Annotated in this window: 51 protein-coding genes and 1 pseudogene (1 of these 52 only partly in view); 29 read left to right on the top strand and 23 right to left on the bottom strand. The window is 61.5% G+C overall.

Translation table 11 applies throughout. The annotated features are described in order from the left end of the window. Window positions 1–652: 652 nt before the first annotated feature. From dinB to PYH37_RS05690, 3 genes are all read right to left on the bottom strand, one after another. Entirely contained in the window at window positions 653–1,717 is a 1,065-nt protein-coding gene (gene dinB, locus PYH37_RS05700; protein ID WP_280736697.1) for a DNA polymerase IV, read from the bottom strand. An 80-nt stretch (window positions 1,718–1,797) separates the two neighbouring features. Next, window positions 1,798–3,867, bottom strand: coding sequence for an ATP-dependent helicase (locus PYH37_RS05695; RefSeq protein WP_280730485.1), 2,070 nt, complete (start codon window positions 3,865–3,867; stop codon window positions 1,798–1,800). Window positions 3,868–4,225: 358 nt separating this feature from the next. Then, a complete protein-coding gene (locus tag PYH37_RS05690; RefSeq protein WP_280730484.1) occupies window positions 4,226–5,041 on the bottom strand; it encodes a class I SAM-dependent methyltransferase in 816 nt (271 codons plus the stop codon). 107 nt (window positions 5,042–5,148) lie between these two features. Between PYH37_RS05690 and PYH37_RS05685 the strand changes: the two genes are divergently transcribed. The 5 genes and pseudogenes from PYH37_RS05685 to PYH37_RS05665 all read left to right on the top strand — a co-directional run bounded on the left by PYH37_RS05685 (window position 5,149) and on the right by PYH37_RS05665 (window position 9,412). Beyond that, the gene (locus PYH37_RS05685) at window positions 5,149–6,282 is read left to right on the top strand and encodes an ABC transporter substrate-binding protein (RefSeq protein WP_280730483.1); all 1,134 of its coding nucleotides are present in this window, start codon (window positions 5,149–5,151) and stop codon (window positions 6,280–6,282) included. A gap of 55 nt (window positions 6,283–6,337) precedes the next feature. Next, window positions 6,338–6,601, top strand: a pseudogene (locus tag PYH37_RS05680) (ABC transporter substrate-binding protein); the annotation flags it as partial. A 145-nt stretch (window positions 6,602–6,746) separates the two neighbouring features. Next, window positions 6,747–7,817: a FecCD family ABC transporter permease gene (locus PYH37_RS05675; protein ID WP_280730482.1), complete on the top strand. Its 1,071-nt coding sequence runs from the start codon at window positions 6,747–6,749 to the stop codon at window positions 7,815–7,817. Beyond that, window positions 7,811–8,572 carry an ABC transporter ATP-binding protein gene (locus PYH37_RS05670; protein WP_280730481.1) on the top strand — a complete coding sequence of 254 codons (762 nt, stop codon included), beginning with the start codon at window positions 7,811–7,813 and terminating at the stop codon, window positions 8,570–8,572. The genes PYH37_RS05675 and PYH37_RS05670 overlap by 7 nt, the downstream gene beginning before the upstream one ends. A 387-nt stretch (window positions 8,573–8,959) precedes the next feature. Then, complete coding sequence (locus PYH37_RS05665; RefSeq protein WP_280730480.1) at window positions 8,960–9,412, top strand: RrF2 family transcriptional regulator; 453 nt, start codon at window positions 8,960–8,962, stop codon at window positions 9,410–9,412. 79 nt (window positions 9,413–9,491) lie between these two features. On the opposite strand, the gene PYH37_RS05660 is transcribed toward PYH37_RS05665, so the two are convergent. After that, window positions 9,492–10,709, bottom strand: a complete 1,218-nt coding sequence (locus tag PYH37_RS05660) for an SfnB family sulfur acquisition oxidoreductase (protein WP_280730479.1) — start codon at window positions 10,707–10,709, stop codon at window positions 9,492–9,494. Window positions 10,710–11,401: 692 nt separating this feature from the next. Between PYH37_RS05660 and PYH37_RS05655 the strand changes: the two genes are divergently transcribed. Then, window positions 11,402–12,808: an FAD/NAD(P)-binding protein gene (locus PYH37_RS05655; RefSeq protein ID WP_280730478.1), complete on the top strand. Its 1,407-nt coding sequence runs from the start codon at window positions 11,402–11,404 to the stop codon at window positions 12,806–12,808. 105 nt (window positions 12,809–12,913) lie between these two features. Here PYH37_RS05655 and PYH37_RS05650 read toward each other — a convergent pair whose 3' ends face one another. Beyond that, a complete protein-coding gene (locus PYH37_RS05650; RefSeq protein ID WP_280730477.1) occupies window positions 12,914–13,459 on the bottom strand; it encodes a flavin reductase family protein in 546 nt (181 codons plus the stop codon). 197 nt (window positions 13,460–13,656) lie between these two features. Here PYH37_RS05650 and ssuD point away from each other — a divergent pair, with 197 nt between their 5' ends. From ssuD to PYH37_RS05630, 4 genes are all read left to right on the top strand, one after another. Beyond that, window positions 13,657–14,826, top strand: coding sequence for an FMNH2-dependent alkanesulfonate monooxygenase (gene ssuD / locus PYH37_RS05645; protein ID WP_280730476.1), 1,170 nt, complete (start codon window positions 13,657–13,659; stop codon window positions 14,824–14,826). Continuing rightward, the gene (locus PYH37_RS05640; protein WP_280730475.1) at window positions 14,823–16,280 is read left to right on the top strand and encodes an FAD/NAD(P)-binding protein; all 1,458 of its coding nucleotides are present in this window, start codon (window positions 14,823–14,825) and stop codon (window positions 16,278–16,280) included. Before ssuD ends, PYH37_RS05640 begins: the two co-directional genes overlap by 4 nt. 240 nt (window positions 16,281–16,520) lie before the next feature. Beyond that, window positions 16,521–17,906 (top strand): NfeD family protein, encoded by a 1,386-nt coding sequence (locus PYH37_RS05635; protein ID WP_280730474.1) that lies wholly within the window; start codon window positions 16,521–16,523, stop codon window positions 17,904–17,906. After that, complete coding sequence (locus PYH37_RS05630) at window positions 17,906–18,679, top strand: slipin family protein (RefSeq protein ID WP_280730473.1); 774 nt, start codon at window positions 17,906–17,908, stop codon at window positions 18,677–18,679. Before PYH37_RS05635 ends, PYH37_RS05630 begins: the two co-directional genes overlap by 1 nt. 61 nt (window positions 18,680–18,740) lie before the next feature. Here the strand turns inward: PYH37_RS05630 and PYH37_RS05625 are convergent, their stop codons facing one another. Continuing rightward, a complete protein-coding gene (locus PYH37_RS05625; RefSeq protein ID WP_280730472.1) occupies window positions 18,741–19,130 on the bottom strand; it encodes a hypothetical protein in 390 nt (129 codons plus the stop codon). A 397-nt stretch (window positions 19,131–19,527) separates the two neighbouring features. Further along, window positions 19,528–20,511: a zinc-dependent alcohol dehydrogenase family protein gene (locus tag PYH37_RS05620; RefSeq protein ID WP_280730471.1), complete on the bottom strand. Its 984-nt coding sequence runs from the start codon at window positions 20,509–20,511 to the stop codon at window positions 19,528–19,530. A 109-nt stretch (window positions 20,512–20,620) separates the two neighbouring features. Here PYH37_RS05620 and PYH37_RS05615 point away from each other — a divergent pair, with 109 nt between their 5' ends. Next, a complete protein-coding gene (locus PYH37_RS05615; RefSeq protein ID WP_280730470.1) occupies window positions 20,621–21,094 on the top strand; it encodes an NUDIX hydrolase in 474 nt (157 codons plus the stop codon). An 11-nt stretch (window positions 21,095–21,105) separates the two neighbouring features. Here PYH37_RS05615 and PYH37_RS05610 read toward each other — a convergent pair whose 3' ends face one another. The 7 genes from PYH37_RS05610 to PYH37_RS05580 all read right to left on the bottom strand — a co-directional run bounded on the left by PYH37_RS05610 (window position 21,106) and on the right by PYH37_RS05580 (window position 30,761). Next, window positions 21,106–22,257 carry a siroheme synthase family protein gene (locus tag PYH37_RS05610; protein ID WP_280730469.1) on the bottom strand — a complete coding sequence of 384 codons (1,152 nt, stop codon included), beginning with the start codon at window positions 22,255–22,257 and terminating at the stop codon, window positions 21,106–21,108. Then, window positions 22,229–24,886 carry a nitrate reductase gene (locus PYH37_RS05605; RefSeq protein WP_280730468.1) on the bottom strand — a complete coding sequence of 886 codons (2,658 nt, stop codon included), beginning with the start codon at window positions 24,884–24,886 and terminating at the stop codon, window positions 22,229–22,231. Before PYH37_RS05605 ends, PYH37_RS05610 begins: the two co-directional genes overlap by 29 nt. A 2-nt stretch (window positions 24,887–24,888) precedes the next feature. Beyond that, window positions 24,889–25,227 carry a nitrite reductase small subunit NirD gene (gene nirD, locus PYH37_RS05600; protein ID WP_280730467.1) on the bottom strand — a complete coding sequence of 113 codons (339 nt, stop codon included), beginning with the start codon at window positions 25,225–25,227 and terminating at the stop codon, window positions 24,889–24,891. Window positions 25,228–25,231: 4 nt separating this feature from the next. Then, window positions 25,232–27,694, bottom strand: a complete 2,463-nt coding sequence (gene nirB, locus PYH37_RS05595) for a nitrite reductase large subunit NirB (protein ID WP_280730466.1) — start codon at window positions 27,692–27,694, stop codon at window positions 25,232–25,234. A gap of 6 nt (window positions 27,695–27,700) precedes the next feature. After that, window positions 27,701–28,501: an ABC transporter ATP-binding protein gene (locus PYH37_RS05590; RefSeq protein ID WP_280730465.1), complete on the bottom strand. Its 801-nt coding sequence runs from the start codon at window positions 28,499–28,501 to the stop codon at window positions 27,701–27,703. A gap of 13 nt (window positions 28,502–28,514) precedes the next feature. Then, entirely contained in the window at window positions 28,515–29,408 is an 894-nt protein-coding gene (ntrB, locus tag PYH37_RS05585) for a nitrate ABC transporter permease (protein ID WP_280730464.1), read from the bottom strand. Window positions 29,409–29,471: 63 nt separating this feature from the next. Next, window positions 29,472–30,761 (bottom strand): CmpA/NrtA family ABC transporter substrate-binding protein, encoded by a 1,290-nt coding sequence (locus PYH37_RS05580; protein ID WP_280730463.1) that lies wholly within the window; start codon window positions 30,759–30,761, stop codon window positions 29,472–29,474. Window positions 30,762–30,787: 26 nt separating this feature from the next. Between PYH37_RS05580 and PYH37_RS05575 the strand changes: the two genes are divergently transcribed. Beyond that, entirely contained in the window at window positions 30,788–31,036 is a 249-nt protein-coding gene (locus PYH37_RS05575) for a hypothetical protein (protein WP_280730462.1), read from the top strand. Window positions 31,037–31,122: 86 nt separating this feature from the next. Here the strand turns inward: PYH37_RS05575 and PYH37_RS05570 are convergent, their stop codons facing one another. The 7 genes from PYH37_RS05570 to PYH37_RS05540 all read right to left on the bottom strand — a co-directional run bounded on the left by PYH37_RS05570 (window position 31,123) and on the right by PYH37_RS05540 (window position 36,885). Then, window positions 31,123–32,427, bottom strand: a complete 1,305-nt coding sequence (locus PYH37_RS05570; RefSeq protein WP_280730461.1) for a CmpA/NrtA family ABC transporter substrate-binding protein — start codon at window positions 32,425–32,427, stop codon at window positions 31,123–31,125. 46 nt (window positions 32,428–32,473) lie between these two features. Next, complete coding sequence (locus PYH37_RS05565; RefSeq protein ID WP_280730460.1) at window positions 32,474–33,064, bottom strand: ANTAR domain-containing response regulator; 591 nt, start codon at window positions 33,062–33,064, stop codon at window positions 32,474–32,476. A 150-nt stretch (window positions 33,065–33,214) separates the two neighbouring features. After that, entirely contained in the window at window positions 33,215–33,940 is a 726-nt protein-coding gene (locus PYH37_RS05560) for a TfuA-like protein (RefSeq protein ID WP_280730459.1), read from the bottom strand. A 113-nt stretch (window positions 33,941–34,053) separates the two neighbouring features. After that, on the bottom strand, window positions 34,054–34,509 hold the full coding sequence (locus PYH37_RS05555; RefSeq protein WP_280730458.1) for a helix-turn-helix domain-containing protein: 456 nt from the start codon (window positions 34,507–34,509) through the stop codon (window positions 34,054–34,056). 163 nt (window positions 34,510–34,672) lie between these two features. Further along, window positions 34,673–35,638, bottom strand: coding sequence for a phytanoyl-CoA dioxygenase family protein (locus PYH37_RS05550; RefSeq protein WP_280730457.1), 966 nt, complete (start codon window positions 35,636–35,638; stop codon window positions 34,673–34,675). A gap of 147 nt (window positions 35,639–35,785) precedes the next feature. Then, window positions 35,786–36,415, bottom strand: coding sequence for a LysE family translocator (locus PYH37_RS05545; RefSeq protein WP_280730456.1), 630 nt, complete (start codon window positions 36,413–36,415; stop codon window positions 35,786–35,788). 26 nt (window positions 36,416–36,441) lie between these two features. Beyond that, the gene (locus PYH37_RS05540) at window positions 36,442–36,885 is read right to left on the bottom strand and encodes an Lrp/AsnC family transcriptional regulator (protein ID WP_280730455.1); all 444 of its coding nucleotides are present in this window, start codon (window positions 36,883–36,885) and stop codon (window positions 36,442–36,444) included. Between the two features lie 186 nt (window positions 36,886–37,071). On the opposite strand from PYH37_RS05540, the gene PYH37_RS05535 reads away from it, so the two are divergent. Genes PYH37_RS05535 through PYH37_RS05525 form a run of 3 tightly spaced genes read left to right on the top strand, consistent with a single transcriptional unit; the run spans window position 37,072 to window position 38,312 of the window. Then, entirely contained in the window at window positions 37,072–37,401 is a 330-nt protein-coding gene (locus PYH37_RS05535; RefSeq protein ID WP_280730454.1) for an ArsR/SmtB family transcription factor, read from the top strand. Then, complete coding sequence (locus PYH37_RS05530; RefSeq protein ID WP_280730453.1) at window positions 37,398–37,862, top strand: SRPBCC family protein; 465 nt, start codon at window positions 37,398–37,400, stop codon at window positions 37,860–37,862. Before PYH37_RS05535 ends, PYH37_RS05530 begins: the two co-directional genes overlap by 4 nt. Before the next feature lie 36 nt (window positions 37,863–37,898). After that, window positions 37,899–38,312 carry a GFA family protein gene (locus tag PYH37_RS05525; RefSeq protein ID WP_280730452.1) on the top strand — a complete coding sequence of 138 codons (414 nt, stop codon included), beginning with the start codon at window positions 37,899–37,901 and terminating at the stop codon, window positions 38,310–38,312. Window positions 38,313–38,811: 499 nt separating this feature from the next. Here PYH37_RS05525 and PYH37_RS05520 read toward each other — a convergent pair whose 3' ends face one another. Next, the gene (locus PYH37_RS05520) at window positions 38,812–39,834 is read right to left on the bottom strand and encodes an IS110 family RNA-guided transposase (protein ID WP_252746836.1); all 1,023 of its coding nucleotides are present in this window, start codon (window positions 39,832–39,834) and stop codon (window positions 38,812–38,814) included. Window positions 39,835–39,942: 108 nt separating this feature from the next. On the opposite strand from PYH37_RS05520, the gene PYH37_RS05515 reads away from it, so the two are divergent. After that, a protein-coding gene (locus PYH37_RS05515; RefSeq protein WP_280730451.1) for an IS630 family transposase occupies window positions 39,943–40,891 on the top strand; the annotation gives its coding sequence in 2 pieces (ribosomal slippage) (window positions 39,943–40,278 and window positions 40,280–40,891; 948 coding nt in all). A gap of 6 nt (window positions 40,892–40,897) precedes the next feature. On the opposite strand, the gene PYH37_RS05510 is transcribed toward PYH37_RS05515, so the two are convergent. After that, a complete protein-coding gene (locus PYH37_RS05510) occupies window positions 40,898–41,953 on the bottom strand; it encodes a LacI family DNA-binding transcriptional regulator (RefSeq protein WP_280736687.1) in 1,056 nt (351 codons plus the stop codon). Between the two features lie 238 nt (window positions 41,954–42,191). On the opposite strand from PYH37_RS05510, the gene PYH37_RS05505 reads away from it, so the two are divergent. The 13 genes from PYH37_RS05505 to PYH37_RS05445 form a co-directional block, all read left to right on the top strand. After that, window positions 42,192–43,184, top strand: coding sequence for an autoinducer 2 ABC transporter substrate-binding protein (locus tag PYH37_RS05505; protein ID WP_280732413.1), 993 nt, complete (start codon window positions 42,192–42,194; stop codon window positions 43,182–43,184). 137 nt (window positions 43,185–43,321) lie between these two features. After that, window positions 43,322–44,836, top strand: coding sequence for a sugar ABC transporter ATP-binding protein (locus PYH37_RS05500; RefSeq protein ID WP_280732412.1), 1,515 nt, complete (start codon window positions 43,322–43,324; stop codon window positions 44,834–44,836). Then, window positions 44,829–45,830: an ABC transporter permease gene (locus PYH37_RS05495; RefSeq protein WP_280732411.1), complete on the top strand. Its 1,002-nt coding sequence runs from the start codon at window positions 44,829–44,831 to the stop codon at window positions 45,828–45,830. Before PYH37_RS05500 ends, PYH37_RS05495 begins: the two co-directional genes overlap by 8 nt. After that, window positions 45,827–46,825, top strand: coding sequence for an ABC transporter permease (locus PYH37_RS05490; protein ID WP_280732410.1), 999 nt, complete (start codon window positions 45,827–45,829; stop codon window positions 46,823–46,825). The genes PYH37_RS05495 and PYH37_RS05490 overlap by 4 nt, the downstream gene beginning before the upstream one ends. Before the next feature lie 2 nt (window positions 46,826–46,827). Beyond that, window positions 46,828–47,676: a sugar phosphate isomerase/epimerase family protein gene (locus tag PYH37_RS05485; protein WP_280732538.1), complete on the top strand. Its 849-nt coding sequence runs from the start codon at window positions 46,828–46,830 to the stop codon at window positions 47,674–47,676. 68 nt (window positions 47,677–47,744) lie between these two features. Further along, window positions 47,745–49,229, top strand: coding sequence for an FGGY family carbohydrate kinase (locus PYH37_RS05480; RefSeq protein WP_280732409.1), 1,485 nt, complete (start codon window positions 47,745–47,747; stop codon window positions 49,227–49,229). Continuing rightward, window positions 49,222–49,926, top strand: coding sequence for a class II aldolase/adducin family protein (locus tag PYH37_RS05475; protein ID WP_280732408.1), 705 nt, complete (start codon window positions 49,222–49,224; stop codon window positions 49,924–49,926). Before PYH37_RS05480 ends, PYH37_RS05475 begins: the two co-directional genes overlap by 8 nt. 118 nt (window positions 49,927–50,044) lie before the next feature. Continuing rightward, the gene (locus tag PYH37_RS05470; protein ID WP_280732407.1) at window positions 50,045–50,587 is read left to right on the top strand and encodes a gluconokinase; all 543 of its coding nucleotides are present in this window, start codon (window positions 50,045–50,047) and stop codon (window positions 50,585–50,587) included. Window positions 50,588–50,854: 267 nt separating this feature from the next. Continuing rightward, on the top strand, window positions 50,855–52,018 hold the full coding sequence (locus PYH37_RS05465; RefSeq protein WP_280732406.1) for an isovaleryl-CoA dehydrogenase: 1,164 nt from the start codon (window positions 50,855–50,857) through the stop codon (window positions 52,016–52,018). A gap of 145 nt (window positions 52,019–52,163) precedes the next feature. Next, a complete protein-coding gene (locus tag PYH37_RS05460; protein WP_280732405.1) occupies window positions 52,164–53,771 on the top strand; it encodes a carboxyl transferase domain-containing protein in 1,608 nt (535 codons plus the stop codon). Window positions 53,772–53,786: 15 nt separating this feature from the next. Then, window positions 53,787–54,170 (top strand): RidA family protein, encoded by a 384-nt coding sequence (locus tag PYH37_RS05455; protein WP_280732404.1) that lies wholly within the window; start codon window positions 53,787–53,789, stop codon window positions 54,168–54,170. Window positions 54,171–54,188: 18 nt separating this feature from the next. Then, window positions 54,189–56,177 carry an acetyl/propionyl/methylcrotonyl-CoA carboxylase subunit alpha gene (locus PYH37_RS05450; protein ID WP_280732403.1) on the top strand — a complete coding sequence of 663 codons (1,989 nt, stop codon included), beginning with the start codon at window positions 54,189–54,191 and terminating at the stop codon, window positions 56,175–56,177. Continuing rightward, window positions 56,174–57,021 carry the 5' portion of a hydroxymethylglutaryl-CoA lyase gene (locus PYH37_RS05445; RefSeq protein ID WP_280732402.1) on the top strand. The gene runs 22 nt beyond the window's last position, so the window shows 848 of its 870 coding nt (coding positions 1–848); it begins with the start codon at window positions 56,174–56,176; the stop codon falls past the right edge of the window. The genes PYH37_RS05450 and PYH37_RS05445 overlap by 4 nt, the downstream gene beginning before the upstream one ends.

The following is a 57,021-nucleotide window of genomic DNA, read 5'->3' as shown; positions in this document are numbered from 1 at the left end:
TATGGCTCTTGCGGAAAGCCAAGCTCAGCCCTCGGCCTGTCTTGGTCCAAAGATGGAGCCGCGGACGGTGGTATCGATCACGCTGCCGGCCGCGCTTCGCAGATTTAACAACCGTCCGGAATCAAAAGGGCGCTCAACCCTTTCGGGGAGCGCCCTTCAACCCGGAGAACGCAAACGTCGCCGGAAGAATGTCCGCGCACTTCGTTCTCGATGACGGGTAGTGACCGAGAGGTGGAGACTGCCGCCGCCGATTTCAAGGTCCGCGGCTTTCCAGTACTGCGCATCTGTTGGTCCTGACACCGCGGGTAGCACACATGGGCAGCCCTCAAATATTTGCCTATGATTTAATCGTGCTTATTGTATAATCACTTTCGTCGAAGCGATGTACCTCCTCCCACAGGACTTCGATTTTGTGAGAGACCCTTACCTCCTCCCGAGGTCGCTCACAGGATCGGCAACATTCCTCCTCCCAGGTTGCTGATCGATTTGGACAAGCCTGCCGCAACTCCTCCCGCGGCAGGCTTTTTTGTCTCTCAAAAGCTACAGCGCCGTGCGTCTTTTCAGGCGCACAAAGGTCGCTGTAGCACTTTGAATGCTGCATGTTTTTGTCCTTAAATCGGTTCCGATTTAAGGAAGCATGCAGTAGCTTCACTCAGATACCCAAATCTAGCTGTGGCTCGTGCCCCTGTTCGGTTGTTTCGAGCGATGAGAGGGTAATGCCCAACAGCCGAATGCCTTTCGTCAACGGGAACATCGGTGACAGCAATAGCGCCACGATCTCCGCAATCTCGGCAGGACTTATGATCGGCATGGAAATAGTCCTGCTGCGGGTGATCTGCACGAAATCCGAGTATTTGACCTTCAAGGTAACTGTCTTGCCGCGAAAGCCATTCGCCTCACAGTAGCGCCAGACCTTGTCCATCAGGGGCTGCAGAGCCGCTCGCGCGGTCGCGAAATCATGAATGTCTTCTCGGAACGTATCTTCAGCGCCAATCGATTTTCTGGGCCGATCCGGCTTAACCTCGCGCTCGTCGATGCCGCGTGCAATCCAGTAGAAATACGGCCCCGCCTTACCAAAATGCTGTTGCAGGTAGGCAAGATCGCGCGCCTTCAAATCAGCGCCCGTTTCTATACCAATTTTGTGCATCTTTTCTGCCGTCGCTGGGCCGACGCCATGGAACTTCTTCACGGGCAGGGTTTCGACGAAGGCGGGGCCGTTCTTCGGCGTGATCACGAAGAGCCCGTCGGGTTTTCGCTGATCGGACGCCATTTTAGCGAGGAACTTGTTGTAGGAGATGCCGGCTGAAGCGGTGAGGTTGGTTTCCGCCTTGATTTTCGCGCGGATCTCTTCTGCGATCACCGTTGCCAATTCGATGCCCTTGAGATTTTCCGTCACATCCAGGTAAGCCTCGTCCAACGAGAGAGGCTCGATCAGCGGCGTATACTGCGCGAAGATCTCGCGGATCTGCTGCGATACGGCGCGGTAGACGTCAAAGCGGTGCGGCACGAATATGAGGTCGGGGCACTTCCGCTTAGCGGTGATGGAGGGCATCGCTGAATGCACGCCGAACTTGCGCGCCTCGTAACTCGCAGCCGCGATCACGCCGCGTGCTTCCGGATAACCGACGGCGACGGGCTTGCCGCGAAGTTCCGGATTGTCCCGCTGCTCGACGGAAGCGTAGAAGGCGTCCATGTCGATATGGATGATTTTTCGCACGCGGGCGAGAGAGGCAGGTTCCGCCTCCTCGTTCCGCTCGTCTCTCTCGTGGTCCGCAGGCGCGGTCACCGTTCTCTTTCCTATCGCCACATGCCGCGCATTCGGGCGCCGACATCGATGCGGATTTGCCTTGCGTCACGCTGCCCGGCGGCTGATGCCGTGGCGGCCGGCCATGCCGAGCACTCAAAAAATTGCAACAGCGTCGCCGGAATAAAACGTGTGCGCGAGGCATAGACATGGCGATCGCCTTGGGCGTTTTGCCCGTGCGTAAAGAAGCGCTGCGGCGTGATCAGATGCAGGCTGTCCTTGGCGCGTGTCATCGCGACGTAAAGAAGCCGCCGTTCTTCCTCGATTTCCGACGTGCTGCCGACGCCAAGGTCGGAGGGGATGCAACCGTCGACGCAATTCAGCACGAAAACGGATTTCCACTCCTGTCCCTTGGCCGAATGGATGGTCGAGAGGATCAGATAGTCCTCGTCGAGGAGCGGCACGCCCGATTGGTCGCTGGTCGCATCGGGCGGATCGAGAGTAAGCTCGGTCAAGAATCTTTCGCGCGAGGAATAGCCGGCAGCGATTTGCTCGAGTTGCAGCAAATCCGCCTTGCGTACCTCCGCATCCTCGTGAATGCGTAGGAGATGCGGTTCATACCAGTTGCGCGCCTCGCCGATCTCGGCCGGCCAGCCGGCACCGCGGGAGCGCAGGCCCTGAAGCATATCGACAAAGAACGTCCAGTCATCGCCTGAACGCGGCGGGGCAGGCATTGCGCAAAGGGCCGTCAGCGGCTCCGGGTCGGCCGCCATAGCATCGAGCGCTCGGCTTGCCGTCTGCGGACCTACGCCCGGCAGCAGTTGCATCAGCCGAAAGCCCGCCACGCGGTCCCGCGGGTTCTGCGCAAACCTGAGCACCGCCAGAATGTCCTTAACATGGGCGCTGTCCAGGAATTTAAGCCCGCCGTATTTGACGAAGGGAATGTTGCGGCGGGTCAGTTCCACTTCCAGCGGCCCGCTGTGGTGTGACGTGCGAAAGAGCACTGCCTGTTGCTTCAGCAGCGTGCCGCTCTCGCGGTTTTCCAGCACCTGATCGATGATGTAATTTGCTTGGCTCGCCTCATCACGCACCGTCACCAGCCGCGGTCTTTCGGCGGATTCGCGCTCAGTCCAGAGGTTCTTGGTGAAGCGCTCGCGCGCCAGATCGATCACGCCATTGGCAGCCGCGAGTATCGGCTGTGTCGAGCGGTAATTCCGGTCGAGGGTGATGATGTCGGCGGCGGGGCTGAATTCGTTCGGGAAATCGAGAATGTTGCGCACTGTCGCGGCCCGAAACGAATAGATCGACTGGGCGTCATCGCCAACGACGGTCAGGCCGCGGCCACCGGGCTTGAGCGCCGTCAAGATCGAAGCCTGCAGCCGGTTGGTGTCCTGATATTCATCGACCAGCACATGGTCGAAGCGTTCGCCGACTTCCTCGGCCAATACGGCGTCGCCCATCATCTGTGCCCAATAGAGCAGCAGGTCATCGTAATCGAGAACGTTCTGCGCCTGCTTTGCCTCCACGTAGGTGGAAAACAGTTCACGCAATTGCTTGTCCCAGGCGGCACACCAGGGAAAGAACGCGCGCAGAACCTCATCGAGCGGCTGTTCGGAATTTACCGCTCGGGAATAGATCGCGAGGCAGGTGCCCTTCGTCGGAAAGCGGCCCTCCGTCTTCGAGAAGCCGAGCTCATGACGGACGAGATTCATTAGATCGGCGCTATCCTCCCGGTCATGGATGGTGAAGTCCGGATCGATACCGATCTCGCCGGCATATTCGCGCAAGAGCCGTGCGCCGATACCATGGAATGTTCCCGCCCAAGCAAGCGCGTCGGCCATGATGCCGGCCTTACCGGCGAGAACCTGTGCGCAGATGCGCTCGACCCTCCGACCCATCTCGGCCGCCGCACGACGAGAGAAGGTCATCAAGAGGATGCGGCGCGGATCGGCACCGTTGATGATCAGATGTGCCACACGGTGCGCCAGCGTGTTCGTCTTGCCCGACCCGGCGCCGGCGATAATCAGGAGCGGTCCGCCGATCGCCCCGTTCGGCAGTCCGACGCCATGCTCGACAGCGCTGCGCTGCCGGTCGTTTAGTTTCTCCAGATGCGCCGCGTTCATCTGCCTTGTTTATCTCTTTGTTATTTCCGGAATCGCGGAGTCGAGTCGTCATTACGCAGGTTCAGGAGCCGCCTCATCCGAAATTGCCGTTGGCAAATTGCGGGCTCAGTGTCGAATCGAGAACAAATAACGAACGTATCAACAGATCCGGCCGTTGCAAAGCTGGTGAGATGTGATTTCGCATCGCGACCGACCGCTCCTGTGGGTATTGCGATCGCAGAACAGGGGCGAGGGAAGGCGGACATCGATTTCCCCCGGGAATATCGCAGAGACGATTGAGACGACGTCGCAAACCGTCGCCGAACTTTCGCGGACCGCGAACGGACGCGGTCTGGTCGGGTGCGGCAGGGACTTCCTGTCAGGCCGCGGCTGACGGCTTGGTGGCGCAGATCGCGTAACGATGCTGGCTCTTTCGGGCAAGCCCCTTGAAAATGTTCCAGTTCTTCGCCTGTGTCCGGTGAATGTCGCTCAAGTCGGTGTCGATTTCCACGCCGATGAAACCGACCGTTTCAAGGAGTTCGGCGACCGCCTCGGCGCGCGCGCCTTGGGAAAAGTGAACGCGGGAGAGAATGCTGCGATGGGTCTCCATCATCTCTCGCGAACCCGAGGGCGTGTCCGCCTTGAAGATCCCGGCGCGCTGGCCCCAGGTGCTGAGCTTCGAAAAGAACCGCTCCAGGGCGCTCGTGTTGACGAAATCACCGTCGACGATCAGCAACCTGCCGCCGGGTTTAAGCACTCGCAGCCACTCGGCAAAGGCTGCCGCCGGGTCGACCAGCGTCCAGACCAGATGCCGATTGACGATGACGTCGTAGCGATCGTCCGATTCCATCGTGTTTTCCGCGTCGCCGATGCGAAAGGAAATCTTGCGCCTCCGATCCCTCGCTTTCTTGCGCGCCCGGTCGAGCATGGGTTCGGCCCAGTCGAGACCGGTAACCTTGAAGCCGAGATCATCGAGCAGGTGCGAGACCACTCCGGTTCCGCTCGCAAGATCGAGCGCCGCGCGGCCGGCGCCCTCTCCAAGGTGGCGCAGGAACAGCCGATGCCAGGCGGCGCGCTCGTCCTCGGAGAAAATTTCGTGCCCGGGCGAGAGGTCGAAGGTGGCAGCACGCTCGGACCAATAAGCCTTGATTTCGTCACGAAGATCATAGTTTCGGCGCTCTGCCACTTCGCTCATTTCTCTTCCCATTCTTCCCTGTTTGGAAGCGTTCTAAAAGATAAATGTTGACCGATAAAGTCATGAAATATTAGAAGTCAGCAAATTTTTCAGCGGAGCAGAAAACAATGAGGCTTTTCAACAGGGCGGCCTTGGCCGCCGCGGGTTTTGGCGTGCTTTGGTCGACCGCGGTGTTCGCTGAAACGGTCAAAGTGAAGGATGTCACCGGCCGCGATGTCGAAGTCAATGTGCCGGTGGAGCATGTCATACTCGGCGAAGGGCGCCAGATCTATTTCCTCGGTGCGCTCGACAGGGAAGAGCCGTTCAAGCGGGTCGTTGGCTGGCGCGACGATCTGGCGAAGGCGGACCCGGAAAGCTATGCCGCCTATCTCGCAAAGTACCCCGAGATCGCCAAACTGCCGACCTTCGGCGGCATGAAGGACGGCACGTTTGACATCGAGCAGGCGGTCGCGCTGAAGCCCGATGTCGTCCTGATGAACATCGATGCGAAGACGGCCACGGAAGAGGCGGGCTACGTCGAAAAGCTCCAAAAAGTTGGCATTCCGCTCGTCTATGTCGATTTTCGCGAGAAGCCGATGGAAAACACCGAGCCGAGCATGCGCCTCATGGGCAAACTGCTCGGCAAGGAAGAGAAAGCCGAGGAGTTCATCAAGTTCCGCGCCGATAACATTGCCAAGGTGACGGATGTTCTGGCCAAGGCCGACGCGAAGAAGCCGCTCGTCTTCGTCGAGCGCGCCGGCGGTTATTCCGACGATTGCTGCATGTCCTTCGGCAACGAGAACTTCGGCAAGATGGTCGAGTTCGCCGGCGGCGTGAATATGGCCAAGGACATCATTCCTGGCACGTTCGGGACGGTCAATCCAGAGCAGGTCATTGCTGCGAACCCGGATCAGATCATCATCACCGGCGGCAACTGGGAGGGCTATGTGCCTGGCGGAGCATGGGTCGGGGTTGGCTATGGCGCCGATGAGGCCGAAGCGGTGCGCAAGCTGGAGAACCTGACGAAGCGCCCGGCCTTCACAGGCGTCAAGGCGGTCAGCGACAGCAACGTTCATGCGATCTGGCACCAGTTCTACAACAATCCCTACCAGTTCGTCGCCATCCAGCAGATCGCCAAATGGCTGCATCCGGATCTGTTCACGGACCTCGACCCCGAGGCGACGTTCAAGGAACTGCACGAGCGTTTCCTGCCACTCCCCTACAAGAGCGGCTACTTCGTCTCCCTGAATGTCGGCCAGTGATAACGAACGGCCGGAGGGCAGGAGCCCTCCGGCCGCGACGCTGCGAGGTTTGTAAATGCCGGTGCTGCAGTCTTTCCTAAAGGTCATTCTTTGGCTGGCTTTCGCAACGCTCCCTGCGGTGTCAAACGCGGCGGAGATCACCGACGTCACCGGCCGCAAGGTCGAAATCGAGCTTCCGGCCAACCGGGTGCTGCTCGGGGAGGCGCGCCAGATTCATGTGGCCGCCGCGCTTAAGGGCGAACACGTCTTTGATACGATCGTCGGCTGGCGCGACGATCTCATCAAGAAGGATCCGGATTCCTACACGGCTTATCGCGAATCCCGATCCAGCAATTTGCCAAATGGTTCCATCCCAAGCTTTTCGCCGACATGGACCCGGACCGCACCTTCCGTGAATTTCATGAGAAATTCCTCCCGGTCGCCTATCGCCCGGGCTATTTCGTCTCTCTGCCGCATGGGGGTGAATGATGGTTGCAGTCGTTGATGATATGCCGGCTGCCGAGGGGCGCGGCCGTTACCGCGCCCTCGTGTTGCGCCGGCTGCTCATGCTTTCCTGTCTTGTCGCGGCGCTCTTCGTGTCGGTTTCGGTCGACATGGCGCTCGGGCCCGCCAATTATCCGCTTGCCGATGTCCTGACGGCGCTGTTCCAGTCTCAAACGGTCAGCGATCAACTACGCGTCGTGATCTGGGATATCCGCATGCCGATCGCGCTGATGGCCGTCACCGTCGGCGCCTCGCTGTCGGTGGCGGGCGCGCAGATGCAGACCATCCTTGCCAATCCGCTGGCCAGCCCCTTCACGCTCGGTATTTCGGCCGCTGCCGGCTTTGGGGCCGCTCTCGGTCTTGTTGCGGGTGTCGCAATCTTTCCGTTGGCCGTTCACTACATGGTGCCGATCAACGCCTTTCTGATGGCGATGGTGGCAGCACTCTTCATCCATTTCGCTTCGACCATGCGTGGCGTGACAGTCGAAACGATCGTCCTTCTCGGTATCGCCCTCGTCTTCACCTTCAATGCCGCATTGTCGCTACTGGAGTATCTCGCATCGGAGCAGGCGCTGGCGGCTGTCGTGTTCTGGACCATGGGTAGCCTCACAAAGGCGACCTGGCCTAAGGTCTGGATCACCGGCGCCGTTCTGGTCGTCTCGGTGCCGCTCTTTGCTCGGCACGCCTGGGCGTTGACGGCACTTCGGCTCGGCGACGATAAGGCAGCAAGCTTCGGCATCAATGTCCGTCGGCTGCGGCTGGAAACGATGCTGACGGTGAGCCTGCTTGCGGCAATCCCCGTCTCCTTCGTCGGCACCATCGGCTTCGTAGGCCTCGTCGGGCCTCACATCGCCCGCATGCTGGTTGGCGAAGACCAGCGTTTCTTCCTGCCCGCCTCTGTCCTTTGCGGTGCGCTGTTGCTCTCCGTGACCTCCGTCGTCAGCAAGATGCTCATTCCGGGCGCCGTGCTGCCGATCGGCGTCATCACCGCGCTCGTCGGCGTCCCCTTCTTCTTTGCGCTGATTTTCACCAACAGGAGACGGTCATGGTAAGCCTCGCGCTCAAAGATGTCGGCGCGACCTACGGACGGCGCACCGTGCTGTCCGGCGTCAACACGGGAGTGCTGAGAGGCGGTGGCCTGACCGCCGTCATCGGTCCGAATGCCGCCGGAAAGTCGACGCTCTTCAAGCGCATCGCGGGACTTGCCGCCGGTCCCGGCCTCGTCCACCTCTCGGACACGGCCAAAGGTCGCGAGGCGATCTGCTACATGCCGCAGGATACCGGCGCCAACGCGGTGCTGACCGTCTATGAGTCGGTGCTGCTTTCGGCGAAGCAGGGTTCCGGCTGGAAGGTGAAGGATGGCGAACTTACGGAAATCGATCGGGCGCTTTCGGCGCTCCGGATCGATGATCTGGCGTTTCGTGGCCTCGGCGAACTCTCCGGCGGCCAGCGCCAGCTCGTCTCGATTGCGCAGGCGCTGGTGCGCAAGCCGGAAGTCCTGCTGATGGACGAGCCCACATCGGCGCTCGACCTCTTCCGCCAGATCGAGGTGCTCGGCTTCATGAAGCGGCTGGCTGCGCATTCGGGCATGGCTGTGCTGATTGCGTTGCATGACCTGAACCACGCGCTTCGCTATTGCGACGATACGGTGGTGATCAGCGGCGGCTCGGTGGTCGCGAGCGGCCCGACGCACGCGTTCATTACCGCTGAGATGTTGAAAAACGTCTACCGCGTCGAAGCCCGGATCGAAGCCTGCTCGCTCGGCCGCCCCGTGGTCATCGTAGACGAATCCATCAGCTCTGCTTGATCATGCCGGCTTCTCGTCCGTTCTTCAGTTCGAGGCCGGCCAAGGCCAGCAAATAGCGTTTCGGACCTATTCCTCGATCGCCGTTCCCAATTGATCAGGAGCTCTCTATGAGCGCTCGAGCGTTCGTGCTTCCAAGTAAATCTATGTAGGAACTGAATTGACTTCTTGCCGCCTGAATGACGTTGATCTATAACATATAACTAAGATGCCGAGTGTACATAGAGCCGGTGCGACACCCCGGCGTGGCGGCGGCTATCGGCACGAGATCACGATGATTTTGGGCCCCCAAGATCAGCGGCGTGATCGCTTCTCATTGGTTGAGTCGCGGGATGCGGGCGGAAAATCGCACTGCTCCGTCATCCTGCCTTTTCTCGAAAGCGATGCCTCATGCTGACAAAAAAAGGAAAATACGGTCTGAAGGCGATGGTCGACCTCGCCCAACTGCAGCCAGGCGAGACGGCCTTCATTACTGATATCGCCGTTCGCAACAACTTACCAAAGAAGTTCCTCGACACGATTATGCTGGAACTCAGAAATGCTGGATTTCTGCGCTCGAAGAAGGGCCCCGGTGGCGGCTATTCGCTGGCGCGCCGAGCCTCCGAGATTCGCGTCGGCCAGGTGATCCGCACTCTCGATGGCCCGCTGGCGCCAATTCGTTGCGCCAGCCGCACGGCTTACGAAGCCTGTGACGACTGTTCGGACCCGGAAACCTGTCATGTACGACGGTCGATGATTGTCGTGCGGGATGCCATGGCCGGCATCCTCGACAATATGACGCTCGAGCAGTTTGCGGCCAGCGAGCAACAAATTGTGGCGCCGCTTCGCAGCGAAGCCAGTTGAACGGCCGATTTACAAGAAACAGGATGGGCCGCAGTCGCGGCCCATCCTCGTTTGCCGTGGTGCGGCAAAACAGCAGGTATCACAGCGTGCCGTTGCGGGGCGGCCTGACGCCGTTGAGGTGATAATTGCCGACGACGTGGTATTTCCAGCGCACCGGATCATTAAGGGTGTGGGTGCGCGCATTGCGCCAATGGCGATCGAGATTGAGCGCCACCTTCGTCGACGCGGTGCCGGCAAGTTCGAAGAGCGTGTTCGTGGCCTCGAGCGCGACTTCGGTCGTCAGCACTTTGGCGGCAGCGACGGCGAGACTTGCTTCCGTCGCGTGTTCCTCCGTCGGCTCGATCTGGGCGATATCGACCTTTCGGCCGGCATGCTCGATGACGGCTGCTGCGGCCTCCAGACGTATGGCGATCTCGCCGACCTTGGCGATCGTCAATGGATCCTCCGATGCGCGCTCCATGCCGCTATCCATCCAGGGGCGCGCCCTGTTGCGCACGAAATCGACGGTTTCGCGGAAAGCGGCGCGGGCGATGCCAAGATCGACGCCGGCGTGAATGATCTGGCCGACGGAGCCGATCGTCGCCGGCTGTTCGAAGCCGAGATGGTGCCTGACGACGGAACCCGCATTTACATAGACATTTTGCAAGAGGGTTGTGCCGCTGCCGGTGACGCGCTGGCCAAAACTGTCCCAATCGTCGATGATCTGGATGCCTTCCGTGCCGCGCGGAACGAAGGACATGGTGATCTCATCGGCGGCATCAAGCGCGAAGATTGCAATCCAGTCGGCGAAGAGAACGCCGGTCGAATAATATTTGCGGCCGTTGATGCGATAGCCGGCGCCATCTTCGGTGATACGGGTGTCGTAGTGGCCGGCGGTCCTGGTGCCGGTCTCCGAAAGCGCATTGGCGAACCGGTCGCCGGCGAGCGCCCGGGCGAAGAAGAATTTCTTCTGCTCCTCCGTGCCATCCTGCCGAAGCGCCTCGAGAATGTAGAAGTGGCTTTGCGGGATCTGTCCGATCGAGCTGTCTGCTTCCGAAAGGATGGCCGTCACTTCGGCAAGCACCGCGTTGGAGACGTCGATGCCCTCATACTCTGAGGGAATGCTGATGGCCAAGAGACCGGACTGCGCAAGCTGGTCGAGCTCTTCATAAGGAAGGACCCGCTCCAGGTCGCGTTCGCTCGCGCGCGCGGCAACTTGCGCAGCGAGCTGCGTTGCGACCGACAAGGCCTCTTCTTCGCTTTCGATCCGGTGCGCCATCGGCCTGGGTTTCTCGGCGAATTGCGAGACGGTTCCCATATTGGTCCCTCCGTGAATCACGACGAGTGATCGGCTGCAACGTGGAGCGGAATGCCTGCGGAGGACCGCTTAATGCCTGTGCCCGATCCCGCCTCAGGCGTTTGCCCGTATCACTGAACGATCCTTGTGCAGTTCATAAGAAAGCATATTCTATAGAAATTATCGATATAGAACTTTCTTTTCTTCTGCGCTGTCAAGCCGACACATAGTATGGCGCACGAGGCGATTTCTTCCACTCTCGAGGTTCATGAAGAGCGCTGCAAAGGGCCGAGTGCAGCGGATGCTCGCAGGTTTAGTTTAGCGGACGGAACGGGAAATAGTCGATGATTCAGAGGGTTGCAGCTCCTAACAGGGAGCACGCAACGGGTGCGCTCGGCCATTCAACAAAACGCTTGCCGATCGGAATGTTTGTCATAAAATACTAACTTGATAGACTATGCCGTATAAGGATGACCGTGAGCCAAAGTGCCGGGCCAGCCGCAAGAACGGAAAATGTCTCGCCAGAAGCGGGATCGGACAGCATGCGGGGCGGTCCTCTGCTCGTACTCTCCTTCCACGCGTTAGACGGGCGAGCGGCATATGATCTTGACGATCCCGAAATTCAAACGGCAGCGATTTGTGTGTCTCGAAGTAGTCCTGCGTAGGGGTTGCCCAAGACTGAGGAGCGACGGCCAGGTCGCAAAGGAGCTCACATGACTGTTCACGGACTGTTTGCAACGAAGCCGCCCGCGGCGGCCAGCTTGTCCTCGAAACCGGAGTTCGCCATCGTCGGCCGCGGATTTTCCGGCATCATGATGGCAATCGCGCTCATGAAGTCGGTGCGTGTGTCGTTTCAGCTCACGATGTACGATCCCCATCCGTCGATCAACGGTGGTCAGGCGCTGTCTTCGGCGCAGAGTTTAGAGATACTGAACAGTCGCGTGCGGGACCTATCGGTCGCCGCCGGACAACCCGACGACTTCAACGACTGGCTTTGCGCCAATGACGAATTCCGTGCCGCCGTTCCGGCCGCGATACCCGGCTTTCGGCAGATTTTCGTGCCGAAGGGCATTTTCAGCGATTATGTCCATCAGCGGTTTTCCGAAGCGCTTGCCCGCCGCTCTGACATCACGGTGAAATTCTCCCACGAGCCCGTACTTGCCCTGCGCAAGCTGTCCACTGGCCGCTTCACCCTCGTCCGCGAGGGGGGAAATGACGAGTGCGATGTCGTCGTACTTGCGACGGGGTTCGGCGTCCAGCCCCGCAACATCGAGATTTCGGGGGATGAGACACCCGTCGTTCGGGCGCGACGGCTCGTCGATCCGCGCCATGCCGTCCTGCTTGGCAGCGGCATTCGCGTGGTTGATCGTCTGTTTCAGCTGCGCGACAACGGCTACGCGGGCAGGATCACGTTGCTTTCACGGCATGGATTTCTTCCGCAGACCCACACACGGCTCGCAGCGGCGCCAAGTTTTCCGGTCGATCCCATGCCGGTCGGTCTCCGGCAGATCGTGCGTTTCGTCCGCCAAGCCTGCGCGGACGCAGAAGCCAGCGGACAGGGCTGGCAGTCGGCGATGAACGGACTTCGCCGGCGTGCGCGCTCTCTCTGGCAGTCGCTGTCCCCGCAGGAGAAGCGGCAATTCAATCGTCACCTGCGCGCTATTTACGACAGTCACAGGAACCGTTTGCCGGCGGCGGTGCACGCTCGTCTTCAGCAGGAACTTGCCGACGGACGAACGGTGCTTTGCCGCGGATGGGCGGGCCGCCGTTTGCCGGAAGGGCTCATGGTCCGCTGGGCTGGCCAGTCGAGCGAGGAACTGTTGCGGGCCGATCAGGTCATCGACTGCCGCTGTTCGGCGCCGGATCTCGCGGCCCCCTTGTTCCGGAGCCTTTTCGCTGGGGGATTGGCGATGACTGACGAACTCGAGCTCGGCCTCGCTGTCAGCCCCACCGGCGAGGTGCTCGCGGAAGGAGGGCGCACCCCCAATCTTTTCGCCATCGGGCCACTCGGATTGGGCAGCTTGCCGGATATCGATCTGGTGCCGGAAATCGTCACGCAGACCTATGCGGCGGCGCGGCTGATCGCAACCGGCAAACGTCCGGCCCTGAAGGCCGGGTAGAGGGCGGACGCAGGCGCGGAATTCGACGATCGGGTCAAGTATGCATTTCCCCGGCGGGTGCTGACTATCACCTGGTGAAGTCGTTGTTTTGGGGATATCCGCGCTTCAGCTTCTGAAGCGGCCATATTGTCCGTTGTGGTAGACCAGCGGTTCGCCCGAACCCGTCTGAATGTCGGCAACACGCCCGATGATGATTGCATGACTGTGGCGCTCGATGATGTCCTCCACTTCGCAATCGATGGCGGCGAGTGCGCCGACCAGGATAGAAGCGCCGCTGTGCCGGGCCAGCCATTCTGCGCCTTGATAGCGTTCGACGCCCTTGAGCCCGCCTAGTCCTGCAAATCGTTCGGCAATGGCGCGCTGCTCGGCCGTCAGATAGTTGACGCAAAAATGGCCGTGCTGCTGGATGACTGGCCATGTCGACGAAGTGCGATTGATACTGACGATCATCGCCGGCGGGTCGACCGAAAGGGCCGTCGCCGAGGTGACGGTTGCCCCGGTGCGATCCGCTCCATAGCCGGCGGTGACGACAGACACGCCGCCGGCGACGTTGCGCATCGCGATCTTCAAGCCGGCATGGCCGACTGGCTGGGAGTCGGGGGCAAGCTTGGTGGTCTTCAGGATGTCTGCAGAATTGGCGAAGGCGGTCATTGGGAATGCCTCTTGGAAACGTCCATCTGTTTTCGCAGCCGTAGAAGGCGTTCGGAGCAAATTCTTTCCAAGAGCAACAATGATAATCAGCGGAACCATTGTCAATAAAATTTATAGAGTTTATTGTTTGTGATCGAAGCCCCCACCGAAACTTTCTCGCCTCGGAGAGATCCGCATTGGAGGAGATAATTTTGGCGATGACGCCCATACCTGAAAAAGTGAATGTTCCCTGGTTCCTGCCAACTCACGGGGAAAGCCGCTATCTCGGCACTGCTATCGGCGCACGCAATGTCGACCTCGCCTATCTGAAGCAGGTGGCGCAGGCGGCCGACGCCCTCGGCTATTATGGCGTCCTGCTTCCGACCGGCCGCAGTTGCGAGGACAGCTGGGTGGTTGCCTCGGCTCTGGCGCCTCTTACGGAGAAGCTGCGCTTTCTGATTGCCGTGCGGCCGGGCCTGCTGTCGCCAACGCTCGCCGCGCGCATGACCGCAACGCTCGACCGCCTGTCGAACGGCAGGGTGCTCGTCAATGTGGTCACGGGGGGCGATCCGATCGAAAACAAGGACGACGGCCTTCACCAGTCACACGCCGAGCGCTACGAAGTCACTGAAGAATTTCTCAATGTCTATAAGGCGGTTCTGCGCGGCGAACGCGTGAACTTCCAAGGCAAGCACTTCGACATCGAAGATGGCAGATTGCTTTTCGCGACGCACCAGAGACCCCATCCGCCGCTCTATTTCGGCGGATCGTCCGGCGTTGGCCAGCAGGTCGCGGTCCGTACCATTGACAAATATCTGACATGGGGCGAGCCTCCGGAAGATATAGCGCGAAAAATCGCCGAGGTTCGGGCTCTCGCCGAGGCGGAGGGCAGGGAAGTATTCTTCGGCATCCGCCTCCATGCGATCGTTCGCGAAACGGCCAAGGAAGCCTGGAAGGCAGCGGACGAACTCATTCAATACGTCGATGATGCAACGATTGCTGCGGCACAGAAGGTCTTCGAAAGAATGGACTCCGTTGGCCAGAGCAGGATGAACAGGCTGCACGGCGGGCGGCGCGACAAGCTCGAGGTTAGCCCCAATCTCTGGGCCGGCGTCGGGCTGGTGCGCGGCGGAGCCGGGACTGCGCTTGTCGGCGATCCTGATCAGGTCAAGGCGCGAATGGAAGAATACCGCGAACTTGGCATCGATACCTTTATCCTGTCCGGCTATCCGCATCTTGAGGAAGCCTATCGGTTCGGCGAGCTTGTCCTGCCGCACCTGCCACTCAACCGCCCCGTGAAACCAAGGGACGCCTCGATCAACACCGGGCCCTTCGGCGAGACCATCGCCGGTGACCATCGGCCGACGCTCAAGGTTTCGCAATCATGACCGGCGCTTGGCCCTGCATCGCCATCATCGGCGGCGGTTTTAGCGGCGCCAGGATTGCCGCGAACCTCGCATGCGATCGCGACATGGAGGGATGGCGCATCGCCGTCTTCGAGCCGCGCGAAAAATTGGGCTGCGGTCTTGCCTATGACACCGACGATCCAGCTCATCGCGTCAACGTCCCGGCCGCACGCATGAGCCTCGATCCGGACGATGCCGATCATTTTCTACGCTGGCTTGACGCCCATGGGGAACCGCGCGACGACGCGGGAGCCCTGGCATCCGACGGCCATCTCTACCCGCGCCGCGGCCTCTTCGGTCGTTATGTTGAGGATTCTGTCGCGCCTTTCCTAAGCGAGGGGCGCATCGTCCACTATCGGGAAAGGGTGATCGGAGTGGAACGGACGGGCTCCGCTTGGGAAATCCGCGGCGATGGCGGTACCGAGCTGCGCGCCGATGTGCTGGTGGTGGCGGCGACGCATCCGGCTCCGGAAGCGCCGGCAGGTATCGAGGACGTACTGCGGGGGCACGTCCGCTATGTGCCGGATACGACCGTGCCCGGCGCCTTGACAGCTATCCGGCCAAACGATCGCGTCCTGATCATCGGGACCGGGCTGACGGCCGCCGACGTCATTGCGTCTTTGCGCACTACCGGGCGGACGGGGCCGATAACGGCCTTTTCCCGCCGTGGTCTGCGGTCTCGCGGGCATGCGTGCCAGGCACAGGATCCCTATGGCGATTTCACCTCGCCGCCGGCCGAGTCGGCAACGGAACTGCTTGTCCGCGTGCGCCGTGCGATAGCGAGCGCCGAAGCGGAAGGCTTCACCTGGCATGCAGTTTTCGACGCCCTGCGTGCGCAGGGTGGACAGATCTGGCGCAATCTGCCGGTTGCCGAGCGGCGACGGCTCGTGCAGCGTCTCAGGCCTTTCTGGGACGTCCACCGCTTTCGCGTAGCCCCGCAGATCGATGCGATTGTCAGCGCAGGGCTGCAGTCGGGAGATATCCGTATTCTGGCCGGGACGATCACGCGTATCGAGAGAAACGGCGACGAAATTGCTGTTGCGTTCCGGCGGCGGCGAGCCGGCGGGACGGAGCATTGGAATGTCGATGCGGTCGTGGTCACGACCGGTCCTGCCCACAAATCCGTGCTGAAGAGCCAGAGCTGGCTCGATGCACTCTCGACAGCGGGCTATCTGCAAGCGGATGCGGTCGGCCTCGGCCTTGCTTGCAGTGAGAGCAGCAGAGCCCTGGATCATCAAGGTCGGGAGACCGAGAACCTCTTCATTGCCGGACCGCTCGCCCGCGGAACCTTCGGGGAACTGATGGGCCTGCCGCAGGTCAACGACCACGCCATCTTCGTGGCGGCGCAGGTGGCGGCGCTGGCGCGGGCACGAAAGGCGGCTGCCAATGCAAGAGTTCCCGGCGCCGTTCACCGCGGTTGCCGTCAGGCACCGTGATCGGCTCCCATTGAGCCTGCGAAGTGAGCGGCTTCCGTTGACGCGTATTCTCTGAGCGAAAACCAGATGAGCTTTCGCCAGATCGGGCAGGGATGCAACTTCCGCGGCAATGCCACGAGGCCATATCTTACCTTTTTGCAGTTCTGACATATATTAGGGGATGTTTAATTTCGACGACAGGTAGAGCGGGAAAGCTATCCGCGAGCCCCTCTGCCTGACGAGAACCCCGAGGCTTTGAAGGTGTTCCGAGTCCGCATCCTGGTGTTTGCTCTATTGGCCGCGTTCGCGTTTCCCGTGCCAGTTGCGTATGGAGCTGAGCGTCTTGCGATGGTGCTGCATGTGAACGGCGCCATAAGCCCTGCCACGGCCGAATATGTGACGCGCGGCCTGCAGCGGGCCAATCAGCGCGGCCTATCGCTGGTCATCCTTCAGATGGACACGCCTGGCGGCCTCGACACCTCGATGCGGGATATCATCCGTGCCGTTCTCGACTCGTCGGTGCCGGTCGCCAGTTTCGTGGCGCCAAGCGGCGCGCGGGCGGCGAGCGCCGGCACCTATATCCTCTATGCCAGTCACGTTGCGGCAATGGCGCCGGGAACCAATCTCGGCGCAGCGACGCCGATCGCCATCGGCGGGGGTCTGTTCGGCGGCGACGATGAAGATGGCAAAGATACGCCCGGTGACACAAGCGAGCGCAACGCTGACAAGCGGCCGGCAAATGCCGGCGAGGCGAAACTGATCAACGACGCGGTAGCCTATATCCGCGGGCTTGCGGAGTTGCGCAACCGCAATGCCGACTGGGCGGAACGGGCGGTGCGTGAGGCCGCGAGTCTTTCGTCCGCCGCTGCCGTCCGTGAGAAGGTCATCGATTTCACAGCCGTCACCGTCGGCGACCTCTTGAAGCAGGCCCATGGCCGCACGGTCCGGGTCGGCCAGATGGATATTAAACTCGACACGGCTGAGCTCCGGGTTGAGGATGTTCTGCCGGACTGGAGAACCCGTCTGCTTTCGGTCATCACCGATCCGAACGTCGCCCTTCTTCTTATGATCGTCGGCATCTATGGTCTGATCTTCGAGTTCCTGACGCCCGGAACGGTGGTGCCGGGAACAGTCGGAGGCATCTGCCTGTTGCTCGGCCTCTATGCGCTGGCGGTGCTGCCGGTCAGCTACGCCGGCTTGGCGTTGATCCTTCTTGGAGCGGGATTGCTGGTGGCCGAAGCACATGCGCCATCCTTCGGAGTCCTTGGTCTCGGCGGTGGGGTCGCGCTCGTTTTGGGTGCGGCCATCCTATTCGACACGGACATACCGGGCCTGCAGGTATCCTGGCCGGTTCTGAGTGGCGTTGCGATCGCCAGCTTGGCTTTCAGCCTGCTCGTCGCGCGTCTCGCGTTCGTCTCGCGCCGCCATGAGGTCGTGACCGGTGCGGAGCAGATGATCGGCATTTCCGGCAAGGTCGACAGTTGGGCGGGTCCCGCCGGATATGTCATCGCCCATGGGGAACGCTGGAAGGCGGTCAGCGATGAACCGCTGGCCGCCGGAGAGGATGTGATGGTTGTCGGTCGAGACGGCTTGACGCTCGAAGTCGCGCGCAGGGCGCAACGGACTTTAGGGAAAGGGAAAAAGTGATGGCCCTATTTGGAAGTCTTGTCCCGCTTATCGCGGCGCTTCTGCTGCTGTTGATCATCATCGCCTATGCGATCCGTATCCTGAGGGAATACGAGCGCGGCGTCGTTTTCACCCTGGGTCGCTTCACCGGGGTGAAGGGACCCGGCTTGATCCTGCTCGTTCCCTATGTGCAGCAGATGGTGCGCGTCGATCTCCGAACCCGGGTTCTCGACGTGCCAAGCCAGGATGTGATTTCCCACGACAACGTCTCCGTGCGCGTCAGCGCGGTCATTTACTTCAGAGTGATCGATGCGGAGAAGTCGACCATCCAGGTCGAGGACTTCATGATGGCGACCAGCCAGCTTGCGCAGACTACGTTGCGTTCGGTGCTCGGCAAGCACGATCTCGACGAGATGCTGGCGGAGCGCGACAGGCTCAATGACGACATCCAGAAGATCCTCGACGTTCAGACCGATGCATGGGGCATCAAGGTCGCCACGGTCGAGATCAAGCACGTCGATATCAACGAGTCGATGATCCGGGCAATCGCTCGACAGGCGGAGGCGGAACGCGAGCGGCGCGCAAAGGTCATCAATGCCGAGGGCGAGCAGCAGGCGGCGGCGAAATTACTTGAAGCGGCCCAAATCCTGGCGCGGCAGCCGCAGGCAATGCAATTGCGTTATCTCAGCACGCTGAACGTCATCGCCGGCGAAAAGAACTCGACCATCATATTCCCGTTCCCTATGGAGCTTGCCAACATCATAGCGGCAACGACCGGTCGCCCGCCCGAGTAGCAATCCTGGAGCGGAGAGGCGGCGGGGCGGGGTGGCGGCGAGTCGGCTGCCGCGAGCGGCGTCACATGGCCAACTTCGTCGCGACGCGCTCGGTTAGTTCTTCCTGCTCGTCGCGCGTGCATTTTGCCGCTTCGGTCGCCAGATGCGCGCCCATCCGCGCAAGGCGCTTGGTCTCATCGGAATAGTCTTGGAGGGCATTGCGCCAGAAGCTGCAATAAAGATCGAAGCTGTCGCGCGCATAGTCTGATGCGAGAAGATCCCGCCAGAGCTGAAGATGCTGCTGGCTGCGGTTCTGCATGAAACTCAGCGCCTCGACCTGATAACCCAACATCGTTTGCAACACCGTCGACTGGATGCGCGCCGTCGACAGCAACAACATTCGACCCTCGGCGGCCATCGGCCATCGTGGCAACATGGTTGGAGAAAACGTCTCGGTGATCTTTCTGGGCATGAAAGCAACTCCGGTTTACGCCGCTTCTCGTTGCCCTTGCGGCAACCGAAAATGACGACGGATCGCGTCGCACCACAGCGCCCTGCGTCTTTTCAGACGCGCAAAAGTCGCTGTAGCACTTTGAATTGCTGCATGTTTTTATCCTTAAATCCGCTTCGGATGAAGGAAACATGCAGTAGGAGTTTACCGGGCACCTCCGCGGCAGATTTGGAAACGAGGGCTCAGTCGCCGGGACGCTCTTGAGCTTACGTCGATATTGGTGCGCTCATGCGAAGCTAGAGTAAAACATATGGAACGCTCTATAAAGCCTTGATTCCTGTTCGTCAGGGAAATCGCCGAGCAAGAGTGCGTCGCCGTTGTTTGGTCAGCGAGACGCGGTTCGGCTACCGCGTGGGCGTCACGGCGCCAACACGGCGGCGCCGTTCAGCCGGCCGGCACGAAGGTCTTCGAGAGCGACGTTCGCTTTTTCAAGCGGATAGACCGCCGTGCGGGTGCGCACGCCAACCTCTGCGGCGATGGCAAGGAACTCGCGGGCGTCCTCACGCGTGAGGTTCGCGACGGAAAGAAGGTCGCGTTCGCCCCAAAGCACCGCATAGGGCATGGCAGGAATGTCGCTCATGTGGATGCCGCCGCAGACGACCCGTCCGCCTTTGCGCACCGCCTTGAGGGCGGGCGGCACAAGCTCTCCGACCGGGGCAAAAATAATTGCCGCGTCCAGGGGCTCCGGTGGCGGTTCGTCCGATGCGCCCGCCCAGACCGCGCCGAGATCGAGGGCGAAGGCCTGCGCCGCCGCGTCTCCGGGGCGGGTAAAGGCGTAGATCTGTCTCCCTTGCCACACGCAGACCTGGGTGATGATGTGGGCGGCGGCACCGAAACCGTAAAGCCCGATCTTCCGGTCGTCGCCGGCTCGCTTTAATGAACGCCAGCCGATGAGCCCCGCGCATAGCAGAGGCGCGAGCGACACGGGATCGCCGGCGGGGTCGAGATCAAAGGCATAATCGGCGTCCGCGATGACATCCGTGGCGAAGCCGCCGTCGCGGGTATAGCCGGTGAATAGCGGGTCGTTGCAGAGATTCTCCGCATTCGAGCGGCAATAGAAGCATGTTCCGCAGGTATGGCCGAGCCACGGCACGCCCACGCGGCGGCCGATCCTCGTCGGATCCACACCGGCGCCGATCGCCTCGACGATGCCGACGATCTCGTGCCCGGGAACGAGCGGCAGCTTCGGTTGCGGCAGATCCCCATTGACAACGTGCAGATCGGTGCGACAGACGGCGCAGGCCTCGACCCTCAGCCGAATCTGGCCGGCGAGCGGAGCCGGAAGCGGCCGTTCGACCTCGACCAGCGGCCTTCCAATTTCTTCAAGAACCATCGCCCGCATCGCTGCCAGCCTGTTTTTCGGCAAACTTTGTTGAAGCTGCCATGCCATTCGAAACCAAGAGCGTCGATGATATCCTGTCGAGCCGGCTTCAGGAATCGAAGGATCGCAAATGCCGAAGAAAAGTGCGGGCATTCTGCTTTACAAACACGAGGCGGGTGTCCTCTTCGTTTTGCTCGTTCATCCTGGCGGTCCTTTCTGGAGCAACAGAGACCTTGGCGCATGGTCGATCCCGAAAGGTGAATACGAGCCCGACGAGGAGCCTGAAGCGGCTGCCCGGCGTGAATTTCTGGAGGAGACCGGTATCGCAGTGACGGGGGACCTGGAGCTCCTTGGCGAACTGCGCCAGAAAAGCGGCAAGCTGGTCACGGCCTATGCGAGCGAGAGCGATTTCGACGTCGCGAGTATCCGGAGCAATGTGTTTGAAATGGAATGGCCACCGCACAGCGGGCAGGTACAATCCTTTCCCGAGGTTGATCGCGCGGCATGGTTCATATTGCAGGACGCGCGCGAGAAGATAAATACCTCGCAGCGGCCATTTCTCGATCGCCTAGACGCATTGCGCCGCAAGAGCTCGGCGTCCTGAACCGAGCGACCTCAAGCAACTTCGGCAGCCGCTGCGGCTTCATCCTTTTCGATCGAGGTCTGCCCGCTGCGCCGACTGGGCTCCGCACGGATGCCCGGTACGATCTCGACGCGCAGGCCGTGATTTTCCAGCCTTGTAATTGCCTCAGTCGTGCCGGCATCGATGCTCGGGTCTCCCGATTGGAGGCGCACCACGCGTTTTCCCGCTTTGGCGAGAGCCACCATCATATTGTGGCTATCGTCGTGCGAACCATCCCTGCGCCCTGCGTCCGGTCGGATAAGGATGCGCTTTGCCTCCCGCCGGGCCAGTTCCAGCACGTCGTCCGAAATCAGCCCGTCAAAAAGGATGACGTCGGCCGCCTGCAGCGCCCGAACGGCCTTGAGCGTTAGGAGCTCCGCGTCGCCCGGACCTGCGCCGACGATCGTGACGCGGCCGATGGCGGGAAGGGGCGTCGAGAGACGATCCATCTCCCCCATCAGCCGCGTCTCGACACCCTCCTCCGGTGTCTCCAGAAAAGCCCGATCGGCGAAACGCTCCCAGAATACGCGGCGTGCGGCACCCGCTTTCAAGTGGCTATTCACGCGCTCGCGGATCGCCCGTGCGATTGTTGCCCAATGCTTGACCGCCGGCGGCAACAAGGTCTCGATCCTACGGCGGATCGCCTGCGCGAGGATCGGCGCAGCGCCGTCGGTCGAGATCGCTACGACGACCGGGGACCGATTGACGATCGATCCGAACTGAAACTGGCAAAACGCAGGCCTGTCGATGACATTGACGGCAACACCTGCCGCGCGCGCCGCTTCGAAAAAGGCTTGCGCGTCTCGATCGTCCTCGCAATCCCCGATCGCCATGGCCGCACCATGAAAAATGCCGTCATGCCAGACGGCGTCATGATGAATGAAACGACCGCAGGCATGCGCGCCACCCCGCGCAATCAGGCCTAGAAAGGTGTCACTGAGATCGGCGCGCGGAGCATAAACATGAACCTCTGCCCCGCAGGCCGCCAGCAGCTCGGCCTTCCACGCCGCCGCATCGCTGCCGCCAGCAATCACGACGGGTTTGCGACTTAGGGGCCAGAAAAGGGGCAGTGTCGCGAGCGCGGCTACGCGCTGCGGCTGTGGCCTAGAGAGCGTATCACTCAGCGGCCGCGGCAAGACATCCATTGATGATCCCCCTGATTTCGGAGCGGCAGGAGCCGCAATTGGTGCCGGCACTGAGCCTCTGGCCGACCGCTTCGACACTGTGGCATCCGTCGCGGATGGCGGCGGTGATCTGGTTGACGCCGACGCTGAAGCACGAACAGACGGTGGCGCCCGGATCCGGCTTGTCGGCACCGGGACGGCCGGCGGCGACGGCGAAGCGTTTGCTGAGATCGGCATGTGGAACCGCGAGCTGCGACACGGCCCAACTGCGCGCGACGGCGACGGGGCGGGGCGAAAGGAAAAGGGCGGCAAAAAGCCTCTCACCTTCGAAGAAGGCGAGGCGGAACTCGCCTGATTGCCGGTCGGTATAGCCGATCGGCTCGATGCCGCCCGGAATGGAGAAGGCTTGCCGGCACCAGTCGATCCAATTGTCCTGTGCGCCATCGAAGGCGAGCTCCGCTCGCCATCCGGCCTCGGCCTTCGCGATCGCCCAATAGACTGCTTGAAGCTTACGGGGCTTTGCCGTCGACACAGCGAAGCCGTAGGTCCGGGCTGCGAAACGGGCGGCCTTTACCGCGACGTTTTTCGAGGCGGGTTGGCCGGAGAAAGGATCGGTGATCGGCGGCACCAGTGCGTCGATGCGCGCTTTCGAGGCGAACTGATCGTTCCAGTGCATAGCCGCGAAGAGGTTGCCCGGCGCCTGGCGCGCGGTGACGAGCGCGCGGACGATCACCGTACCACAGGGGCTCTCGATTCGCACGAGGTCGGCATCCGCTACGCCGATTGTCTGTGCGTCGCTCGGATGAATTTCGACGAAGGGCTCAGCGATGTGGGCGGAGAGCCGCGCGCTCTTTCCGGTGCGGGTCATTGTATGCCAGTGGTCGCGCACCCTTCCGGTGTTGAGCGTGAAAGGGAGGGCGTCATCGGCGAGTCTGGCCTTCGGCGCCTGCACCGGGACAAAGCAAGCGCGGCCGTCCGGATGATAGAAGCGGCCGTCGGCGAAGAAGCGTCCTTCCTGCGGCGCCGTTTCCTTAGGCTGCGGCCACTGGAAAGGCTCAAGACAGTCATAGGCCGCTCGATCGATCGACGCATGAGCACCGATATCGAAATCGCGGCGGCCATCATTCTCGAAGCCGGAAAGCGCGGCGTGTTCGGCGAAGATTTCGGCTGAAGACGCATGGCCGAAAGCCTCCGAAAAGCCCATCCGCCGAGCGACTTCCGCCAGCTGCCACCAGTCGGCGCTCGCCTCTTCCGGCGCATCGAGAAAGGCGCGCTGACGCGAGATACGTCGTTCGGAATTGGTGACGGTGCCGTCCTTCTCGCCCCAGCCGAGCGATGGCAGCAGCACGTGCGCATGACGGGTCGTGTCGGTGTCGCGCAAAATGTCGGAGACGACGACGAAGGGGCAGGCCTTGAGTGCCGCTTCGACCACGTCGGCATCGGGCATGGAAACGACCGGGTTCGTCGCCATGATCCAGAGCGCCTTGATCCGCCCGTCGGCAACGGCTCGGAACATGTCGACTGCCTTGAGGCCCGGCTTGCTCGCCACCGCTGGCGCACCCCAGAAGCGTCGCACCTGATCTCGGTGCAGTGATTTTTCGATATCCATATGGGCGGCAAGCATGTTCGCAAGCCCGCCCACTTCACGTCCGCCCATGGCATTGGGCTGACCGGTCAGCGAGAACGGCCCCATGCCCGGCCGGCCGATACGGCCGGTTGCCAAGTGACAGTTGATGATGGCGTTGACCTTGTCCGTTCCGGCGGATGACTGGTTGACGCCCTGGCTGTAGCAGGTGACGACCTTTTCCGTCGTTTCGAACAGCCGGAAGAAATCGCGCAACTGCTTTTGCGCAAGGCCGGTTGCTGCCGAAAGTCCATCGAGGTTCAGGGCAGAGGCGGCGGCAAAGGCCTCGGCAAACCCTGTTGTGTGTGCCGAAACATAATTCTGATCGATGGCGCCGCTGGTTGTCAGATGGACAAGCAGGCCGTTGAAGAGGGCAACGTCCCCATCGGGCGCGATTGCCAGATGCATATCGGCGATGTCCGCCGTCATCGTCTGGCGCGGATCGATGACGACCACCTTCATTTCCGGACGGCTGGCCTTTGCCGCCGCAAGGCGCTGATAGAGGACCGGATGGCACCAGGCGAGGTTGGAGCCCGTTAGCACGACGAGATCGGCCAGCTCCAGGTCCTCATACATGCCCGGCACCGTATCGGAGCCGAAGGCGCGGCGGTGGCCGGCGACCGAGGACGACATGCAAAGGCGCGAATTGGTGTCGATATTGGCCGAGCCGATGAACCCTTTCATCAGCTTGTTGGCGACGTAGTAATCTTCGGTCAGCAATTGCCCCGACACGTAGAAGGCAACCGAATCCGGGCCGTGCTCGGCGATGCTTTGCAAAAAACGCTCGGCCACGAGCTCAAGCGCTTCGTTCCAGCCTGCACGGCGGCCGCCGATCTCCGGATGGAGGAGGCGGCCGTCGAGATCGAGGGTCTCGGCAAGCGCCGAGCCCTTGGAGCAGAGCCGGCCGAAATTGGCCGGATGCTCGGGATCACCCTTGACGCTAACCGCGCCGTCATCGTCCACACGGGCGATGACACCGCAGCCGACGCCGCAATAGGGGCAGGTGGTCTTGACCTCGCACGCCATCTTTATTCCGCCGCTGCCAATGCTAGGCTTTCAAGCGCGATGAAAAGCGCACCCTTGTCGTTGCGCACCGGGATGGTGCGCACCTCGCCTTGGTCGGCGCCGAGGGCCTTGCCTGTTTCGAGCGAAATGACCCAATTGTGCAGCGGGCAGGTGACGGCAGTGCCATGCACGATGCCTTGGGAAAGCGGCCCGCCTTTGTGCGGGCAGTGGTCCTCGATCGCGAAGACGTCGTTTTCGGCGGTCCGGAAGACGGCGATCTTGCCGATCGGCGTCTTGACGCAACGCGCGCCACGCAGCGGGATTTCGCTGATGTCGCCAATAGCAATCCAGTTCATCGTCATCGTTTCACTCCGCTGCCTGGTTGAACTCGACCGTCGCCATCGGCCGGAACTCATGTTTGTCCTTGCCAGAGACACGCTCCGACCAGGGATCGACCTGAGCGAACTTCTGGCTGAAGACGAAGCGGTCGAAATAGGTCTTGCGCTTCTCGGCATCCTCCATGATCTGCCGGCGGATCTCGTCGAGGCCGACGCGTTTTGCCCATTTGTAGATGCGTTCGAGATAGCGGGCCTGCTCGCGATACATCTGCGTCAGCGCCACGATATGCTCCAGCGCCTCGTCCTCGGTCTTGACCAGCCCGAGAACTTCGGTGCCCTTGATGTCAAGGCCGGCGGCCCCGGCGAAATGGATCTCGTAGCCGGAATCGACGCAGATGACGCCGACGTCCTTGCAGGTCGCTTCGGCACAGTTGCGTGGGCAGCCGGAGACGGCCATCTTCACCTTTGCTGGCGTCCAAGAACCCCACATGAACTTCTCGATGCGGATGCCGAGACCGGTCGAGTCCTGCGTGCCGAAACGGCACCATTGGGAGCCGACGCAAGTCTTCACCGTTCTAAGGCCCTTGGCGTAGGCTTGGCCGGAGACGAAGCCGGCCTGGCCGAGATCGGCCCAGACAGCGGGCAGATCCTCCTTCTCGATGCCGAGCAGGTCGATACGCTGGCCGCCGGTGACCTTGACCAGCGGCACGTTGAACTTGTCGACGACATCGGCGATGGCGCGCAGTTCCTTGGAATTGGTGACCCCGCCCCACATGCGCGGTACGACCGAATAGGTGCCGTCCTTCTGGATGTTGGCGTGGACGCGTTCATTGATGAAGCGCGATTGGTAGTCGTCGGCATATTCGTCCGGCCAGTCGCAGACGAGATAGTAGTTGAGCGCCGGGCGACATTTGGCGCAGCCGCAGGAGGTCTTCCACTCGAGTTCCTGCATGACGGCGGGGATGGTCTTCAGCTTCTTCGCCTTGATCAGACGGCGCACGTCGTCATGGCCGAGCTCGGTACAGGTGCACATCGGCTGCACGGCGGCGGGATTGTAGGCATCGCCGAGGGTCAGCGACATCAGTTGCTCGACGAGACCGGTGCAGGAGCCGCAGGAGGCCGATGCTTTCGTGTGGGCGCGCACATCGTCAAGCGAAGTCAGCCCCTTGCCGGTAATCGCCCCGACGATCTTGCCCTTGCAGACGCCGTTGCAGCCGCAGATTTCCGCATCATCCGGCAAGGCTGCAACGGCCGCCATAGGGTCCAGCGGGGATCCTCCCTGATAGGCCTGGCCGAAAATCAGAGTGTCGCGCATTTCGGAGATGTCGGTGCCGCGCTTCAACAGATCGTTGAACCAAGCGCCGTCGCCGGTCTCGCCGTAGAGCACCGTGCCGATGATGCGGTTGTCCTTGAGGACGAGCCGCTTGTAGATGCCGGCCGTGGCATCGCGCAGCACGATCTCCTCGCGCCCCTCGCCATCGGCGAAATCGCCGACCGAATAGAGGTTGATCCCGGTGACCTTCAGCTTCGTCGGCGTATCGGAATGGACGAAGGCGGCGCTGCGGTCTCCGGCAAGGTGGGCGGCCGCAACTCGTGCCATTTCATAGAGCGGCGCGACGAGGCCGTAGACCATGCCTCCGACTTCGGCGCACTCGCCGAGCGCCATGATATCCCCGTCGGACGTCTGCATGCCGGCGTCGACGACGATGCCGCGGTTGATGGCGAGCCCCGCCTCCTTGGCAAGACCGACATTCGGCCTGATGCCGACCGCCATCACGACCAATGTCGCCGGAATGATCCGGCCGTCATCGAGCTCGATACCCTCGACCTTGCTCTCGCCAACGATCCGCTTGGTATTCGCCTTGGTAATGACCTTGATGCCGCGCTCCTCGACCGCCTTCTGCAGCAGGTAGCCGGCAGCTGGATCGAGCTGGCGCTCCATCAGGGTCGGCATGACGTGCAGCACGGTGACGTCCATGCCGCGCGCCTTTAGGCCGGCTGCCGCTTCGAGCCCGAGCAGACCGCCACCGATGACGATCGCCTTTTCGCGCGACTGGGCTGCAAGCAGCATCGCCTGCACGTCATCGAGATCGCGATAGGTGATGACGCCGCGCAGGTCCTTACCCGGAACGGGAATAATGAAGGGCACCGAACCGGTGGCGATCACCAGCTTGTCGTAGCTTTCCGTAACGCCATGGTCGGAGGTGACCGTCTTCGCGTCCCGATCGATCGCAACAATCTTATGGCCCTTATAAAGGGTGATGCCGTGCTGGATGTACCAGCCGTCGCCATGAATGACGATCTGCTCATAGGTTTTTTCGCCGGAAAGCACCGGCGAGAGCAGGATGCGGTCGTAGTTGACACGCGGCTCGGCGTTGAAGATCGTGACGTCATAGTGCCCGGGCGCTTTTTCGAAAAGTTCTTCGAGCATGCGGCCTGGCGCCATGCCGTTGCCGATGATGACGAGTTTTTCTGGGGTATTTTCAGCCATTGGGGATCACTCCGCAGCTTCGACGAAGCGGTGGCGCTCGTAGAGGAACTTGAGCACCGCCTCGCGGCATTTCAGGTAGGTTCGGTCGGAAGCGAGCTCGATGCGCCGCCGCGGGCGTACAAGCGGCACATCGAGGATTTCTCCGATCCGGGCGGATGGGCCGTTGGTCATCATGACGATCCGGTCGGAGAGAAGGACGGCCTCGTCAACATCGTGCGTGATCATCAGCACCGTGTTGCCAAGCGTGGCGTGGATCTGCATGACCTGGTCCTGCAGATGGGCGCGCGTGAGCGCATCGAGCGCGCCGAAGGGCTCGTCGAGCAGGAGCACTTTCGGTTCCATGGCGAGCGCCCGGGCAATGCCGACGCGCTGCTTCATGCCGCCGGAGATTTCGGAGGGGCGCTTGTCCGCCGCATGCGCCATCTGGACGAGCTCGAGATTGCGCATCGTCCAGTCATGACGCTCCTGCTTGTTGCGGATCCTCGAAAACACCTTGTCCACGGCCAGCCGGACGTTCTCGTAGACCGTCAGCCACGGCAGCAGCGAGTGGTTCTGGAAGACGACCGCGCGGTCCGGCCCCGGCTCGTCGACCACTTTGCCGTCGAGTAGGACGACACCGGTCGTCGCCTGCGTCAGGCCGGCGACGATGTTGAGGAGTGTCGACTTGCCGCAGCCGGAGTGGCCGATGATCGAGATGAATTGGCCCTTGTCGACTGTAAGGGAGATCTGTTTGAGAACCTCGGTGCGCGTGCCGCCGCGTTCGAAGCTCTTGTCCAGGAGTTCAAGCGAAAGATAGCTCTTGGTCATGGGGCTTCCCTCTTCAAGCGTTTGCCGTGCCGCGGGTGATGGCGCGGCCGATGAGTGCGATGACGCGGTCGAGGAGAAAGCCGACAATGCCGACATAGATCAGCGCCACGATGATGTCGCTGATCAGCGACGAGTTCCACGCATCCCAGATGAAGAAGCCGATTCCAACGCCGCCAATCAGCATTTCGGCGGCAACGATCGCGAGCCACGAGAGGCCGATCCCGATCCGCAGGCCGGTGAAGATGTACGGCGCGGCAGCCGGCAGCATGATCTTGCCGAAATACTCGAAGCCGTTCAGCCGCAGCACCTTGGCGACGTTCTGGTAGTCCTGCGGAATGTTGCGGATACCAACCGCGGTGTTGATGATGATCGGCCAGATCGCCGTGATGAAGATGACGAAGATCGCCGAAGGATTGCCGTCCTGGAAGGCTGCGAGCGAGAGCGGCAGCCAAGCGAGCGGCGGCACCGTGCGAAGCACCTGGAAGATCGGATCGAGGCCGCGCATCGCCAGCGCGCTTTGACCGACCAGCACACCGAGGGCGATGCCGACCACCGCAGCCATGGCGTAACCGAGGGCCACGCGCTGCAGGCTGGCAAAGACGTGCCAGAACAGACCTTGGTCAACCCCCTGGCCGATATAGAAGGGATGCACGATCAGTTCCCAGCTTTCCTCAAGGACGCGCGTTGGCGCCGGCAGGCTCGACTCCGGCGACGAACAGATGAGCTGCCAGGCGAGAAGGAAAAGGCTCAACGTGACGAGAAGCGGGAGGAGGTTCGCGGCTGCCGTGGAGAAAAGGCGCGACAAGCGGCCATCGATGCTCGGCCTCACTGTGCGCGTGAGGGCGATGACGTGCGCCGATGGCTGGTGCGTCGTCTGCGGTTTGAGCTTGAGATTGGTGACGGACATGCCGTTCTCCTAGGGTTCGGGTCGAACGGCAGCCGGGCGAGCCGCCGGCTGCCGTAACAAGCGTCAGGCGATGCGGCTGATGGCGAGGCTCTTCAGATATGCTTCCGGGTTGGCGGCATCGAAGACCTTGCCATCGAAGAAGGTCTCGGGGCCGCGCGAGGTGGAGGTCGGAACGTCGGAGACGCCGAGCTCCTTTGCGGCCTCACGCCAGATGTCCTCGCGGTTCACCTTGGCTATCAGCCCCTTGATGTCCGTATCCGGCGCGAACTTGCCCCAGCGGATGTTCTCGGTCAGGAACCACGCGTCGTGGTTCTGGAAGGGATAGGAGGCGTGGTCGCGCCAGAATTTCATGAAATGCGGGCTGTTCTCTACGACCTTGCCGTTGCCGTAGTCGTATTCGCCCTTGAGCCGATCGACGATGTCTTTGGCGGGCACGTTGAACCAGCTGCGCTTGCCAACGAGCTTTGCCAATTCGTCCTTGTTGGCCATGTCGTCGCACCATTGCGCGGCTTCCTGTACGGCCATCATGAGCGCCTTTGCTGCGCGCGGGTTCTTTTCCACCCAGTCGGCGCGCATCGCGAAGGATTTTTCCGGATGCTTGGCCCAGATCTCGGCGGTGTTGACGGCGGTGTAGCCGATCTTTTGGTTGACGAGCTGCTCGTTCCACGGCTCCCCGACGCAGAAACAGTCCATGGTACCGACCTTCATGTTGGCGACCATCTGCGGCGGCGGGACGACAATGGTTTCGACGTCGCTGTCCGGGTCGATGCCGCCGGCCGCAAGCCAGTAGCGGATCCAGAGATCATGCGTGCCGCCGGGGAACGTCATTGCCACCTTTGCAGCGGCGCCTTCGGCCTTTTTCTTGGCAAAGGTTTCCTTCAAGACGGAGGCGTCGAGGCCCACTTTCAGATCGGCATATGCGGAGCCTACCGAGATCGCCTGGGCATCGAGATTGAGGCGGGCAAGGATGACCATCGGCAGCGGCTGATTGTTCTGCGTCACCTTGCCGGTGGAGATGAGATAGGGCATCGGCGTCAGGATGTGGGCGCCGTCGATGCCGGCGCCGGCCGAGCCCAGCACCAGGTTGTCACGGGTCGTGCCCCAGGAGGCCTGCTTCACAACGTCGACTTCGGTCATGCCGTATTTGTCGAAGAACCCCTTTTCCTTGGCGATGATCAGCGGGGCGGAATCGGTGAGCGCGATGAAGCCGAGAACGGCCTTTGCCGTCTCCGGGCCGGCGGTCTGGGCGAAGGCTCCCGATGGAAATGCCGTTTTCATTGCTCCGACCATCGCGGCCGTCGCGGTCGTCTTCAGCAGGCTGCGGCGGGTGAGGCCGGTCGAAATCTTGGTCATGCGCAGGTTCCCTCTGCTGGTGGCCGGTGAAGCCGGACACAAAAAAACGCCGCTCGGAAATCGCGCTCCGGGATTGGGAGGAATCCCGTGGAGGCAAAGACCTTGCGACGTCGGTGTCTTCGGCAAGCGCTTCTATGGCGCTTGAGCTCGCTTCAATCGCCGTTGACCGAAGCAATTTTAGAAAAGCAAGCGGCGTGCCAGTTTTGAAACGTCTTGACTATGCATTTGAACTAAAAAGGATAAAGCGCAATATCGCGATTGTGCCTTATAAATAACCACTGCCGATGTGTGATGAATAATTGTGCGCTGCGGTATTTAGCGTCTCTTTCATGCTGCTTAAACAAGCAGCACGAGGTCACCGTCAGATATCTTCGAGCGACAGCGGGGGGCGGCCTGTCGCTTTGACCGGGAACGCCTCGATATATTCCTCCATCCGCTTCGGATCGAAGATGTGGCCGTCCAGGAAGTGGTCGCCGGCTGCTGTGCCTTGCGGGCCGATGTCCGCCTCCGCCGCGGCTGCATCCGCCCCGAGTGCCTGACGATAGAGATCAGGACGATAAGCGGAGATGCATGCCTCCATTCCCGACGCAGACAGAGACGCCTGTCCCCAGCGTACCATTTGACTGTAGGTCCAGAGTGCTTGGCTAGGACGCGGGAAGTTGGCGAAGCCGGAGTGAAAGACAAAATAGTTCTCGATGATCCGCTGATTGCCGTGGGGATCAACGGTGAATTCGCCCGCGAGAACCCTGCGGATAATGTCGACGGGTGCCGCCACATAGCGCGGTTCTGCGAGAAGCTCCGCGAGCGCGTTGCGATTTTCCGGCGCGTCGCACCAGCGGGCAGCGCGGTCCAGAGCAACGATCAGCCGCGATACGGTTTCCGGGTTGTTCTCCGCCCATTCGGGCCGCATGCCGATCACTTTTTCCGGTGCGGATGGCCATATGTCCTGCTTGGTCGCGACGATGCGGCCGACGCCTCGCTCCGAGGCGACCATGTTCCAAGGGGCGCCGACGCAGAAGCCGTCGATGGCTCCGGCCGCCAACGCATCGGAAGTCATCGGCGGCGGCACGACCACCAGCTTGACGTCGCGGTCCGGATCGATGCCGCCGGCGGCGAGCCAGTAGCGAAATTCATAGTTATGCGACGAGAAGGGGTAGGTAACGCCGAGCGTCAGGCGCGGTTTGCCGGCTGCCTGCGCGCGGCGAATGACCGCCGCCAAGGCCCTCGCATTCGCAAGCGCGCCCTCTCTCCCCGTCAACTCGCCCTCGTTTTGCATCTGACCGTAGAGCCGGGTTGACAAGGTGATCGCATTGCCGCCGCGCCCAAGCGAAAAGGGAGTGATCGTTGGCGACGGATTGGAGCCGAGGCCGAGCATCGCGGCGACGGGCATCGGCGAGAGCATGTGCGCGATGTCGAACTGGCGAAAGGCAAGACGGTCGCGGACGTTCGCCCAGGAGACGTCCTTCACGAGATGGAGCGCGATGCCCTCTCTCTGCGCGAAGCCGAATTCCGCGGCCGCGATCAACACGGCCGCATCGACGAGCGGAATGAAGCCGGCGCGCACCGTGCGCGCACCCTCATGACCGAGACTTACCGTCCCGGGCTGAGCCTCGCCAGCGGAGAGCTTCTTGCTTTTGAACCTGTCGATATCCGTCAATATGTTCACTCCGGTGTCTCCCGACGTGCTGCCCGGCAAAGGCGGCGCGCGTCGTTCATCGAATCAGCAATCCGGCGGCGGTCACCACGCTTTGTGCGATCTCCGATATCTTCTTCTTCTCGTTCATCGCGGTCTGGCGCAGCAGCGTGAATGCCTCCTCTTCGGAGAGCCCACGCATTTTCATGAGAATGCCCTTGGCGCGTTCGACGAGCTTGCGTTCTTCGAGTGCGGACTTCGCGTCGGCGAGTTCACGCTGCAATCGGCTGAAGGCATTGAAGCGGCTGACGGCCATGTCGAGGATCGGCTTGACGCGCTCTTTCTTGAGCCCGTCGACGATGTAGGCGGAGACGCCGGCCTCGACGGCGGCCTCGATGGACGCCGTATCCGAGCGATCGACGAACATGGCGATCGGCCGGCCGACGGTTCGCGTCAGTTGGAACAGGTGCTCCATCATGTCCCGGTTGGGATTTTCGATATCGATGACGATCACGTCCGGCCGAAGGGTCTCGATGATCCGGGCGACCCCCTGCACTTCATGAATGACCGTGACCTTGCCATGCCCGGCTTCACGCAAACCTTCCTCGATAATCGAGGCGCGGATGGCGTTTTCGTCAATCACAAGGATGGTGAGGTCCCGGTAGGTCATGGCGTATCATGATGCAGTGCAGCAAGTTTCGCAATACGGTTGCCTAAAATATCCTCGTTTCGTCACTCTGCCTGCATTTGAGGCACTTACTGCAGGCCCGCCATTGAGAGTGAGGCAGGCCGCAGGACCCATTAGCTGCCCGTCTTGCTCTTAGCCGGACGCCTCGCGCTGACCAAGCAACGTTTTCCAAAGGCTGGTCGAATGGAACTCCCATTCTCGGTTTGGAGCCCGTCTTTGGCAAGGCCGGCCGCGCAGCGCGTCGAGAAGTTCAAGCGCGTCCGCACGCTTCTGATCGACATATTGCGCGCGCAGCTTTGCCGTTAACGCCGCCTTGTCGCAGTCCCTTGCAAGCCGCGCGCAAGCAACGATCGCCGGCCATGTGCGCTCCTTGTAAAAAAGTGCAGTGGCCGATTGCTCTATCCGCTCGGCATCGGTGGCAGCGAGAGACAGTTGTCGGGTAAGACCAAGAAGCGTCGCCCGAACATTGACGAGGGGAATGGTCAGCGGCGCGTACCTGAGCTCCTTCGGCGCATGGAGCAGCGCCACGTCCGAATCATCCACGATCTCGCCTGCGGCGTATTGGCGATATATCTCGCCCACCCCGATCATTCCGAAGGCCGCGCATTCAGCCGCGCGCAAGGCGCCCATGCTGGCTGCGCCAAAGACCTCTGCACCCTCCGACAAGGCGAAGAGTATCTCCTTGTGCCAGACGGGCGCGGCATATTCGAAATTGCCGTCGATGAGGCCGATCGCCGTTGCACCGCCGCGCACGGCGCGAAGAATGTCGCCTTGCATGGCAGGCGGACGGATCACGAAAGGCTCGCCGGCCATCTGCACGGCATCGGGGATGGTCGGACCGACGAACACGACCTTCATGGAGCCTCCAGTGCGCGTGTGAGTGCACTGCTTGCAATGGCCTCCACGTCATTGAAGACGCGCAGCGCCACGCGACTCAAGCGGTCATCGCTCGCAACAAAGCAATTCCCTTGCTAGCCGTGCAGAGGCTCGGCGCGGCGGGCACCGGAAGGGATACTGGTCTGCTCTGTCTCCGGAGCATGCGCCATAGCTGCGACAAGTGAGATGATCTTCTTCCGCAAGACCGGGTCCGCAATCTTCAGGAAAGCCCTGTTGAGGGCGATGCCCTCCTTCGAGGCAACGAAAGACGAAATTTCCTGCGACTCGTGGACGTCGCCCGCGTCGCGCGACAGAGGCTTGTTTTCATCCTGCTGAAAGAAAAAGCTCGGATGGACCCCCAGGATATCGGCAATCGCCTGTAGCCGGCTCGCGCCGATGCGATTCGTGCCTTTTTCGTATTTCTGCACCTGCTGAAAGGTGATGCCCAGGCCATCGGCCAGCTTTTCCTGGCTTAACCCGACCATCAGTCTGCGCATTCGTACACGCGAACCGACGAAGGCATCGATCGGGTTAGGATCCTTCTTGTTCATCTGCGATTCTCCTCGCGAATTCGAGCAACCTCATGCATATAAGTCTGCTCGAATAAATGACGTGATGCAATCAGTGCGCGTCAGATTCTGCCGACTGGATGCACTTTTATGCGGGTGCCGGCCTCCGTCCGCTCACCGCGACCGGATTGGGCGTTGATCGCTTTCAGCGCACGACCGGTTCTCCGTGGAAGCGGCGCCGCGAGGGCTTCGATACGCCAAAGCCGACTTCCATCATCAGCCTGGGTGTCTCTTTCGCAACCGTTCCCATATGGAAGCCGAAAGGATCCTCGACAAAGCCAAGACCGGCCTTGCCTGTCAGAGTGATCGCTTTGTCTTCGCCGTAGAAGCCTAGAACCTCGCTGGCCGGATGGCCGACAAGCAATGTCAGCTGGTGCTTCAGCGAACGGCGGCGATGGCTCCCCCGCACATAGACGTGAGGACCGGCATTTTCATCGACGTCGCAGAGATAGAAGAAGAACTTCAGCATACGCCAGTCGTCGAGATCGAAGTGATATTTGAACGAGGCGAGGCTGATATCGGCATCGGAAGCAGACTTCGTCGGAAAGGTCCACCAGATCCGTGTCGTGATCAATTGAGCCTGCCCGCCGAGATACCGCTTTGCCACGTCGAGAAGCAGCGGGTCGCGTTGCACGGCCATGGCGGCGTCGCAGCTCAAGACTCTATCGAAGTGATGGCCGCTGAGAATGGCGCGGCCGAAACGCGTCTCGGCTGCCGCGTGATCGGCGGCGCGGAATTCCAGTCGCCGATCGAAGTTGGCGAAGCATGGCGTCTCATTCGCAAAAAGTGCAATCCCCTCCTGGATTTCCGATGGCAGTACCAGCCCCGAGAAAAGACCGTCCATGCGCAAGGCCTCGACCACCGTTTCTGCCTGGAGGCCCTCGAACATGGAAGGCGTCGTGTTCTGTGGCAGGGATACCTGCTTGGCCGTCAGCCAATGGGCCCCGCGAAACGGCATGGTGCGGGCGAGTAGGAACATTGGCAGCCATGCCGGGTTCTCGCGGACGTCGGCCCAATAGGTAGGCACCCGTGCCATCATGCGGCGTAGCCGCCCGCCGCTGCGGGCGATCGTTTCGAGATCGTTCGATCGGGGAGAGGGGGAGACAAGCATCCGGTATCCTTTTGGGGGCGAAGGCGATTCCAGCCGCAAGCGCGAGGGTGCCGCCTTTCAGAGGTCACGGAGGCTAGCGCTTGCCGGAGATTGCTGCAATGCAGCAATTTTAGGGGTCTACTCCCAAGAATGCTGGTGAATCGGCGATCACGCCACGATCAGACTGACTATCGCCGACGTGAGCGCCGCAAGACCGAAGCCGATCAGCACCAGGCCGGAGATGCGCGATGTCCATGTGGCGAAGCTTGCGGGAAGCCTGGCTTTCGCGAGTGTCACACCGCCGGTCAGGAAAAGCCACCAGGCAAGCGAACCGACAAAGACGCCGCCGACAAGGATGGCGACATTCGTTCCATCGCCGAAAGCCGCGAGACCTAGACCTGCGAAAATGGCGGCGAAAGACAGGATCGTCGTAGGGCTCGTGATCGTCAGCAGAAAGGTCGCCGCCGTCGTGTGAACGAGATCACGCGCGCCGAGCTCGGCCGCCGTTGCGACCGGCCTCGGCGACAATCCGCACCAGCCGAGCCAGAGCATGAACAGGCCGCCTGCCAAGCTGAGCGGGGTCGATATCGCCGACAGAACCGTCGCGAAAGCTGCGAAACCGGCGGCGGCCAGCAGGGCGTAGGTCGCGTCGGCGAGTGCAGTGCCGAGGCCGCCAGCGACGCCGGCCAAAAAGCCGCGCTCAAGCGTGCGGCTGATGCAGAGCGTGCCGATCGGTCCGAGCGGCGCTGCTATCGCAAGCCCGAGCAAGAGGCCTTTTCCGAAAAGCAGTAGGGACATGATCTATTTCGCCTTGTCTGTCTCGCTTAAGGGACCTGTAAAAGCTTGTCGGCAACCGTGGAGAGCGCGATCACCGTTTCGCTGCGGGCGAGATAGCGGCGCGCCTTCAATTCCGCGAGAAACGGTTCGATGTCGCCAAGCGTCGGCATGCGGATCTTGGCGCAATAGGACCATCCGCCGGTCACGTGATGGCACTCCGCAACGGCCGGATGGGCGGCCATGAAATCGCGGAATTCGGTCTCATCGGCGTCGACGGCAAGCGCGATCCACACGAAGGCGAGAACGTCGAGGCCGAGGGCCCGGTGATCGACGTCGAGCGTAAAGCGGCGGATTATGCCATTCGCCACGAGACGGCGGATGCGTTCGTTGACCGCCGACGGCGAGAGATCGACCGTTGCGCCGATGTCCGTCAGCGAAGAGCGGGCATCGATGGCGAGAATGCCGACGATTTTTCTGTCGACTGCGTCCATGAGAGAAAAATACGTGGAGTGATCTGGAAAGTACAGAGGAATCATGCGTCGCGTAATTGGCTGCCGTGAGCTAAATGTCCCGCCACAGACACGAAATTGGCGCTTAAAATCAGCAATTGAAGCATCGGAGTCGCATCAATCAAAATAGTATTGACTAATTGATGAGTATACACTAATGATTTTGGTATGAATGAAGCCAACGACATCACCACTGTCATGCGCGCGCTTGCGGATCCCACTCGGAGAGCCGTGTTCGAGCGGATCGTCAGGTCGGACGAGATTACAGTGGTCGAGCTGACGCGGGGGAGTGGGGTCACGCAGGGCGCCATCTCCCAACACCTCAAGTCATTGAAGCAGGCCGGCCTGGTCGTCGAGCGTCCCGAGGGCCGGAATGTTTACTATCGCGCCCAACCCGAGGGCCTCGAGCCGCTGGTCGATTGGATGAGCCACTACGGCGTCTTCTGGCGCGAGCGCTTCGCCAACCTTAGAACCCTCCTGAAGGAGATCGATCCATGAACGACGCCGCATTGAAGTCCGACACGCAAGACATCGTGGTCGACGAGGTCCTCCCGCATTCGCCGGAGACGATATGGAAAACGCTGACAACCGGGGAACTGATCGACCGCTGGCTGATGCCGCCGACAGGGTTCGAGCCGGTGGAGGGCAAGCGCTTCACATTTCAGACCACGCCGGCCGGAGCATGGGACGGTATCATTCACTGCCAAGTACTCGAGGTGAAACCGAACGAACGCTTCGCCTATGCCTGGAAAGGCGGACACGAGGGAAATGTCGGATACGGCTCACGACTGGACACCGTCGTCACATGGATTCTCTCCAAGGTTGAAAACGGCACGCGCCTTCGCCTTGTTCATTCCGGCTTCGTGCTGCCCAGAAACGACACCGCTTTCAAGAATATGAGCGAAGGCTGGAAGAAGGTCGTCAAAAACATCGGCGCCGCCGCCGGCGAGAAGGACTGACATGTCCGCGTTCCAACAGCATTTAAGGGAGGAAACATGAGCAAGCCCTATACCGGCGGATGCGCCTGCGGCGCGATCCGCTATGAAATCTCGGCCGAACCGGTGGTGATGGTCGACTGTCAGTGCCGCCAATGCCAGCATCAAACCGGCGCCGGCCACGCATCGTACCTGACCTTCTCTGACGCGGCCCGGAAGGTCGAGGGCGAACCGAAGACCTGGGAAGTGGTCGGCGATGGCGGAACGGTCAAAAGCTGCGCCTTCTGCGCCACCTGCGGGTCGCCGGTGTTTATTACGTTTCCGGCCATGCCCGACATTGTCGCCGTGCGCGCTGGCAGCCTCGATGATCCGAGCCGGTACCAGCCGCAATTCGTTACCTGGCACGCCGCCGCGAACGCCTGGGATCATCTTGATCCGGCCCTGCCGAAATTCGAGAAAATGCCGCCGAGCTGAATGCGACCTGACAGTGATTGGCAGGCAGGGCTTTGCCTTGCTTGTCAGCCGCTGCTTCGCAATTAATGAGTACGCGGCCCTAGACCACGATGATTTTAGGTCGGATCGACCTAAAATCATGAACGTGATCGATTCTAATAAGTTAGCACGGGATGCGGGCGGAAAACCGCGCACATTTTTCCTCATCCCGCTAGAGCGTTTCCGTGTTTGATTGAATCGTTGCCGATTCCCGAATCGTCGTTGTTGTGATTCATATGTGGACGCCCCTATGGCAAGGGCCTTTTGTCGGGGATGGTTTGATCGGTTGCTTTCATATGTCCGGCCTGTTTGTGCGGCGTAGAGTTTGACCGCTGGCCCTGATGGAAATCCGCCGGTGAGGTCCCTGATCAAGCTGGCGCGCTTTTGAAGCGCATTGAATCAGACGGGTTGGCCTCACCATTGGCTCGATCGTTACACATCATCGACTGCCGTTACCAATTCGGGTTGTCTGGGATCGAACTCAGGCCGTCAGCTCATGAGCCCTATAAGCTTCCTTTCGGGTCAGTACGACCCATGCGATCCGCGCGAGCTTGTTGGCGAGCGCGACGGAGACGAGCCTGAACGGCTTTTTCTCCAAGAGCTTTCTGATCCAATTCGCCATGGGTGTTGCCTTGTCCTTCGTGTGACGGATGACGGCGGTAGCACCGACAACCAGCAATCGGCGCAAATATCGGTCTCCTTGCTTGGAGATGCCACCGAGCTGGGTTTTGCCCCCTGTCGAATGCTGTTGCGGCGTCAGGCCGAGCCAAGCGGCAAATTGCCGACCTGAACGGAATTGATCGGGATCGGTGACGGTGGCAGCAACAGCCGTGGCCGTGACTACGCCGAGGCCGGGGATCGCTGCGAGCCTACGACTGGCTTCGCTGTCGACATGCCAAGCGTGAAGTTGCTGATCCAGCACCGCAATCTCATCGGTAAACACCATGATCTGCCGGATCAGAATATCCAGCGAAGTGCGTGCATAAGAAGGTAGGCCGTCCTCATCGGACAGCGCTTGCTGCGCCAGCTTGGCCAGATTGGCAATGCCGGGATTGGCGACAAGGCCGAATTCTGCCAAATGCGCCCGCAGCGCATTTGCGACCATGGTGCGCTGGCGAACGAGCAGCGCTCGCGCGCGGTGGGTCATGAGAATGCCCTGCTGCTCCACCGTCTTCACAGGCACGAACCGCATCGTCGGGCGCTGCACGGCTTCGCAGATTGCTTCGGCATCCAGCGCGTCGCTCTTGCCACGCTTGACATAGGCCTTCACATAGGACGGCGGGATGAGCCGGACCTCGTGCCCCATCGCCGCGAGCGTGCGAGCCCAATGATGCGCTGTTCCGCACGCCTCCATCCCGATCAGGCATGATGGTAGCTTTGAGAAGAAGGGCAGCATCTGCTTCCGATGCAACCGCTTCACGAGCACGGTGTTGCCTGTCTCGTCGATGCCATGCGCCTGAAACACGCTCTTGGCCAGGTCCAATCCCATGATCGTGATCTTCATCGTGAATGCTCCTCTTGCTGCTTCGGATGACAGGTCGGCATCATAGCCGCAGCCGGTGCGGGGGCGTCCACATCATCAAGATGCTGGCTGGAAGGAGGCCAGCATTGGATGACGCGACCCTTATCGAACGACCTTCGCGACCGCGTTTTGGCAGCGGTTTTGAGCGGCGAGACCAGCCGTGTGGTGGCGGCGCGCTTCGGAGTTGCCGTCTCGTCCGTGGTGAAATGGTCGCAGCGCTATCGTGCGACCGGTTCTGGCGCACCGGGCAAGATGGGCGGGCATCGCAAGCGTATTCTGGAACCGCATCGCGCTTTCATTGCCGAGCGGCTCAATCAGAACCCGCATCTGACGCTGCATGGCTTGAAGGATGAACTGGCAAGACGCGGCGTCACGGTCTCCCACAATACGATCTGGGAATTCATCCGGCGCGAGGGACTGCGCTTCAAAAAAAACCCTGTTCGCCCTTGAGCAAGCCCGCGCCGACATCGCTCGCAGGCGGGAGCGATGGAAGACCTTTCAGCGCAATCTCGATCCTGAGCGGCTGGTCTTTATCGACGAGACCTGGATCAAGACCAACATGACACCGCTTCGAGGCTGGGGACCAAAGGGCAAGCGCCTGCGTGCCTTTGCTCCGCACGGCCACTGGCGGACGCTGACCTTCCTCGGTGCCTTGCGCAGCGATCGGCTGACTGCTCCCTGTGTCTTCGACGGACCGATCAACGGCCAGTGTTTCCGCGCCTATGTCGAGCAACAGCTCGTGCCCGCGCTCAAACCCGGCGATATCGTCATCATCGACAATCTCGGCAGCCACAAATCGGCAGCTATCCGGCAGATCATAAAGGCGGCCGGTGCACGGCTCTGGTTCCTGCCGCCCTATTCGCCGGATCTCAATCCGATCGAGCAGGCTTTCTCCAAGATCAAGCACTGGATGCGGCAGGCCCAGAAGCGAACCGTCGAAGACGCCTGGCGACACATCGGAGCGCTCGTCCAGACAATCGAACCACACGAATGCTCAAACTATCTGGCCAACGCAGGCTACGCTTCCGTCAAAACATGAAACGCTCTAGATATCCTTCAGTGCGTCGAGCGGACCGGTCAGCGCGGTCCTCGGCGGGACGAGTTCCGGTTGGATGAGATGGATCTGCGGCGACGGCCGCGCTTCTTCGATGATCTCGAAGGCTTTGGTGATCATGCCCTCGACGTCCTGGCGGATCATGATGACCGGGAAGGGCAGAAAGGAAGCGAAGGGGTCGTAGTCGTAACAGCCGACGACGAGGTCGGCGAAGTTCTCATGAGGATGCCCCGCCATAAAGCGCAGCAATCCCTCGAAGTTGATCGAAGAATTGACAAAGAGCCCGCGCGGCAGCCTGCCGTGCCGTGAATAGAAGGCTTCGAAGGCTTTTCGCGCGTTGTCCGGTGCGTAGCCGGTCGGCTGAATGCATTCGTCCGGATCTCCGCCGAGCAGTTCCTTTTTCACGGCGCGAAAGCCCCGGATGCGCTCGCGGCTGGCGTGATCGTCCCGGCCGCCGAACAGGTAAAGGTCATCTGGCCCGAGCGGCCTGTCGGCGGGGAAATGGCGGATGATGGCTTCGGTTAAAAGCCGCCCGCCCTCGAAATTGTCGCTGATGACGGATGGGACCTTTGTGCCGGGCAGGTCGATGTTGATATGCTTCAACCCTGCGGCGTCGCAGACCTCGTGGACGCCGTCCGGGTCGGTGGCGCCGCAGACGAACAACTCGTCGATGGAATAGGAGATCAGTGTTTCGGCCGTCTTGCGCTCTTCTTGCGGGTCGCGGCTAGCGCTGACGACGATCGGGCATTGGCCCTTGCTTCGCACATGCGCCTCGAAAGTCTGGGCGAGCGAGGAAAAATAGCGGTTGTCATGCACGGGCAGCAAGAGACCGACGAGCCCGGAACGGGAACTGCGCAACCCCTGTGCCTGGCGATTGGCCGTATACTGGTTGGTTTCGGCGAGGTTGCGAATGAGTTCCGCGGTGCTCTCCTTGATACGCCGCTTGCGCCAGGTGCCGTTCAGCACCGCGCTCACCGTCGACGGCGAACTCCCCGAAAGCACTGAAAGATCATAGATCGTCGCCTTTTTTTTGCTGCCGTTCGCCATGCCAGCCTCCCCGAATGTCTTAGAGCCGATTTCCGCTTGACGAAAGATTAAGTCTGCAGGATAGTCGTTGCACCATCGATTGTGCAACAAAGAAACACCGATTGTGCAAGTCTTTGGGTCGTCTGAGGAGGCGGCAGTTCGGGAGACGGAATTTCGTCTTCCGTTGGTCGGGATTGAACCGGAGGCGGGCGCTCAAGCGCCCGGGAGAGTTCCCTTCGGGAACCTGTGGAGGAGCAACATGTTCAGAAAACTTCTCGTCGCCGCCCTGGCGACGTCGCTTTCGCTTGCTGGTGCCTTTTCCGTTGCGGCCCAGGAGGCCGCCAAGGTCGGTATCGTCGTGAAGATCGGTGGCATTCCATGGTTCAATGCCATGGAAGCCGGCATCAAAGAGCGCGGTCAAGAGCTCGGCGTTGATGCCTTCATGGTCGGGCCGACGAGTGCCGATCCGGCATTGCAGGTCCGCGCTATCGAGGACCTGATTGCTCAGGGCGTGAAGGTCATTGGCGTGGTGCCGAACGATGCCAAGGTGCTGGAGCCGGTTCTGACGAAGGCCAAGGAGAGGGGCATCATCGTCATCACGCATGAATCTCCTGGGCAGAAGGGCGCCGATTGGGATTTCGAATTGGCCTCTTCCACGGGCTTCGGCGAAGCGCATGGGAAGCTGCTGGCGGAGAAAATGGGCGGCAAGGGTGAATATGCCGTCTTTGTGGGATCGCTGACCGTGCCGCTGCACAATGCCTGGGCCGATGCCGCGATTGCCTATATCAAGAAAAACTATCCCGAGATGACGCTCGTCGGCGATCGCTACGGCGTTGCCGAAGACGTCGACGAGAGCCGCTCGACCGCCCTCGACCTGATTTCAGCCCATCCGAACCTCAAAGGTTTCCTGGCTTTCGGCAGCCAGGGTCCGATCGGCGCCGGCCGCGCCATCGAAGAACGCCGTAAGGTGGGTGAAATCTTTGTCCTCGGCCCCTTCTCGCCCGGACAGGGCCAGAAGCTCGTGAAATCCGACGCGATTTCCGGCGGTTTCATGTGGAATCCGAAACAGGCGGGCGAAGTATTCGTGACGCTTGCCGACAAGCTCATGAAGGGCGAGGAAATCAAGGACGGCGAGGAGATCGAAGGTCTCGGCGTAATCCATCCTGATTTCGAAAACCGCAATATTATCGTCGACCAACTCGTGCCGATCAACAAGGATACGGTCGCCGATCTCGCGGCCATGGGCCTCTGAGGTCGGGTGATCAGGACGCAGAGGGAAACCAACACGTGTTTCCCTCCCGCTCCCATCGAAGGATTCTCCCGGCTGCTGGGCCGGCTCCGGCCGGCCTGGTAAGTCTTAAGAAACGAAGTTCGACAGGCGCAGGGTTCATGCATCAGGTAACGAGCGCGACGGCCGGCGAAAAGCCGCTACTGTCCTTGCGCGATATCAATATGACCTTCGGCGGCGTCAAGGCGCTGAAGAATGTGAGTTTCGATGTGCGCCCCGGCGAGGTGCATTGTCTCGCCGGTGAAAATGGCAGCGGCAAGAGCACGCTGATCAAGGTGATCACCGGCGTCTATCGCCCCGCGGACGGCGCCGTCATCGAATATGATGGCGAGATCTATTCGCATATGTCGCCGGTCACCGCTCAGGACCGAGGCATCCAGGTCATCTGGCAGGATCTCGCGCTTTTCCCGGAAATGAGCGTTGCTGAAAACATCGCCTTCCAGACGGTTCTCGGCCGAGGTCCGCGTCTCGTCGACTACGGCCGCATGCGCCAGATCGCGATCGAGGCGCTGCAGCGCCTGGGCGTCAGCCTAGATGTCGACCTGCCGCTTAAGGAATACGCCATTGCCCAGCGGCAGATCGTGGCGATCGCGCGGGCACTGGTCGGCGAGGCGAAGCTCGTCTTCATGGATGAGCCGACCGCATCGCTCACCCAATCGGAAACCGACCATCTGCTCGATATCGTCCGCAATCTTTCCGCCTCCGGCGTCGCGGTCGTCTTCGTCAGTCACCGCCTGGCTGAGGTTCTGGAGATCTCAAGCCGCATTACGGTTCTGCGCGACGGCGCGCTGGTCGGGGTTTATCCGGCCGCCGGCATGACGCAATCGCGCATCACCGAACTGATGACGGGCAAGACTTTCGACCAGCATGTCCGCGCGCGCTCGAAGGACGACCAGCCGACGGTGCTCGAGGTTCAAGGACTGACACGTCCGGGCCAGTTCGAGGATATTTCGCTTGCCGTCAGGCGTGGCGAAACACTTGGCATTACCGGGCTCCTCGGGGCGGGTCGCACCGAACTTGCGCTTTCCCTCTTCGGCATGCTGAAGCCCGCTTCGGGCACAATTCGGCTAGAGGGGCGGACGGTGCGGTTCGCCTCGAATCGGGACGCAATCAAGGCCGGCGTCGCCTACCTCTCGGAGGACCGGCTGTCGCTCGGGCTCATTCAGCCGCAGTCGATTGCGGATAACCTCGTCATCGCCTCACTCCGGAAGATTCTCTCCAGTGGGCTCATTTCCGATGATCGCAAGCGCGGCCTCGTTTCCCGTTGGATCGCCGATCTCGGCATCAAGATCGGCCGGCAGTCGGATGCGCTATTGACCCTGTCGGGCGGTAACCAGCAGCGGGTCGCGATCGCGAAATGGCTCGCCACCGATCCGAAGCTCCTCATTCTCGACGCTCCCACCGTCGGCGTCGACGTTGGGGCGCGCGCCGGCATCTTCGATATCGTCGCGCGGCTCGCCGAGAGCGGGCTCGCGATCATCCTGATCTCCGACGAGGTGCCGGAGGTCTATTTCAACGCAGACCGGGTTCTGCATATGAAGCAGGGTCGCATCGTCGGCAGCTACGATCCGCGGCGGGTAAGCCTGCAAGACATCGAGGCGGCCGTCTATGCGTAGCTTCATCCGCACCCACGCCACCGAAGTCTCACTGTTTGCGGTCATCGCCCTCATCAGCATCGTGCTGTCTCTCACTACGGCGAATTTTTTCTCGCTCGGCAACGCCTTCGATCTCCTGAATATCAGTGCGGTCAACATCATCTTCGCCGTCGGCCTGCTAGTGGTGCTGATCGCAGGCGGCATCGACATCTCCTTTGCCGTCGCCGCTTCCGTCGTCCAGTACGGAACGGCGATTGCGCTCGGCTGGATCGGCGGCGGGGGCTGGGTCTCCGGGCTGCTGATTGCCGGCTCGCTCGGCGTCCTCCTCGGCTGCATCAACGCCTTCCTGATTCATCGGTTTCGCATCATCTCGATCGTCGCGACGATCTCCACCTTCAATATCTACTTCGGCCTGCTGATGTTCTTCACCAGGGGTGTGTCGATCTACGATCTGCCGGACTGGCTGACCGACCGCGTCGTGCTCTTCGAACATGAAATGGCAAACGGAAGCTGGATCGAAATCACATTGCCGGTTCTCGTGATGATTCTCTGCGTTATTGCGACCTGGACTCTGATCACCCGCACAACGACCGGGCGGCAGCTCTATGCCTTCGGCGACAATCCGGAAGGCGCACGTCGGTTCGGCATCAACATCGGCGCCATGCAATTCATCGCCTTCGGCTGGCTCGGCTTGATGGCCGGCATCGCCGGGCTCATCCAGGCGCATTACGCCCAGGAGGTGGTGCCGAACGCGCTCTATGGCCGCGAACTGGACGTGCTCGCCGCCGTCGTCTTGGGGGGCGCGCGCCTCGGCGGCGGCAAGGGGTCGGTCCTCGGCTGCGTTCTTGGCGTGCTGCTGATCTCGATCACCCAGAACGGCTTGAACCTGATGGGCGTCTCGCCCTTCGCTTTCAAGATGATCATCGGTGCCATCATCCTGGTCGCCATCACGCTTTCCAATACCCGCATAGAGCGCCTGCTGCCCTTTGTCGGTCCGAAGGGAGCGGGACGATGACAGCTCTCGTCGACCGCGTCAGAGCCGCTTTCGGACCGGAAATGGCCGGGCCCAGTCTCGCCTTCGCTGCCGTCGTCCTCGTCTTCGGCATTGCATCGCCGCAGTTCCTGAGCGCTGCGACCTTCGGTTCCGTCGCCTTCCAGCTCCCGGAACTCGGGCTGCTGACGCTCGCCATGCTGCTGCCGATCCTCACCGGCGGGCTCAATCTCGCCATCACCTTCACGGCCAATATCGCCGGCTTGACGGTGGCCTGGGTCCTGAAGGCGAATGGCGGCGTTGATGCCGGCATCGGCATCTTCGTCGTCGGCTGCCTTCTGGCGTTGCTGGTCGGGGCCGCAAGTGGCGTCGTAATGGGACTGGTGATCGCCTATACCCGCGCCCATCCGATCCTCGTCTCGCTTTCGATGATGATATTCCTGCGCGGGCTCGGCGAATTCCTGACGCGCGGCGGCGATATTTCCGGTTTCCCCGCCTTCGTGGGGCCGATCGGCCACGGCTCGATCGCCGGCATTCCCGTGCCGCTGATCGTCTTCATCGTCTGTGTGCTGGCCTGGCACGTGCTCCTCGGCCGAACCAAGCTCGGCTTCAACACCTATATGATCGGCTCCAATCTCGAAGCGACCCGCTATTCCGGTATCAACACACGCAAGGCAATCGTGCTTGTCTATACGCTCTCAGGCATCATGTGCGCCATTGCCGGCATCATCATGCTGGCGCGGTTCAATTCCGTGCGCATCGGCCATGGCGAATCCTACCTGCTGATCACCGTACTTGCCTGCTTCCTCGGCGGCGTCAACCCGTTCGGCGGCTTTGGCCGGGTCATCCCGGTCTTCGTAGCACTGGTGGTGCTGCAGCTTCTTTCGTCCGGGCTCAATCTCATCGGAGCCAACCAGCATCTCGCGACCGCCGTCTGGGGTATCCTGCTCGTCACCGTGATGATCCTCCGTTGGGTCGCTTCCAAGATCAAGATTTCCATTGTCAGAAGAGGATCATGACCATGCAGGGTTTTGGCGTCCATACGAGCATGTGGACAATGAATTGGGACCGTCCGGGGGCGGAGCGGGCGGTTGCCGCCGCGGTCAAGTACAAGGTGGATTTCATCGAAATCCCGATGCTGAACCCGCCGGCCGTCGATACAGACCACACCCGCGCGCTGCTTGAGAAACATGGCCTGCGTGCCCTCTGCTCGCTCGGCCTGCCCGAGCGCGCCTGGGCATCCGTGCGTCCCGATGCGGCGATTGATCACTTGAAGGTTGCCATCGACAAGACGGCCGATCTCGGCGGCGAAGCCCTTTCCGGCGTCATCTATGGCGGTATCGGCGAGCGGACCGGCGTTCCCCCGACCGAGGAGGAATACGACAATATCGCCCGGGTGCTGACGGCGGCGGCCAAGCACGCGAAAACGCGTGGCATCGAGCTCGGTGTCGAGGCGGTCAATCGCTATGAGAACCACCTGATCAACACCGGCCGGCAGGCCGTGCAGATGATCGAACGGGTCGGCGCCGACAACATCTTCGTGCATCTCGACACCTATCACATGAACATTGAGGAAAAGGGCGTCGGCAACGGCATTCTCGATGCCCGCGAGCATCTGAAATACATCCATCTGTCGGAGAGCGACCGCGGCACGCCGGGCTACGGCACCTGCGATTGGGACGAGATCTTCGCAACCCTTGCGGCGATCGGCTTTAAGGGTGGGCTTGCCATGGAAAGCTTCATCAACATGCCGCCGGAGGTCGCCTACGGCCTGGCCGTCTGGCGCCCGGTCGCCAAGGACGAAGAGGAAGTGATGGGCAACGGGCTGCCGTTCCTTCGCAACAAGGCGAAGCAGTACCGTCTGATCTGACAAGACCTCGCCCTCATGCGGCGGTTCGGCAAGCTGGACCGTCGCATGGCTCAACAAGGTGACGCAAATTGGATGCGGCGACGAACGATCATGGAAATGCACCGGCGACGGTTGCCGTGCTCGACGTCGGCAAGACCAACGTTAAGCTCAGCGCAGTCGAAGCAGGCGGCACGGTCGTCGAGACGCTGAGCGTTCCGAACCCGGTTTTGCCGGGCCCACCCTGGCGACACCACAATCTCAAATCTTTGAGCGAGTGGGTTCTCGAGATGTTAGCCGGTCTCGCACGCCGTCATCCATTGGGCGCTTTCGTGACGGCCGGGCACGGCTCCGGCGGCGTTCTCACGGGCGCCGACCCTGATGCGGGTGACGGTACCGTGCTCCCGATGATCGACTACGAGCAGCCGCTGCCCGCCGCTGTCCGCGACGGTTATGTACCGCTTGCCGGTTCTTTTCTCGATCGCGGCAGCGCCACGATGCACGCGGCTACCCACCAGGCCCGCCAGCTCTACTGGATGCAGCAGCGGGAGCCGCGCGCTTTCTCGCAAGCACGTTGGTATCTCGGCCTGCCGCAATATTGGGCCTGGCGCCTTTGCGGTGTCGCCGCGTCGGAAACGAGCTTTCTCGGTGCCCAGTCGCATCTTTGGAACGTTGCGGAACGTCGCTGGGCGCCAATTGTAGCGCACCTCGGATGGGAGCGGCTTATGCCGCCTTTTGCCAAGGCTTGGCAGCCGCTTGGGGCCATGCGCCCTGAACTCGTCCGCCGGTTCTCGCTGCCGGAAGGATTGCGGGTGTTGACCGGAGGCCATGACAGCAGCCTCAATCACTATCGTTACCATGCGGCGGGCCTGCAGGATTTCACAGTAATCTCGACGGGGACCTGGATTGTCGGCTTTTCCGGATCCACGCCGATCACTCGCCTGGACGAGCATCGTGGCATGACGTTGAACAGCGACGTTTTCGGCAATCCGCTCGGCGGCATTCTGACGATGGGCGGACGCGAATTTTCCCATATCGCCGGCATCGATCCGCCCGCGGACGACGTGCCGGTCGAGATATTGAAACGCCTGATCGCGCAGCAAACGATGGCACTTCCATCGTTCGGCGACGATGACGGCCTTTTTCCCGGAAGCGCAGGGGCAGGACGCATCCTCGGACCCCCCGTCCACACGGCAATGGAACGCAAGGCGCTCGCCCTTCTTTATTGTGCCTTGCTGACGGTCGAGTGTCTGGAAGCGCTCGGCGATGACCGCCTTGTCGTGCTCGACGGAAGCTTCTTGCGAGACCCTCTCTATGCGGCAGTCGTGGCAGCCCTCCTTCCTGGCCGCCGGGTGCGCTTCAATCTCGACACGCATGGCGTTGCTTCCGGTGCGGCGTTGCTTGCGAGGCAAGAAGCGCGCCGGCAGCCGGCGCCACTCATCCTCAGTGAGCCGATCGAGCTTGCCGCACTCGAGACCGAACTTGCCCGCTATGCAGCCGCTTGGTGGTCACTTGCCCGCGCTGCGCCGCGGCTCCGAGACGATATCGAGAACACGAAAGGAAGCTTCCATGGCTGAGACCGCAACAACCGACAAGCTGGCGCTCAGGCGCGAAATGGTGGACATCTGCCGCCGGATGAATTCGAGCGGCATCAATCAGGGTACTGCCGGCAATCTGTCCGTACGGACCAGCGATGGGTTTCTCATAACTCCCTCCTCGATGGCGTACGAGACGATGCAGCCGGAGGATCTGGTCGAGATGGACTTCGACGGCACCTATGTCGGTCGCCGGCCGTCATCCGAATGGCGCTTCCATCGCGACATATTGCGCGAGCGCACAGACATAAACGTCGTGCTGCATTGCCACTCGATTTACGCAACGACGCTCGCCTGCCATCATAAGACGATCCCGAGCTTCCACTACATGACCGGCATTGCCGGCGGCACGACCATCCGCTGCGCCGAATATGCCACCTTCGGCACACAGGCGCTTTCCGACAATGCGCTCGTCGCGCTCAAGGACCGCACCGCCTGCCTGCTTGGTCAGCACGGCCAAATATCGCTTGGCAAGACGCTCGAATCGGCGCTCTGGCTTGCGATCGAGGTCGAGACGCTGTCGCGCATCTACGTTCAGGCCCTGACGTTGGGGGAGCCGCCGGTCCTGACGGACGAGGAGATGGAGCGCGTCATCGCGCAGATGCGGCGGATGAGCTACGGTCAGGCGCCCGATGGCGAGGGGGTCAACGATATTGCCCGGCCGCGGGGCGCTGCATGAGGTTTCCACCGGGCCGACGGTTCAGGTAGCGTGCGACGCCGCTTGCTCGCCGGCAGCCGGGACGCTATCACCAGACGCTCCATTCTTGTCTTTTCCTCAGCGAACGAGGCCTGCGCCGATGATCATTAAGAGCACGCCCGAAGTATCCGATCCGCTACGCCGGTTTCCGGGATCGATCGTCGTCATGGGGGTCTCCGGCAGCGGCAAATCGTCGGTCGGGGAGGGGATTGCACGGGCCTATGGCTACCCCTTCATCGAGGGCGACGCGCTGCATCCGCCGGAAAACATCAGGAAAATGTCGGAGGGCATTCCGCTCACCGACGACGATCGTTGGCCTTGGCTGACGGCAATCGGAGAGCGGCTGTCGTCGAGCGACGGACCGGTCGTTGTTACCTGCTCGGCTTTGAAGCGCAGCTATCGACAGAAGCTTCGCGAAAGCGCTCCGAACGGGCTTGCCATCGTCTATCTTCATGGCAGCGAGGCTCTACTTTCGGAACGCATGCGGCACCGCACCGGCCATTTCATGCCGACCTCTCTCCTCAAAACGCAGCTTGCGACACTGGAAGATCCGACAGGCGAGGAAAACACCGTCGCGGTAGACGTCGGCCAGCCGCTGGAAGATACCGTTCGCGAGGCTCTGACCGGGCTCGGACGGCTATAGAGAAGAATCGAAACGTTCTTCGCGGCGACGAGTCGCTGATGGATGGGCCTGCGCCTGCTGCCGTGACCGAAGCATTGTTCTGCCGCATGCGAGCGTCCGCCTTTGCAGATCGTGCTTGGCCGATCGGCTCTTTGGAAGGAAATTAGCCGGCAGCGATGTTATCGTTCGCGACTAAGGCGCTGCGGCGGTAACATGGCCGCAGGTCGCGCGTTGCTGCCCGATGATGAGGAGATCACGGGACAGAGGCGTCGGGAGGAGAATGGTACTATGTTTGAAAGTGGACTGAACTTCGCGCTTGGCGAGGAAATCGATGCATTGCGTGACAGCGTACGCCGCTTTGCGTCGGAGCGAATTGCGCCTCTGGCAGACGAGGCTGACCGCAACAACGCTTTTCCGACGCAGCTTTGGCGGGAAATGGGAGCGCTCGGCCTGCTCGGGATTACGGCAGATGAGGAATACGGCGGCGCCGGCCTTAGCTATCTCGCTCATTGCGTGGCGATGGAGGAGATCAGCCGCGCCTCTGCGTCGGTGGGCTTGAGCTATGGCGCCCATTCCAATCTCTGCGTCAACCAGATCAACCGAAACGGCAACGCAGCACAAAAGACCAAATATCTGCCAAAATTGATTTCCGGCGAGCATGTCGGCGCACTGGCCATGTCTGAAACAGGCGCTGGCTCGGATGTCGTTTCCATGAAGCTCAGAGCGGAGAAGCGCGGTGACCGCTACGTTCTGAACGGCAACAAGATGTGGATCACCAATGGTCCCGACGCGGATGTGCTTGTGGTCTACGCGAAGACCGACCCCGGAGCCGGCCCGCGCGGCATTACCGCCCTCCTTGTCGAGAAAAGCTTTGCAGGCTTCTCGACTGGTCAGAAGCTCGACAAGCTCGGTATGCGCGGCTCGAACACCTGCGAACTCATATTCAGGGACTGCGAGGTGCCGGAAGAGAACGTGCTCGGCAGCGTTGGCGAAGGCGTCAACGTGTTGATGTCCGGTCTCGACTACGAGCGGGTCGTGCTTTCCGCCGGGCCGCTCGGCATCATGGCGGCTTGCCTCGATGTCGTCGTCCCCTATCTCCATGAGCGCAAGCAGTTCGGCCAGCCGATCGGCGAGTTCCAATTGATGCAGGGAAAGCTTGCCGACATGTATGTGAGCATGAATGCAGCGCGCGCCTACGTCTATGCGGTGGCGGCCGCCTGCGATCGCGGTGAGACGGCGCGCAAGGATGCCGCCGGCTGCATTCTTTATGCGGCGGAAAAAGCGACTGCGATGGCGCTGGAGGCGATCCAGGCGCTGGGCGGCAACGGCTATACCAATGACTATCCGGCCGGCCGACTCCTGCGCGATGCCAAGCTCTACGAAATCGGCGCCGGCACGAGCGAGATCCGCCGCATGCTGATCGGCCGTGAGCTGTTCGCCGAGACGAAATAGCGACTGCATAAAATGTCTAAACCGAAACCGGTTCATGCAGAAATTCAAAGGACTACGGCGACTGCTGCGTGTCTAAGATCAGCGCGCGGAGCTGTGTAGGGCGCGGGCGAGCCGTTCGCGCAAGGCGGGCAAGGTTGGGGGCTTCATGACGATATTGCGATCGCACATCTCGCCGTCCTCGGATGTGTTCAAGGCGAACCGCGCTGCCATGGCGAATGCCATCTCGACAATCGAGGAGGCGGTGCGCCTCGCCGCCAACGGCGGTGGAGAGACTGCGCGAGAGCGCCATGCGAGCCGGGGCAAGCTTCTGCCGCGAGACCGGGTCGCTTTGCTGATCGATCCGGGCACGCCCTTTCTGGAGATCGGCGCCACGGCCGCGCATGGCATGTATAACGGCGATGCGCCGGGCGCCGGATTGATCGCCGGCGTCGGCCGGATTTCCGATCGCGAATGCATGATCGTCTGCAACGACCCGACCGTCAAAGGCGGCACTTACTATCCGATAACGGTCAAGAAACATCTGAGAGCTCAGGAGATCGCCGCCGAGAACCGGCTTCCCTGTGTCTATCTCGTCGATTCCGGCGGCGCTAACCTGCCGAACCAGGACGACGTTTTTCCTGATCGCGAGCATTTCGGGCGCATCTTCTACAATCAGGCAAACATGTCCGCGGCGGGCATTCCCCAGATCGCGGTCGTGATGGGGTCGTGCACGGCAGGCGGCGCCTATGTGCCGGCCATGTCGGACGAGGCGATCATCGTCGAGCGGCAAGGCACGATCTTTCTGGCAGGGCCTCCGCTGGTGCGTGCGGCGACCGGCGAAGTTGTGTCCGCCGAAGATCTCGGCGGCGCCGATGTACACACGCGGCTCTCCGGCGTTGCCGATCACCTGGCGCGCGACGATGCGCATGCGTTGGCGCTGGCCCGGCGCGCCGTTTCGGCCCTGAACCGTGAGAAGCCCTGGTCGCTGGAGCTTCGCACTCCGGAGGCGCCGCTTTACGATCCGGAGGAAATCACCGGCATCGTTCCCGCCGATCTCAGGACGCCCTATGAAATTCGCGAAGTGATCGCGCGCATCGTCGACGGCTCCCGTTTCGACGAGTTCAAGGCACGCTTCGGTACGACTCTGGTCTGTGGCTTTGCGCATGTTCATGGGGTGCCGGTCGGCATCGTCGCCAATAATGGCGTGCTGTTCTCGGAATCGGCATTGAAGGGCACGCATTTCGTCGAGCTCTGTGCGCAGCGCAGGATCCCGCTTGTCTTCCTGCAGAACATCACCGGTTTCATGGTGGGCCGAAAATACGAGACCGAGGGCATCGCCAAGCACGGCGCCAAATTGGTGACTGCGGTGGCCACGGTGAAGGTACCGAAGATTACCATGCTCGTCGGCGGATCGTTCGGTGCCGGCAACTACGGCATGTGCGGTCGTGCCTTTTCGCCGCGCTTTCTTTGGACCTGGCCGAACAGCCGCATCTCGGTGATGGGCGGCGAGCAGGCGGCGGGCGTGCTTTCGACGGTGCGCGGCGACGCGTTGAAGCGGGCGGGCACGCCATGGAGCGAGGAGGAGGAGGCTCGTTTCCGCCAACCGGTGCTCGATCTCTTCGAACGGCAAAGTCATCCGCTTTATGCATCGGCGCGCCTCTGGGACGATGGCGTGATCGACCCGCGGAAAAGTCGGGACGTGCTGGCGCTTTCGCTCTCGGCTGCCTTGAACGCACCGATAGAGCAGACTTGTTTTGGATTGTTCAGGATGTAGCGGAAAGCCTTTGAGATGAAGCGCGACAACATCAACGCCATGAACGCACCGCAGCCGCGCGGCGGCTATTCGCAGGCGGTCAGCCTTGAGAATTTTCAGCGTCTGCTTTTCGTCAGCGGCCAGATTCCGATGAACTCGGATGATCTCCTGCCGGACGGTTTCGAGGCGCAGGCTCGCCAGGTCTGGCTGAATGTCGATGCACAGCTCAAGGCAGCCGGCATGACGAAAACCGACATCGTCAAGGTGACGACCTATCTTGCCGACAGACATCACGTCGTCGCCAATCGCGAGATACGCAACGATTATCTCGGTTCGCTCGCGCCGGCGATGACGGTCGTGATTGCCGGCATCTTCGATTCCGCCTGGCTCCTGGAAGTCGAAGTGGTCGCAGCGCAGTAAAAATCGGAACAGAGGTGCATGTTTTCCAAGCTCCTGATCGCCAATCGCGGTGAAATCGCCTGCCGCATCATCCGCACCGCACGGCGCCTCGGCGTCCGGACCGTCGCCGTCTATTCCGATGTAGATGGCGATGCGCTTCATGTGGCGCTTGCCGACGAGGCCGTACGCATAGGTCCGGCCGCAGCCGCCGAAAGCTATCTCTCGATCGAGCGGGTCATCGAGGCGGCAAGGGCTGTGGGCGCGGATGCGATCCATCCCGGATACGGCTTTTTGTCGGAGAACGCCGATTTCGCCGAAGCGGTCGATGCCGCGGGCATGGTGTTTGTCGGGCCGTCGCCCGAGGCGATCCGGGCCATGGGGCTCAAGGACGCGGCGAAGGCGCTGCTGGAGCGTTCCGGCGTCCCCGTCGTGCCGGGCTATCACGGCGAAGGGCAGGATGCCGCTTTCCTTGCCGCGCAGGCCGGCGAGATCGGCTTTCCGGTGCTCATCAAGGCGCGCGCCGGTGGCGGTGGCAAGGGGATGCGGCGTGTCGACCGGCAGGAGGATTTCGGCCCGGCACTGGAGGCGGCACGGCGGGAAGCGCAAGCCGCTTTCGGCGATGATCACGTCCTGCTCGAGAAATACCTGACCAGGCCGCGCCACATCGAGGTCCAGATTTTCGGTGACCGGCACGGCAATGTCGTGCACCTATACGAGCGCGACTGCTCGTTGCAGCGGCGGCACCAGAAGGTGATCGAGGAGGCGCCGGCGCCCGGAATGACGGCAGAGATGCGCCGCTCCATGGGCGACGCCGCCGTCAAGGCGGCGCATGCGATCGGTTATGTCGGCGCCGGAACGGTCGAGTTTATCGCCGACGTGACGAACGGACTCTGGCCGGACCAGTTCTATTTTATGGAAATGAACACGCGCCTGCAGGTGGAGCATCCGGTAACAGAGGCGATCACCGGGATCGACCTTGTTGAATGGCAACTCCGCATAGCGGCAGGCGAGCCCCTGCCGAGAAAACAGGCCGACATCGGCATAAACGGCTGGTCTTTCGAGGCGCGAATCTATGCGGAGGATCCTGCCCGCGGCTTCCTGCCGGCAACAGGCCGGCTGGCACACTTGAGTTTTCCCGACGGCAGCGTGAGAATTGATTCCGGTGTCCAGCAGGGCGATATGATAACGCCCTACTATGATCCGCTGATCGCCAAGCTGATCGTGCATGGTCCCACCCGCTCGGCGACACTTGCCCGATTGCAGACCGCCCTGAAGGAATGCCGGATCGGTGGAACCGTCACCAACCTCGATTTCCTCATCCGGTTGACGGACGACCATGATTTCCGCTCCGCCAGACCGGACACGGGGCTGATCGACCGGGCTATCGAGCGGCTGGCGGCGCCGACGATCCCGGATGACGAGGCCCTGGCGCTTGCCGCGGTAGTCTCGACCGGCGTGCTTCAGCCGCTTGCGTCGGCAGATCCCTGGGCGGCGCTCGGCTATTGGCAGATCTGGGGCGATGCGCATCGCACGGTTGCACTGGATCATGCGGGCGGGCGTGCGGCGGTGACCATGGCGTCGCGGGGCCGCGATCAGTTTGCGGTCCATGCCGGGGCAAGCACTTTACCGGTCCTGGTGCTGGAGCGCTTCGAGAACGGAGCGCAGCTAGAGGTTGGCGGACAGAAGCGAACACTTCGGTACCTGCGGCAGGGCGACACCTTGACGCTCTTTCTCGATGGGCGGAGCCTATTGTTCCATCTTCCGGACCCGTTGTCCGGCGGACACGGCGGAGAGATTGCCGATGACGAACTTGTCGCGCCGATGCCGGGCCTGGTGAAGATGGTGCGCGTCGGGGCCGGTGAGGCCGTCGCCAAGGGCCAACCGCTCGTCGTCATGGAGGCTATGAAGATGGAGCTGACGCTTTCGGCCACGCGAGAAGGAACCGTCGCGAGCGTCCATGTGGCGGAGGGCGCACAGGTCAGCGAAGGCACCGTTCTCGTCACGCTCAACGAGGAGGCTGCGCAATGACATCGCCGGTAAACGAGCATGTCACGATCGTCGAGGTGGCGCCGCGGGACGGGCTTCAGAACGAGTCCCGGCTCGTCGACACCGGCGACAAGATCAGGCTGGTCGATCTCCTCTCGGACTGCGGCTACGAGCGGATCGAGGTGACAAGTTTCGTCAGCCCGAGGTGGGTGCCGCAGATGGCCGACGCGCCAGCGGTAATGGCCGGCATAACCAGACGCCGGGGCACGCGCTACGCGGCCCTGGCGCCGAACATGCGGGGCTTCGAGGCCGCGCTTGCAGCCGGCGCCGACGAGGTGGCGATCTTTGCCTCCGCGTCGGAAAGTTTCTCGCAGAAGAATATCAACTGCTCGATCGCCGAAAGCATCGAACGATTTCGTCCGGTCGCGGAAGCGAGCCGGGAGCGTGGCGTTCCCCTGCGCGGTTATGTGAGCTGCGTGGTGGAATGTCCCTATGAAGGACCGATCGCGCCGAAGGCGGCCGGCCGCGTCGTAGGCTTGCTCCGTGATCTCGGCTGCTATGAGATCAGCCTCGGCGATACGATCGGGCGCGGAACGCCGGAAGCGGTCGACGCGATGCTGGCGACCGTGCTCGGCGAGATCTCGCCGGCGAATCTTGCAGGTCATTTCCATGACACGTCAGGCCTCGCGCTGGAAAATATCGCGGTCGGGCTGGAGCGCGGGCTTAGGGTGTTCGATGCATCCGCCGGCGGTCTCGGCGGCTGCCCTTATGCGCCCGGCGCCGCGGGTAATGTCGACACGCTTGCGGTGAATGCCTTTCTGCGGGAGCGTGGATTCGCGACAGGGCTCGACGCCGGAAAGCTCGATCGTGCGGCTGCCTTCGCACG

Origin of the sequence: Sinorhizobium numidicum (assembly GCF_029892045.1) — a bacterium.
Lineage (GTDB): Bacteria > Pseudomonadota > Alphaproteobacteria > Rhizobiales > Rhizobiaceae > Sinorhizobium > Sinorhizobium numidicum.
This window is presented reverse-complemented; position numbering and strand designations above follow the sequence as displayed.

Excerpts from the sequence above, each read along its gene's own strand:
- PYH37_RS05695 (WP_280730485.1), bottom strand. The coding sequence starts at position 3,867 with ATGAACGCGGCGCATCTGGAGAAACTAAACGACCGGCAGCGCAGCGCT.
- PYH37_RS05690 (WP_280730484.1), bottom strand. The coding sequence starts at position 5,041 with ATGAGCGAAGTGGCAGAGCGCCGAAACTATGATCTTCGTGACGAAATC.
- PYH37_RS05685 (WP_280730483.1), top strand. The coding sequence starts at position 5,149 with ATGAGGCTTTTCAACAGGGCGGCCTTGGCCGCCGCGGGTTTTGGCGTG.
- PYH37_RS05675 (WP_280730482.1), top strand. The coding sequence starts at position 6,747 with ATGATGGTTGCAGTCGTTGATGATATGCCGGCTGCCGAGGGGCGCGGC.
- PYH37_RS05670 (WP_280730481.1), top strand. The coding sequence starts at position 7,811 with ATGGTAAGCCTCGCGCTCAAAGATGTCGGCGCGACCTACGGACGGCGC.
- PYH37_RS05665 (WP_280730480.1), top strand. The coding sequence starts at position 8,960 with ATGCTGACAAAAAAAGGAAAATACGGTCTGAAGGCGATGGTCGACCTC.
- PYH37_RS05660 (WP_280730479.1), bottom strand. The coding sequence starts at position 10,709 with ATGGGAACCGTCTCGCAATTCGCCGAGAAACCCAGGCCGATGGCGCAC.
- PYH37_RS05655 (WP_280730478.1), top strand. The coding sequence starts at position 11,402 with ATGACTGTTCACGGACTGTTTGCAACGAAGCCGCCCGCGGCGGCCAGC.
- PYH37_RS05650 (WP_280730477.1), bottom strand. The coding sequence starts at position 13,459 with ATGACCGCCTTCGCCAATTCTGCAGACATCCTGAAGACCACCAAGCTT.
- ssuD (WP_280730476.1), top strand. The coding sequence starts at position 13,657 with ATGACGCCCATACCTGAAAAAGTGAATGTTCCCTGGTTCCTGCCAACT.
- PYH37_RS05640 (WP_280730475.1), top strand. The coding sequence starts at position 14,823 with ATGACCGGCGCTTGGCCCTGCATCGCCATCATCGGCGGCGGTTTTAGC.
- PYH37_RS05630 (WP_280730473.1), top strand. The coding sequence starts at position 17,906 with ATGGCCCTATTTGGAAGTCTTGTCCCGCTTATCGCGGCGCTTCTGCTG.
- PYH37_RS05625 (WP_280730472.1), bottom strand. The coding sequence starts at position 19,130 with ATGCCCAGAAAGATCACCGAGACGTTTTCTCCAACCATGTTGCCACGA.
- PYH37_RS05620 (WP_280730471.1), bottom strand. The coding sequence starts at position 20,511 with ATGCGGGCGATGGTTCTTGAAGAAATTGGAAGGCCGCTGGTCGAGGTC.
- PYH37_RS05615 (WP_280730470.1), top strand. The coding sequence starts at position 20,621 with ATGCCGAAGAAAAGTGCGGGCATTCTGCTTTACAAACACGAGGCGGGT.
- PYH37_RS05610 (WP_280730469.1), bottom strand. The coding sequence starts at position 22,257 with ATGGATGTCTTGCCGCGGCCGCTGAGTGATACGCTCTCTAGGCCACAG.
- PYH37_RS05605 (WP_280730468.1), bottom strand. The coding sequence starts at position 24,886 with ATGGCGTGCGAGGTCAAGACCACCTGCCCCTATTGCGGCGTCGGCTGC.
- nirD (WP_280730467.1), bottom strand. The coding sequence starts at position 25,227 with ATGACGATGAACTGGATTGCTATTGGCGACATCAGCGAAATCCCGCTG.
- nirB (WP_280730466.1), bottom strand. The coding sequence starts at position 27,694 with ATGGCTGAAAATACCCCAGAAAAACTCGTCATCATCGGCAACGGCATG.
- PYH37_RS05590 (WP_280730465.1), bottom strand. The coding sequence starts at position 28,501 with ATGACCAAGAGCTATCTTTCGCTTGAACTCCTGGACAAGAGCTTCGAA.
- ntrB (WP_280730464.1), bottom strand. The coding sequence starts at position 29,408 with ATGTCCGTCACCAATCTCAAGCTCAAACCGCAGACGACGCACCAGCCA.
- PYH37_RS05580 (WP_280730463.1), bottom strand. The coding sequence starts at position 30,761 with ATGACCAAGATTTCGACCGGCCTCACCCGCCGCAGCCTGCTGAAGACG.
- PYH37_RS05565 (WP_280730460.1), bottom strand. The coding sequence starts at position 33,064 with ATGACCTACCGGGACCTCACCATCCTTGTGATTGACGAAAACGCCATC.
- PYH37_RS05560 (WP_280730459.1), bottom strand. The coding sequence starts at position 33,940 with ATGAAGGTCGTGTTCGTCGGTCCGACCATCCCCGATGCCGTGCAGATG.
- PYH37_RS05555 (WP_280730458.1), bottom strand. The coding sequence starts at position 34,509 with ATGAACAAGAAGGATCCTAACCCGATCGATGCCTTCGTCGGTTCGCGT.
- PYH37_RS05550 (WP_280730457.1), bottom strand. The coding sequence starts at position 35,638 with ATGCTTGTCTCCCCCTCTCCCCGATCGAACGATCTCGAAACGATCGCC.
- PYH37_RS05545 (WP_280730456.1), bottom strand. The coding sequence starts at position 36,415 with ATGTCCCTACTGCTTTTCGGAAAAGGCCTCTTGCTCGGGCTTGCGATA.
- PYH37_RS05540 (WP_280730455.1), bottom strand. The coding sequence starts at position 36,885 with ATGGACGCAGTCGACAGAAAAATCGTCGGCATTCTCGCCATCGATGCC.
- PYH37_RS05535 (WP_280730454.1), top strand. The coding sequence starts at position 37,072 with ATGAATGAAGCCAACGACATCACCACTGTCATGCGCGCGCTTGCGGAT.
- PYH37_RS05530 (WP_280730453.1), top strand. The coding sequence starts at position 37,398 with ATGAACGACGCCGCATTGAAGTCCGACACGCAAGACATCGTGGTCGAC.
- PYH37_RS05525 (WP_280730452.1), top strand. The coding sequence starts at position 37,899 with ATGAGCAAGCCCTATACCGGCGGATGCGCCTGCGGCGCGATCCGCTAT.
- PYH37_RS05520 (WP_252746836.1), bottom strand. The coding sequence starts at position 39,834 with ATGAAGATCACGATCATGGGATTGGACCTGGCCAAGAGCGTGTTTCAG.
- PYH37_RS05510 (WP_280736687.1), bottom strand. The coding sequence starts at position 41,953 with ATGGCGAACGGCAGCAAAAAAAAGGCGACGATCTATGATCTTTCAGTG.
- PYH37_RS05505 (WP_280732413.1), top strand. The coding sequence starts at position 42,192 with ATGTTCAGAAAACTTCTCGTCGCCGCCCTGGCGACGTCGCTTTCGCTT.
- PYH37_RS05500 (WP_280732412.1), top strand. The coding sequence starts at position 43,322 with ATGCATCAGGTAACGAGCGCGACGGCCGGCGAAAAGCCGCTACTGTCC.
- PYH37_RS05495 (WP_280732411.1), top strand. The coding sequence starts at position 44,829 with ATGCGTAGCTTCATCCGCACCCACGCCACCGAAGTCTCACTGTTTGCG.
- PYH37_RS05490 (WP_280732410.1), top strand. The coding sequence starts at position 45,827 with ATGACAGCTCTCGTCGACCGCGTCAGAGCCGCTTTCGGACCGGAAATG.
- PYH37_RS05485 (WP_280732538.1), top strand. The coding sequence starts at position 46,828 with ATGCAGGGTTTTGGCGTCCATACGAGCATGTGGACAATGAATTGGGAC.
- PYH37_RS05475 (WP_280732408.1), top strand. The coding sequence starts at position 49,222 with ATGGCTGAGACCGCAACAACCGACAAGCTGGCGCTCAGGCGCGAAATG.
- PYH37_RS05470 (WP_280732407.1), top strand. The coding sequence starts at position 50,045 with ATGATCATTAAGAGCACGCCCGAAGTATCCGATCCGCTACGCCGGTTT.
- PYH37_RS05465 (WP_280732406.1), top strand. The coding sequence starts at position 50,855 with ATGTTTGAAAGTGGACTGAACTTCGCGCTTGGCGAGGAAATCGATGCA.
- PYH37_RS05460 (WP_280732405.1), top strand. The coding sequence starts at position 52,164 with ATGACGATATTGCGATCGCACATCTCGCCGTCCTCGGATGTGTTCAAG.
- PYH37_RS05455 (WP_280732404.1), top strand. The coding sequence starts at position 53,787 with ATGAAGCGCGACAACATCAACGCCATGAACGCACCGCAGCCGCGCGGC.
- PYH37_RS05450 (WP_280732403.1), top strand. The coding sequence starts at position 54,189 with ATGTTTTCCAAGCTCCTGATCGCCAATCGCGGTGAAATCGCCTGCCGC.